The sequence below is a fragment of the Bacillus sp. LNXM12-1 genome, assembly GCF_003004375.1.
Classification (GTDB): Bacteria; Bacillota; Bacilli; order Bacillales; family Bacillaceae; genus Bacillus.
Genome location: NZ_PVWX01000005.1, coordinates 1 through 56,685, shown reverse-complemented (window position 1 = coordinate 56,685; position 56,685 = coordinate 1). Strand labels below are relative to the sequence as shown.

General features: G+C 41.3%; 60 protein-coding genes and 1 pseudogene (1 of these 61 only partly in view). 41 read left to right on the top strand and 20 right to left on the bottom strand.

All coding sequences use genetic code 11. From position 1 onward, the window contains the following. The 4 genes from thrS to C6Y07_RS16840 form a co-directional block, all read left to right on the top strand. Nucleotides 1–1,914, top strand: partial view of a threonine--tRNA ligase gene (thrS, locus tag C6Y07_RS16855; RefSeq protein ID WP_106157152.1) — the 3' portion only. The gene continues 9 nt to the left of window position 1, outside the view; only the last 1,914 of its 1,923 coding nucleotides appear in the window; the start codon falls outside the window, past its left edge; the stop codon is at nt 1,912–1,914. A gap of 173 nt (nt 1,915–2,087) precedes the next feature. Further along, complete coding sequence (locus tag C6Y07_RS16850) at nt 2,088–2,654, top strand: hypothetical protein (RefSeq protein ID WP_106031327.1); 567 nt, start codon at nt 2,088–2,090, stop codon at nt 2,652–2,654. 26 nt (nt 2,655–2,680) lie between these two features. Continuing rightward, nucleotides 2,681–3,964, top strand: coding sequence for a hypothetical protein (locus C6Y07_RS16845; RefSeq protein WP_106157078.1), 1,284 nt, complete (start codon nt 2,681–2,683; stop codon nt 3,962–3,964). Between the two features lie 331 nt (nt 3,965–4,295). Further along, entirely contained in the window at nt 4,296–4,577 is a 282-nt protein-coding gene (locus C6Y07_RS16840; RefSeq protein WP_003217864.1) for a hypothetical protein, read from the top strand. 54 nt (nt 4,578–4,631) lie between these two features. Here the strand turns inward: C6Y07_RS16840 and C6Y07_RS16835 are convergent, their stop codons facing one another. Beyond that, nucleotides 4,632–6,140, bottom strand: a complete 1,509-nt coding sequence (locus C6Y07_RS16835; RefSeq protein ID WP_060595796.1) for an AcpB/EbpR/MafR family transcriptional regulator — start codon at nt 6,138–6,140, stop codon at nt 4,632–4,634. Nucleotides 6,141–6,856: 716 nt separating this feature from the next. Here C6Y07_RS16835 and C6Y07_RS16830 point away from each other — a divergent pair. The 3 genes from C6Y07_RS16830 to C6Y07_RS16820 are packed head-to-tail and all read left to right on the top strand — an operon-like array spanning nt 6,857 to nt 13,943. After that, a complete protein-coding gene (locus C6Y07_RS16830) occupies nt 6,857–13,000 on the top strand; it encodes a SpaA isopeptide-forming pilin-related protein (RefSeq protein WP_106157077.1) in 6,144 nt (2,047 codons plus the stop codon). 21 nt (nt 13,001–13,021) lie between these two features. Further along, nucleotides 13,022–13,624 carry a class D sortase gene (locus C6Y07_RS16825; RefSeq protein WP_106157151.1) on the top strand — a complete coding sequence of 201 codons (603 nt, stop codon included), beginning with the start codon at nt 13,022–13,024 and terminating at the stop codon, nt 13,622–13,624. Beyond that, nucleotides 13,617–13,943: a hypothetical protein gene (locus C6Y07_RS16820; protein ID WP_106157075.1), complete on the top strand. Its 327-nt coding sequence runs from the start codon at nt 13,617–13,619 to the stop codon at nt 13,941–13,943. The genes C6Y07_RS16825 and C6Y07_RS16820 overlap by 8 nt, the downstream gene beginning before the upstream one ends. A gap of 53 nt (nt 13,944–13,996) precedes the next feature. On the opposite strand, the gene C6Y07_RS16815 is transcribed toward C6Y07_RS16820, so the two are convergent. From C6Y07_RS16815 to C6Y07_RS16805, 3 genes are all read right to left on the bottom strand, one after another. Continuing rightward, nucleotides 13,997–14,311: a DMT family transporter gene (locus tag C6Y07_RS16815; RefSeq protein WP_003217878.1), complete on the bottom strand. Its 315-nt coding sequence runs from the start codon at nt 14,309–14,311 to the stop codon at nt 13,997–13,999. Beyond that, nucleotides 14,312–14,656: a DMT family transporter gene (locus C6Y07_RS16810; protein WP_017358819.1), complete on the bottom strand. Its 345-nt coding sequence runs from the start codon at nt 14,654–14,656 to the stop codon at nt 14,312–14,314. 73 nt (nt 14,657–14,729) lie between these two features. Next, entirely contained in the window at nt 14,730–15,308 is a 579-nt protein-coding gene (locus C6Y07_RS16805; RefSeq protein ID WP_060595824.1) for a TetR/AcrR family transcriptional regulator, read from the bottom strand. A gap of 173 nt (nt 15,309–15,481) precedes the next feature. Between C6Y07_RS16805 and C6Y07_RS16800 the strand changes: the two genes are divergently transcribed. From C6Y07_RS16800 to C6Y07_RS16785, 4 genes are all read left to right on the top strand, one after another. After that, nucleotides 15,482–16,030: a VanZ family protein gene (locus tag C6Y07_RS16800; RefSeq protein WP_034665053.1), complete on the top strand. Its 549-nt coding sequence runs from the start codon at nt 15,482–15,484 to the stop codon at nt 16,028–16,030. After that, nucleotides 16,027–16,491 carry a DUF6884 domain-containing protein gene (locus tag C6Y07_RS16795; RefSeq protein WP_060595799.1) on the top strand — a complete coding sequence of 155 codons (465 nt, stop codon included), beginning with the start codon at nt 16,027–16,029 and terminating at the stop codon, nt 16,489–16,491. Before C6Y07_RS16800 ends, C6Y07_RS16795 begins: the two co-directional genes overlap by 4 nt. A 151-nt stretch (nt 16,492–16,642) precedes the next feature. After that, the gene (locus C6Y07_RS16790; protein ID WP_034665049.1) at nt 16,643–17,272 is read left to right on the top strand and encodes a rhamnogalacturonan acetylesterase; all 630 of its coding nucleotides are present in this window, start codon (nt 16,643–16,645) and stop codon (nt 17,270–17,272) included. A gap of 152 nt (nt 17,273–17,424) precedes the next feature. Beyond that, nucleotides 17,425–18,465, top strand: a complete 1,041-nt coding sequence (locus tag C6Y07_RS16785; protein ID WP_060595800.1) for an NAD(P)/FAD-dependent oxidoreductase — start codon at nt 17,425–17,427, stop codon at nt 18,463–18,465. Between the two features lie 59 nt (nt 18,466–18,524). Here C6Y07_RS16785 and C6Y07_RS16780 read toward each other — a convergent pair whose 3' ends face one another. Then, on the bottom strand, nt 18,525–18,635 hold the full coding sequence (locus C6Y07_RS16780; RefSeq protein ID WP_106037171.1) for a YnfA family protein: 111 nt from the start codon (nt 18,633–18,635) through the stop codon (nt 18,525–18,527). A 15-nt stretch (nt 18,636–18,650) separates the two neighbouring features. Between C6Y07_RS16780 and C6Y07_RS16775 the strand changes: the two genes are divergently transcribed. The 4 genes from C6Y07_RS16775 to C6Y07_RS16760 all read left to right on the top strand — a co-directional run bounded on the left by C6Y07_RS16775 (nt 18,651) and on the right by C6Y07_RS16760 (nt 21,086). Next, on the top strand, nt 18,651–19,154 hold the full coding sequence (locus C6Y07_RS16775; protein WP_106037170.1) for a hypothetical protein: 504 nt from the start codon (nt 18,651–18,653) through the stop codon (nt 19,152–19,154). 78 nt (nt 19,155–19,232) lie between these two features. Next, nucleotides 19,233–20,240 (top strand): zinc-binding alcohol dehydrogenase family protein, encoded by a 1,008-nt coding sequence (locus C6Y07_RS16770; RefSeq protein WP_106157073.1) that lies wholly within the window; start codon nt 19,233–19,235, stop codon nt 20,238–20,240. 15 nt (nt 20,241–20,255) lie between these two features. After that, nucleotides 20,256–20,783 carry a YfiT family bacillithiol transferase gene (locus tag C6Y07_RS16765; RefSeq protein WP_066031148.1) on the top strand — a complete coding sequence of 176 codons (528 nt, stop codon included), beginning with the start codon at nt 20,256–20,258 and terminating at the stop codon, nt 20,781–20,783. Nucleotides 20,784–20,795: 12 nt separating this feature from the next. After that, nucleotides 20,796–21,086, top strand: a complete 291-nt coding sequence (locus C6Y07_RS16760) for a hypothetical protein (protein ID WP_060595804.1) — start codon at nt 20,796–20,798, stop codon at nt 21,084–21,086. Between the two features lie 22 nt (nt 21,087–21,108). Here the strand turns inward: C6Y07_RS16760 and C6Y07_RS16755 are convergent, their stop codons facing one another. After that, the gene (locus C6Y07_RS16755) at nt 21,109–21,588 is read right to left on the bottom strand and encodes a MarR family transcriptional regulator (RefSeq protein ID WP_003217817.1); all 480 of its coding nucleotides are present in this window, start codon (nt 21,586–21,588) and stop codon (nt 21,109–21,111) included. Nucleotides 21,589–21,756: 168 nt separating this feature from the next. Between C6Y07_RS16755 and mprF the strand changes: the two genes are divergently transcribed. The 3 genes from mprF (at nt 21,757) to C6Y07_RS16740 (ending at nt 25,771) form a co-directional block, all read left to right on the top strand. Further along, a complete protein-coding gene (gene mprF / locus C6Y07_RS16750; RefSeq protein WP_034665032.1) occupies nt 21,757–24,327 on the top strand; it encodes a bifunctional lysylphosphatidylglycerol flippase/synthetase MprF in 2,571 nt (856 codons plus the stop codon). Nucleotides 24,328–24,418: 91 nt separating this feature from the next. Next, nucleotides 24,419–24,967: a thioredoxin family protein gene (locus C6Y07_RS16745; RefSeq protein WP_034665029.1), complete on the top strand. Its 549-nt coding sequence runs from the start codon at nt 24,419–24,421 to the stop codon at nt 24,965–24,967. Between the two features lie 336 nt (nt 24,968–25,303). Beyond that, nucleotides 25,304–25,771: a thiol-disulfide oxidoreductase DCC family protein gene (locus C6Y07_RS16740; RefSeq protein WP_066031146.1), complete on the top strand. Its 468-nt coding sequence runs from the start codon at nt 25,304–25,306 to the stop codon at nt 25,769–25,771. Nucleotides 25,772–25,807: 36 nt separating this feature from the next. On the opposite strand, the gene C6Y07_RS16735 is transcribed toward C6Y07_RS16740, so the two are convergent. Then, the gene (locus tag C6Y07_RS16735) at nt 25,808–27,064 is read right to left on the bottom strand and encodes a transcriptional regulator (protein WP_106157071.1); all 1,257 of its coding nucleotides are present in this window, start codon (nt 27,062–27,064) and stop codon (nt 25,808–25,810) included. A gap of 273 nt (nt 27,065–27,337) precedes the next feature. Here C6Y07_RS16735 and C6Y07_RS16730 point away from each other — a divergent pair, with 273 nt between their 5' ends. Beyond that, nucleotides 27,338–27,925 carry a nitroreductase family protein gene (locus tag C6Y07_RS16730; protein ID WP_060595825.1) on the top strand — a complete coding sequence of 196 codons (588 nt, stop codon included), beginning with the start codon at nt 27,338–27,340 and terminating at the stop codon, nt 27,923–27,925. A gap of 39 nt (nt 27,926–27,964) precedes the next feature. Here C6Y07_RS16730 and C6Y07_RS16725 read toward each other — a convergent pair whose 3' ends face one another. The 3 genes from C6Y07_RS16725 to C6Y07_RS16715 all read right to left on the bottom strand — a co-directional run bounded on the left by C6Y07_RS16725 (nt 27,965) and on the right by C6Y07_RS16715 (nt 29,241). Beyond that, nucleotides 27,965–28,120 carry a YfhD family protein gene (locus tag C6Y07_RS16725; protein WP_034665021.1) on the bottom strand — a complete coding sequence of 52 codons (156 nt, stop codon included), beginning with the start codon at nt 28,118–28,120 and terminating at the stop codon, nt 27,965–27,967. Between the two features lie 61 nt (nt 28,121–28,181). Further along, complete coding sequence (locus C6Y07_RS16720) at nt 28,182–28,292, bottom strand: YfhE family protein (RefSeq protein WP_017358836.1); 111 nt, start codon at nt 28,290–28,292, stop codon at nt 28,182–28,184. Between the two features lie 52 nt (nt 28,293–28,344). Continuing rightward, nucleotides 28,345–29,241: a TIGR01777 family oxidoreductase gene (locus C6Y07_RS16715; RefSeq protein WP_060595805.1), complete on the bottom strand. Its 897-nt coding sequence runs from the start codon at nt 29,239–29,241 to the stop codon at nt 28,345–28,347. Between the two features lie 94 nt (nt 29,242–29,335). Here C6Y07_RS16715 and recX point away from each other — a divergent pair, with 94 nt between their 5' ends. Together recX and C6Y07_RS16705 are read left to right on the top strand one after the other, a co-directional pair. Next, nucleotides 29,336–30,127 carry a recombination regulator RecX gene (recX, locus tag C6Y07_RS16710; RefSeq protein ID WP_060595806.1) on the top strand — a complete coding sequence of 264 codons (792 nt, stop codon included), beginning with the start codon at nt 29,336–29,338 and terminating at the stop codon, nt 30,125–30,127. A 3-nt stretch (nt 30,128–30,130) separates the two neighbouring features. Continuing rightward, on the top strand, nt 30,131–30,445 hold the full coding sequence (locus C6Y07_RS16705; protein ID WP_034665012.1) for a YfhH family protein: 315 nt from the start codon (nt 30,131–30,133) through the stop codon (nt 30,443–30,445). 133 nt (nt 30,446–30,578) lie between these two features. Here C6Y07_RS16705 and C6Y07_RS16700 read toward each other — a convergent pair whose 3' ends face one another. Both C6Y07_RS16700 and C6Y07_RS16695 read right to left on the bottom strand, forming a co-directional pair. Further along, the gene (locus C6Y07_RS16700) at nt 30,579–30,752 is read right to left on the bottom strand and encodes a YpzG family protein (protein ID WP_003217811.1); all 174 of its coding nucleotides are present in this window, start codon (nt 30,750–30,752) and stop codon (nt 30,579–30,581) included. A gap of 25 nt (nt 30,753–30,777) precedes the next feature. Further along, nucleotides 30,778–30,927: a small, acid-soluble spore protein K gene (locus C6Y07_RS16695; RefSeq protein ID WP_003217849.1), complete on the bottom strand. Its 150-nt coding sequence runs from the start codon at nt 30,925–30,927 to the stop codon at nt 30,778–30,780. Between the two features lie 116 nt (nt 30,928–31,043). Here C6Y07_RS16695 and C6Y07_RS16690 point away from each other — a divergent pair, with 116 nt between their 5' ends. From C6Y07_RS16690 to C6Y07_RS16675, 4 genes are all read left to right on the top strand, one after another. Then, nucleotides 31,044–31,316: a YfhJ family protein gene (locus tag C6Y07_RS16690; RefSeq protein WP_034665009.1), complete on the top strand. Its 273-nt coding sequence runs from the start codon at nt 31,044–31,046 to the stop codon at nt 31,314–31,316. A gap of 290 nt (nt 31,317–31,606) precedes the next feature. Continuing rightward, on the top strand, nt 31,607–32,590 hold the full coding sequence (locus C6Y07_RS16685) for a glycosyltransferase family 2 protein (RefSeq protein WP_034665005.1): 984 nt from the start codon (nt 31,607–31,609) through the stop codon (nt 32,588–32,590). An 87-nt stretch (nt 32,591–32,677) separates the two neighbouring features. After that, nucleotides 32,678–35,269 (top strand): YfhO family protein, encoded by a 2,592-nt coding sequence (locus tag C6Y07_RS16680; RefSeq protein WP_106157070.1) that lies wholly within the window; start codon nt 32,678–32,680, stop codon nt 35,267–35,269. Nucleotides 35,270–35,317: 48 nt separating this feature from the next. Further along, nucleotides 35,318–35,812, top strand: coding sequence for a DinB family protein (locus C6Y07_RS16675; RefSeq protein WP_066031142.1), 495 nt, complete (start codon nt 35,318–35,320; stop codon nt 35,810–35,812). A gap of 4 nt (nt 35,813–35,816) precedes the next feature. On the opposite strand, the gene C6Y07_RS16670 is transcribed toward C6Y07_RS16675, so the two are convergent. The 3 genes from C6Y07_RS16670 to C6Y07_RS16660 form a co-directional block, all read right to left on the bottom strand. Further along, nucleotides 35,817–36,239 (bottom strand): regulatory YrvL family protein, encoded by a 423-nt coding sequence (locus C6Y07_RS16670; protein ID WP_060595810.1) that lies wholly within the window; start codon nt 36,237–36,239, stop codon nt 35,817–35,819. A 67-nt stretch (nt 36,240–36,306) separates the two neighbouring features. After that, nucleotides 36,307–37,470, bottom strand: a complete 1,164-nt coding sequence (locus tag C6Y07_RS16665) for an oxalate decarboxylase family bicupin (protein ID WP_106037160.1) — start codon at nt 37,468–37,470, stop codon at nt 36,307–36,309. Nucleotides 37,471–37,564: 94 nt separating this feature from the next. Continuing rightward, on the bottom strand, nt 37,565–37,729 hold the full coding sequence (locus C6Y07_RS16660; RefSeq protein ID WP_003217819.1) for a YvrJ family protein: 165 nt from the start codon (nt 37,727–37,729) through the stop codon (nt 37,565–37,567). 166 nt (nt 37,730–37,895) lie between these two features. On the opposite strand from C6Y07_RS16660, the gene C6Y07_RS16655 reads away from it, so the two are divergent. Beyond that, complete coding sequence (locus tag C6Y07_RS16655) at nt 37,896–38,498, top strand: sigma-70 family RNA polymerase sigma factor (protein ID WP_106073161.1); 603 nt, start codon at nt 37,896–37,898, stop codon at nt 38,496–38,498. Next, nucleotides 38,446–38,667 (top strand): sigma-O factor regulator RsoA, encoded by a 222-nt coding sequence (rsoA, locus tag C6Y07_RS16650; RefSeq protein ID WP_034620885.1) that lies wholly within the window; start codon nt 38,446–38,448, stop codon nt 38,665–38,667. The genes C6Y07_RS16655 and rsoA overlap by 53 nt, the downstream gene beginning before the upstream one ends. Nucleotides 38,668–38,694: 27 nt before the next feature. Here rsoA and C6Y07_RS16645 read toward each other — a convergent pair whose 3' ends face one another. Next, nucleotides 38,695–39,675, bottom strand: a complete 981-nt coding sequence (locus tag C6Y07_RS16645; RefSeq protein ID WP_060595813.1) for a metal-dependent hydrolase — start codon at nt 39,673–39,675, stop codon at nt 38,695–38,697. 191 nt (nt 39,676–39,866) lie between these two features. On the opposite strand from C6Y07_RS16645, the gene mutY reads away from it, so the two are divergent. Then, nucleotides 39,867–40,967, top strand: coding sequence for an A/G-specific adenine glycosylase (gene mutY / locus C6Y07_RS16640; protein WP_106031311.1), 1,101 nt, complete (start codon nt 39,867–39,869; stop codon nt 40,965–40,967). Here the strand turns inward: mutY and C6Y07_RS16635 are convergent. Beyond that, nucleotides 40,954–41,178 carry a hypothetical protein gene (locus C6Y07_RS16635; protein ID WP_060595815.1) on the bottom strand — a complete coding sequence of 75 codons (225 nt, stop codon included), beginning with the start codon at nt 41,176–41,178 and terminating at the stop codon, nt 40,954–40,956. The genes mutY and C6Y07_RS16635 overlap by 14 nt on opposite strands. Nucleotides 41,179–41,259: 81 nt before the next feature. Between C6Y07_RS16635 and fabL the strand changes: the two genes are divergently transcribed. The 10 genes and pseudogenes from fabL to C6Y07_RS16585 all read left to right on the top strand — a co-directional run bounded on the left by fabL (nt 41,260) and on the right by C6Y07_RS16585 (nt 50,929). Further along, nucleotides 41,260–42,012: an enoyl-[acyl-carrier-protein] reductase FabL gene (fabL, locus tag C6Y07_RS16630; RefSeq protein ID WP_024425211.1), complete on the top strand. Its 753-nt coding sequence runs from the start codon at nt 41,260–41,262 to the stop codon at nt 42,010–42,012. A gap of 75 nt (nt 42,013–42,087) precedes the next feature. Beyond that, a pseudogene (locus C6Y07_RS16625) lies at nt 42,088–42,237 on the top strand (gamma-type small acid-soluble spore protein); the annotation flags it as partial. A 174-nt stretch (nt 42,238–42,411) separates the two neighbouring features. Then, nucleotides 42,412–42,672 (top strand): YgaB family protein, encoded by a 261-nt coding sequence (locus tag C6Y07_RS16620; RefSeq protein WP_106072578.1) that lies wholly within the window; start codon nt 42,412–42,414, stop codon nt 42,670–42,672. Nucleotides 42,673–42,819: 147 nt separating this feature from the next. Beyond that, nucleotides 42,820–43,350 carry a nucleoside tri-diphosphate phosphatase gene (gene ntdP / locus C6Y07_RS16615; protein ID WP_012009337.1) on the top strand — a complete coding sequence of 177 codons (531 nt, stop codon included), beginning with the start codon at nt 42,820–42,822 and terminating at the stop codon, nt 43,348–43,350. 94 nt (nt 43,351–43,444) lie between these two features. Further along, nucleotides 43,445–45,187 (top strand): ABC transporter ATP-binding protein, encoded by a 1,743-nt coding sequence (locus tag C6Y07_RS16610; RefSeq protein WP_060595817.1) that lies wholly within the window; start codon nt 43,445–43,447, stop codon nt 45,185–45,187. A gap of 112 nt (nt 45,188–45,299) precedes the next feature. Further along, on the top strand, nt 45,300–46,322 hold the full coding sequence (locus C6Y07_RS16605) for an ABC transporter ATP-binding protein (RefSeq protein ID WP_106157068.1): 1,023 nt from the start codon (nt 45,300–45,302) through the stop codon (nt 46,320–46,322). Then, complete coding sequence (locus tag C6Y07_RS16600) at nt 46,291–47,268, top strand: ABC transporter ATP-binding protein (protein WP_106071858.1); 978 nt, start codon at nt 46,291–46,293, stop codon at nt 47,266–47,268. The genes C6Y07_RS16605 and C6Y07_RS16600 overlap by 32 nt, the downstream gene beginning before the upstream one ends. Then, the gene (locus C6Y07_RS16595; RefSeq protein ID WP_106031307.1) at nt 47,243–48,829 is read left to right on the top strand and encodes an ABC transporter substrate-binding protein; all 1,587 of its coding nucleotides are present in this window, start codon (nt 47,243–47,245) and stop codon (nt 48,827–48,829) included. The genes C6Y07_RS16600 and C6Y07_RS16595 overlap by 26 nt, the downstream gene beginning before the upstream one ends. A 184-nt stretch (nt 48,830–49,013) precedes the next feature. Further along, nucleotides 49,014–50,015, top strand: a complete 1,002-nt coding sequence (locus tag C6Y07_RS16590; protein ID WP_066031776.1) for an ABC transporter permease — start codon at nt 49,014–49,016, stop codon at nt 50,013–50,015. 17 nt (nt 50,016–50,032) lie between these two features. Further along, nucleotides 50,033–50,929: an ABC transporter permease gene (locus C6Y07_RS16585; RefSeq protein WP_106071857.1), complete on the top strand. Its 897-nt coding sequence runs from the start codon at nt 50,033–50,035 to the stop codon at nt 50,927–50,929. 229 nt (nt 50,930–51,158) lie between these two features. Here the strand turns inward: C6Y07_RS16585 and C6Y07_RS16580 are convergent, their stop codons facing one another. Both C6Y07_RS16580 and C6Y07_RS16575 read right to left on the bottom strand, forming a co-directional pair. After that, entirely contained in the window at nt 51,159–52,232 is a 1,074-nt protein-coding gene (locus C6Y07_RS16580) for an FUSC family protein (RefSeq protein WP_066031775.1), read from the bottom strand. 246 nt (nt 52,233–52,478) lie between these two features. Beyond that, on the bottom strand, nt 52,479–53,774 hold the full coding sequence (locus tag C6Y07_RS16575) for a glutamate-1-semialdehyde 2,1-aminomutase (RefSeq protein WP_034664957.1): 1,296 nt from the start codon (nt 53,772–53,774) through the stop codon (nt 52,479–52,481). A gap of 129 nt (nt 53,775–53,903) precedes the next feature. On the opposite strand from C6Y07_RS16575, the gene bcp reads away from it, so the two are divergent. Further along, nucleotides 53,904–54,371 carry a thioredoxin-dependent thiol peroxidase gene (gene bcp, locus C6Y07_RS16570; protein WP_066031126.1) on the top strand — a complete coding sequence of 156 codons (468 nt, stop codon included), beginning with the start codon at nt 53,904–53,906 and terminating at the stop codon, nt 54,369–54,371. 157 nt (nt 54,372–54,528) lie between these two features. Then, nucleotides 54,529–54,966 carry a peroxide-responsive transcriptional repressor PerR gene (gene perR, locus C6Y07_RS16565; RefSeq protein WP_012009347.1) on the top strand — a complete coding sequence of 146 codons (438 nt, stop codon included), beginning with the start codon at nt 54,529–54,531 and terminating at the stop codon, nt 54,964–54,966. A 34-nt stretch (nt 54,967–55,000) separates the two neighbouring features. On the opposite strand, the gene C6Y07_RS16560 is transcribed toward perR, so the two are convergent. Continuing rightward, nucleotides 55,001–55,348, bottom strand: a complete 348-nt coding sequence (locus C6Y07_RS16560; protein WP_003217804.1) for a YgzB family protein — start codon at nt 55,346–55,348, stop codon at nt 55,001–55,003. Nucleotides 55,349–55,537: 189 nt separating this feature from the next. Between C6Y07_RS16560 and C6Y07_RS16555 the strand changes: the two genes are divergently transcribed. After that, on the top strand, nt 55,538–56,416 hold the full coding sequence (locus C6Y07_RS16555) for a nucleotidyltransferase-like protein (RefSeq protein ID WP_034664951.1): 879 nt from the start codon (nt 55,538–55,540) through the stop codon (nt 56,414–56,416). Nucleotides 56,417–56,685 lie beyond the last annotated feature (269 nt).

Genomic DNA, 56,685 nt, shown 5'->3' with positions numbered 1-56,685 from the left:
AACATGGTGAAGATTCAATTTCCAGATGGAAAGATAAAGGAGTTTTCTGCAGGTACGACTGTCGCAGGTGTTGCCTCCCATATTAGCCCGAGTTTAAGGAAAAAAGCAGTGGCAGGAAAGATCAATGATCAATTGGTCGATTTAAGTCACCAGCTGGACAGCGATGCTGGGCTGTCTATTGTCACACTCGATTCAAAAGAAGGGCTTGAAGTGCTGCGCCATACATCTGCACACGTATTAGCCCAAGCGGTGAAAAGGTTATATGACAATGTCACACTTGGAATCGGACCTGTCATCGAAAATGGATTTTACTATGATATGAAGCTAAATCAAACATTAAGCGTAGAGGATTTGGCAGAGATTGAAAAAGAGATGGAAAAGATCATAAACGAGAATCATCTCATCCAAAGAAAGGAGGTCTCTTACAAAGAAGCTGAATCGTTGTTTGCACATGATCCATATAAGCTGGAGATTTTAAAACGACTCCCATCTGAAGAAGCCATCACAGTGTATCAGCAGGGTGAATTTATCGACTTATGCCGCGGGCCTCATTTACCTTCTACTGGGTTCGTAAAGTCATTTAAACTAACACGTGTTGCAGGTGCTTATTGGCGGGGTGACAGTCATCAAGATGTATTGCAGCGAGTGTATGGTGTAGCGTTTCAACTTCCAAAACATCTAGCTGAGTATCTTCATTTCATGGAAGAAGCAAACAAGCGTGATCACCGGAAATTAGGGAAACAATTATCTCTGTTCATGTTTTCGGAAGAAGCGCCAGGTATGCCGTTTTATTTACCAAAAGGTCAGCTTGTCAAAAATGAATTAATGGCTTTTTCTAGAGAAGTGCGAGGCAAAGCGCAATATGAAGAAGTGAGCACACCGTTTATGATGAACCAAGAGCTTTGGGAAAAGTCGGGACATTGGGATCATTATCATGAAAATATGTATTTCTCAGAAGTAGACCATACAAGCTTTGCTTTAAAGCCTATGAATTGTCCAGGACATATGCTCATGTTTAAAAACAGCTTATTTTCATACAGAGACCTTCCGATCAGGATGGCTGAGTTTGGTCAGGTGCATCGTCATGAATTTAGCGGAGCATTAAATGGATTGTTCAGGGTCAGAACATTTTGCCAAGATGATGCCCATATTTTTTTGAGAGAAGATCAAATTGAAGCTGAAATCAAACGGATTTTCCAATTAGTTGATCATGTGTATCGGACATTTGGGTTTGAGTACTCTGTGGAACTATCCACTCGTCCTGAAAAAGCGTTAGGCGATGATGCCATTTGGGATATCTCTGAATCAGCGCTAAAGAATGTGCTTGATCGGCTAAAAGTCGATTATCAGCTAAATGAAGGAGATGGGGCATTTTATGGCCCGAAAATCGATTTTCATATAAAAGATGCCTTGCAGCGGAGCCATCAGTGCGCCACAATTCAGTTAGATTTTCAAATGCCTGAGAAATTTGATTTAACATATATCAATGAAAAGAATGAAAAGGTACGGCCAGTTGTCATTCATAGTGCCATTTTCGGTTCTCTGGATCGTTTCCTTGGCATTCTCATCGAGCATTTTGCAGGCGCCTTCCCGTTATGGCTGGCACCAGTACAAGTACAAATCATCCCTGTCTCAACGGTTCACCTTGATCACTGCCTTGAGGTGCAGCAGCAATTAAGAAAGATCGGAATAAGAGTGACAATCGATGAACGGGATGAAAAACTCGGCTATAAAATGAGAGAAGCACAAATGCAAAAAATCCCTTATATCGCTGTCATTGGCGATACAGAAATGGAAGAAAAAACACTGAACATCAGACAGCATGGAGAAAAGACATCTAGACAGCTGTCTGTTGATGACTTTAAACACCTGGCAGCCCACCAAATAAAAGATAGAACAGCTGCTCAAATATGATGTGCTGATTTCATGAAGAAAGATAAGACGTTCATTGAATGATGGGCGTCTTTTCATTTGCGAAAAAAGCCGAATTGACAGTAGAAAGGGAAAATATTGAAACATTTTTTCGGTAAAATCGTAATAAAGATAGAGCGTTCAACAGAAACATTTAAAACGGAGAGGAGTATTACATGGAACAAGCTGCACTGAAAAAGATGAGGACAAAACAAATAGCTGTCTCTAATTTAATAGCCGTTATCATAATCGTCGCTTTTTTAATGTTGATTCAAATTGTTGAAATTCGATTTACACATTTCTTTCTTTGTTTAGGAATTTTAATGCTCCTTCAAAGCATTTATGGTTTTATTAAAAAAGGATCAACAAAGTCTTTCATTCCAATTTTCGAGCAGATAGCTATTTATGAAAAAGAAAAATTGGGGAAAGAGTGGGAGAAAGAACAGAAGATGGATAATGTTTGGAAACTGATATTGAGTGGGCTTATGTTCTTTCAGTCTTTTAGCTTCCAAGATGTATCGAACCCATTCTTTGATATCCAACCTTTATTTCTACTTTTCTTATTGATTATGGCTCTAGCTCTTATCAATATAAGCATGCTTTTTCGCTTTAGAAAAATCGACCGATCGACTGATGGAGAATTAACAGGCTATACAAAAGAGTCAAACATAATGGGAATTGCTTTAGGATTCTTGTCAGTAATCATCATCTTCATCTTTATCGTTATTTTTGTTCTTCCATAAAACTTAACCAATTTGAGGTGAAACCATTGAATGCAAACATACAACAACTGATTGATCAGACAAAGGCGAAATTTGGCTTAGATCTTTATCATCTAAAAAGACACAGCTTTCATCGTTACGTCAACATGTTTAATGAAACGATTTATACATTCAATATGGAATGGTTCCCCTCTCATGAAACGGAACCTGAGGACGACGATTTAAACCCAGACGGCACAGCCATTATTGAAGTGAATTTGAATACGGGACAGGTGGAAACAGTTATTTTTGTCATGGACAAAACCTATGCGCAGCATGGTGTCACATTTAAGAGACCATATCCAGCTCATGTCATTCAATGGATCGAACAAGAAACAGGGTTAATCTATGGTGAGCATTTTCACATGCATCAGAAGGAGAAAGGGGGACTTTTTTTCGAAGAAGCAATAGATGGTGTGAAAGTGACGCCTTCAGGCAGAATTGAGGTGAAATGGGATGAACATGGACAGCTCATGTACTTTACACACCACGGACCATTTTTAGCCAAAACATTACTGAGAGCTGAGGAATATGTGCTTTCTATTGATAAGCTGGAGAACTTAGCCGAGCAGCAAGTGCAGCAGTTTCAATGGCCTTCCTTCGAGCACAATCGAATTCGAACAATTTATGCATTAGAAGAAATCTATGTCAAGAACGATGGAACAGGAACTATACCGTTTGAAATTGGGCGTGAAGAAACACTTTGTATACACATGAATGAGATCATTGAATGGAATGAACCGTTAAACAAAGCCTTTGAAAAAAAGGAAATGAATATCCATGAGGACATTTCAGCTGAACAAGCTTTCTCATTGGAGCCTTCACCGGATACCATCCCGATATCAAAAGAAGAGCAAACTGAGTGTATAAAAGCAGTCCGAACCTTTTTGGCGCAAAAATATTCAAAGGATACAGGAAAGTGGGTTCTGAAAACACTCCATCGTGATCATGGATACATCCATGCGATATTAAAAACGAACGGGCAAGAAGGCAGTGGATTTATGGACAAGATCAAGGTCTTCATTGACGCCAGCTCGTTTGAAGCCGTTAATTACATAGATAAAAAAGAAATGTTTCAAGTGTGCGGGATACTGAGTCCCTCTCAATCGGCAAGTGAAATTACTGTATCTCAGAAAGAAGCCTTTGAAAAATTGAGAGAACGTCTTGAACTTACACCTATCTACGTCTATGACGAAGTGCAAAAACAATATGTTCTATGCGGAAAGCTCGATTGCCATGATGGTGTTGATGCAGAGAGCGGCGAAGTGTTTTCTTTGAAAGACCTCTCATAATGTCTGAAAGAACAGTGAGGAGCTGTTCTTTTTTGTCTCATTGCACCAATTTTTTGAAGAAATTTGGAATTTTGTAGCAGGAAGTTGTCGTTTCATCACGAAAGAAACAGATAAGAATATGATCATAGGTCCATCGGTTGGAATATAGTAGACGTCATACATAGTAAACACTCATGACAGTAAACATGATCTACAATGCTTTTTGAAGAAAAATGAAATCGTGTCTCTAGTAGTATACGACATTTGGTGGACTGACATCTTAGGATGACTTTGAATATGTTTGTTTTAGGTAAGCTTGAAGCCATGATAGAAGAAAGTGAGGATATCTACCTTGAGTACATTGGAAGTGTTTCGTCAGTTTTTGGTTGACCATTATCCTGCGTTACAAGATGAACTTTGGTTGAAAGATGTTGATACCCTTCGAATCTCTCCTATTCTTCATCCTTTTCTGAAAAGCAAGCTGCCAGAGGGGATCGAAAAATTCACTTGTGTACTATTCACGCAGCAGACAGATCAAACCGCTGCACCGCTCAAAGTATACCTTCTATTAGATGAATATGAGCAATCACTTTACGCCATTGATTTGATGAATGAACAAATCGTGCTTCATTAATACAGAAGCAAAAAGCTGCTTGAGAAGCTCTCAAGCAGCTTTTTTTGATGAACATTAGTCGATCATATCAACCAATCTTCGGTTCAAGTTGTCCAATTCTTTCTTTGTTGGAAAAGAGCTGATCAGCAGTGTATATCGTCCAAATTGAATAGGGAGCTCGGTATCGGTCACGATCATATCAATCCCAAGTTGATCCATCGTTACATCATTTAATGTATTTTCTGGACTTGTAAAAGTGTGAATGAGAGGAGGCACGCTTAATTTAATTAAATCTGCTATAAACAAACTATGATAATAGCCTAATGTTGAAATAACAAATATGTTCAACACGTTTCTTCGCTCCATTTCAAATTGAACAAGCCCTCTCCAGGTAGACGTAATGATACGGATCAATTCCCGTTCATTTTTCACAAAAGAAGCGAGTATATCGTCTGTTTTTAACTCTTGGATGATATGAGTAATCCTCGAATAGAAGTAAGGAAGCTGCTCTTTCACCTCTGATAAATAACTCGATTTCTTTTTGAAAAGGAATCCATCTCTCACGGTAATTTCCTTAGAATACACATAATATTGGAGAAGAATCAGTGTCATCACCTTGCGATTAGCCACCTCTTGATGATAAATCAACTCCAATTGATTGATAAATGAATGAATGGCTTCAAAGAGGTGTGGTGTATGCGATTGAAAGAACGTCAACTTTTCTTCGACAGATTCAATTGATTTAAAGTGGCCAATAGCTGGTTCGATCAATAGTAAAAAGACAAATTCGTGATGATCCAGTGTAATACCAAAAATGTCCTTTGTCATTTGGCAAATGTGCTCTTCCCAGTTTTTGATTTGATTATAGATACCTTTGGCTGTAGAGGTCTGTTTTTCTTCATTCATCGAGTACGTATAATTGCGTCGTATGGTAAAATTTTTCCTCACTCGGTGAATGGAAACACCGAGCCACAGGCAGTATTTATCTATAGCCACATCTGGTACATTGACTTCGAGCACCTGAAATAGCTCTTGTAATAAATCAACTGCGTCTTGCTTTTGAATATCATCGAATGGCCAAAGCCGGCTTCCATACACTTCAAACAAAAACTCAACAAAGAATTGACGAATCTCCTTCTCATTCCCATGGAACTGCATACTATCTGGGCGTAACTCGATGTCATAGGATGTAAGGATCGAATTGATTTTATGAATGGTGTTATACAATGTGGATCTACTAATATTAAGCGTGTCCATCCATTCATAGAAAGACCTGTTTTGTTCGAAAAAAATGCCGTCAATCAATCGAATTTCAATCGTATCTTTTAATATTTCCTTGATATAGTAGTCTACTCGTATCGTCTGTGTATAACAAATGGATATGCCTTGTCTTGGCTTTATGTGGATTAACGGCTCTCCATTCTCTGTTTTGAACGATTTCATTTGTTCTAAATCGCTTTGAATGGCACGAACCGAACCGATATGTTCATTCGATATTTCTTGAAGGCTCCACCACTTATTTTTGGATACAAGCAGTTTTAAAATTTTTATCCATCTCTTTGATTTATTATCAATGAGCTCCATCAAACAACTAACTCCTTCCCTTGGCTTGCCTCTATATTATGAAGTTCACTTAAAGAACATTTGATTCTCAAAATAGGCATGAAATGATTGTAATGTTTAGGCTAAATCGTTTTGTCTTCACTTTTGATGATAAAAGAGAAAAAAATTAGACGAAAACAAATGTTATTCGCTGATTCTCCATATTTTTCTTTTAAAAGGTGATAAGTAAGCCATGAATCCTATAAAAATGGATCATTTTAGATATTTTGTTTATTTTTTTGCTGTTGAAACGGTAAATGTAAGAATAAAACGGAGAAGCTTTTTGATTACCATATGAAAGGGAGTAGAAAGGAATGCGATCTATATGATGCTGAACTGACTCACCATACATACCATATGATACATGCTTGTTTCATATGAACGAACCATATGTGAATATATGATTATATAAGCATGTAAACATCATTTATTGTTCATTCCAGTATAAATAGAAAATTCACATTTATTTTTTCATGATCCCTCTCACTATTCCCCATTTCTATAGACCCCTATCCAGTTACTATATCCACTACTCATGATTACCTTTCAAGCTCATGATTGATCATCTCATTTTATTCATAGGGTCTTAAGGTGCAATTTTTAGAAAATATTTGATTAGAAACGGAGTGGTTTATCAGACAAGATACAAATGGTTTTTTATCGTTGTTGAAAATTAATTTTAGAAAAGGGTGGATGTATTGAAAAGAATATTGTCATTGGCTCTCATCGCGGTGTTAGTCATACAGTCTAGTATATTAGGAATCTTGCCTCTGGCAGGGGCACAAGCCAAAGAAAGCCAAGAAAACATTTATGGGGATATTGAGTTTGCTGATAGCGAAGGAAACAAGTTATCAAACATGGAAGATCAGCAAGTAAGAAAGGCCACTGTCCATTGGTCTATAAAAGGAATTGATCTAAAAAAGCAATATCCGTATGTTCTCTCTCTTCCTTCAGCCATTCAGGTAGAGAAGGAGCAGAATGAACCAATTATTGTCAATGAAGTATCTGTTGGAGAGTATACCGTTTCAAAACAAAATGAAGTGACGGTCATATTTAAAGAAGATGTTGAGCTTGATCCAAATTTAGAAGGAGCAATAGACATCGATGTCACTAGTATATCTGAGCAAAAAGAGAAAACAAAGCAAAACGAGCGTAAAGAAAGCCTTCCAAAAGATGACACAACCTCAACTGAGAAAGACAAAGCAGCTAAGAATCAAGAAGCCGCTCAAACGAAACAAAGCGATGAGGATGAATTACTAAAAAACAAAGTGAGCATATCTAAGCGTGTAGGGCTGCAAAGTGTTTCAAAACAAATGCTGATACAAGAAAATCTCCTCACTGATGCGAAATTGATATTTGAAGATCAGGAAGGAAATTCAGTTGATAGGCCTGATATCAACTCGCTGATTTCCATTAACTATAAGTGGGCCATCCCGAATGGGCATAGCTATAATGGCGGTGATGAATTCCATTTCAAGGTTCCAGAGGAATTAGTGATTTACGAAAAAATCGATCGTCTCGAGATGAAATTTAATCAAGCAACCATTGGTTATTTTTCTGTAGATGAAAGTGGAAATGCCTCCATCGAATTCACTGACTTTATCAAACAATATTCAAATATCCATGGAACACTTCAAGTGTGGACGCAATTAGATCAAAAAACTGTCATTACTGAAGAAAAAGAAGTGGTCATTACTCCAATTGAAGGCAAAGATACGATATCGATCCCGATTCAATACATTCCAAATGGCCCAAATGTCTCTAAAAAGGGAAAACCCAATCGATCTTACAATGCTGAAACCATTCAATGGACAGTCGATTTTAATATGGACTTAGACGATGTGAAACAAGCGAGACTGTTAGATCCGATTCAAGAAGGTCAAGCGTTAAAAAAAGATTCAATCAAGCTTTACCGTGTTGATACAAAGCTAAATGGTGAAACCTTGCTTGGTCAGCTGCTTGACGAAAACCACTACACAATCGGCCAAACAGCAGATGGTCAAGATTTCACGATTGAATTTAAAGATGACGTGCATCTAGCTTACCGTTTAATGTATGAAACGGACATGACGAATCAAGATCAGTCTGCGTTTCGTAATAAAGCGTCCCTTGTCTCTGCTGATAAAGTGATTAGTTCAGCAGAAGGAACAGTGAATGTGACAAGAGGCAGTCCTTTAAGTAAAAAAGCCGCCCACTACGACCCAGTCACACAAATAATTACGTGGGAAATTCGTTATAACTATAACGAAAAAAAGATTGCTGAAAAGGATGCTTTGTTAGAAGACTTCTTTAATGGCACACAGGCGCTGATTTCTGATTCATTTCAAGTCAAGGAAGTCACAATTGATCAGGATGGCAAAGAATCAGGAACAAAAGCGTTTGGAAATTATGTGGTTCAACCTCAAAAAAAGGATGAACAAAACGGGTTTACCTTGCAATTCAATCAAGATATTCAATCGGCTTATCTCATCACATATCAAACAAAAGCAACCGAGCGGATTTTTGAAGCTGAAGAGATTATCAATACTGTAACAGCTGGCAAAGAGAGCAAACAAGGGAAGCAAAGAATTGACCAACAAATCCTAACGAAAAATCATGGAACACCGAATTACAAAAACAAGACCATTCCATGGCGTATCATCTTCAACAAAGATCAACAAACCATGAACAACCTGATATTAAAAGATACGTTTACAAACGAAGGATTGACGCTGCAAAAAGATAGTTTAAAAGTGACGACAGGAAATACAGTGCTTGAAGAAGGCACAGATTATCAAATAGTTGAACATGCAAATGGATTTGATATTCAATTTACGAAAGAAATAAAGACAGAACATGTAGTCACATATACAACGTCTTTTGATTATGAAAAAAGAGCAGATAAAGATCAAAAGAACTTGCGTAATCATGTAAAGCTTGAATGGGTAAATGAAGATGGCAAGGAATTGACGAAGGAAAATCAGTCTGTCTTCACGCCTGACACATATACGCAGTCAAATGGGTTCAAGAACGGAACATATGATGCAAAGAAAAAAGAGATCACCTGGAATATCGGTGTGAACTATAACTTGAAACATTTAGAAGAGGCGAAAATCGAGGATTTCATTCAAGGAAATCAGCGTTTGCTTAAAGATTCAATCACCATCTACTCGCTTGATTTACAAGGTGGGGAAAATGGAGCGGAAGAAAAAGAGGTATTAGCGAAAGAACATTATGACATCAAATTCCTTGAAAATGAAAAAGGAGAATCAGGCTTCGAAGTCATTTTCAAAAAAGCCATTGATTCCCCATACAAAATCACGTATCAAACGAGTGTTGAAGGAATGGATTTAGTACAGAAAACCTACGAAAATAAAGCGGCCCTTTATGATGGAAAGACGAAAGAATCAGATGTGAACGCTGTAGTGTCCATTCCAAATGGAGGGAAATACACGAGCAAATCAGGAAATCAACAAGGGAAGGTCATTGATTGGAAACTGAATATCAATTTTGGTCAATCAACAGTCCAAGATGCGACGATTATAGACCATCCGAGCAGTAACCAAGCCATAATAGAAAACTCATTTCATCTCTATTCGACGACAATAGATGAAAAGGGGCAAGTGACCAAAAAGGAAGAGCTGGAAAAAGGGAAGGATTATGAGCTAGACCTTGAATTCGATCCAGACTCTTTTCAAATCAAATTTAAAGAAGACATCACCAGACCATATATTTTAGAATATCAATCTCTCATTTTAGATAAGGTGGGAAGTACACTTCAAAACGAAGTAACGTTTAGAGGTGAAAATGTAAAAGAAATAAAAAAGGAATCCGAAGCCTCAATTGTGGTAAAACGCACCGCTGGCATGGGAGATGGCACGGGAGCGATTGGCGCTTTAACCATTAAAAAGGTAGATGCGAGTAGTGGAAAAGTGCTAAAAGGAGCAAGCTTTTCTCTGACAGATGCTGCGAGCGGTATCGTCATTGGAACAAAGGCAACAGATGAAGAAGGAGCTCTTCGATTTGATCGTCTCTTGTATGGTGACTATATAGTGACAGAGGTGAAAGCACCTGATGGTTATATGAAGACCAAAGAACCGATCCATGTAACGATTGATCAGCCTTACGAATCAGGAGATCAAGCGAAAACAGGAAATAGCATGACGGTGCAGAACCAAGAAATCCGCCAGCATGTCAAGTTAACAAAAAAAGACAAAGAGACGGGTGCAGCATTAGAAAATGCAGAATTTGAACTAAGAAATGAATCTGGAGATACCGTCCAAACCCATTTGAAAACGGATGAAAAAGGAGAAATTCTTTTCAAACATCTTGAGCCAGGTTCCTATTATTTCGTTGAGACAAACGCGCCGAAAGGCTATCAATTAAATCAGCAAAAATGGCCGTTCACAATTAAAGAGAATCAAACAGAAACAACGACTGTAACCGCAGTAAATGACATGATAAAAGGCTCTGCAGAATTGAGCAAAATAGGCGAAGGCGGAGAGAGACTAGAAGGTGCACAATTCAAGCTCTTAGATCAAGATGGGCATGAGCTAAATGATTCGATTGTCACAGGAGAAAATGGCAAGATCACGATAAACGAACTAAGACCGGGTACGTATCAGCTCATTGAAACAAAAGCACCTGATGGTTATGTATTAGATGAAACGCCAATCAAATTTGAAGTACCACTCGATCCAAAGGAACCGGTCATCATTTCGAAAAAGAACCTCTATGAAACAAGTGCATTAGAAGTGATGAAAGAAGGAGAAGATGGCAAGAAGCTTCAAGGTGTTCGATTTGAAATCATGGATCAAAATGATGAAGTTGTGCGTAAAGATTTGACAACAGATGAAGATGGGAAGCTTTTGGTCGACAACCTCAAACCGGGCAAATATCAGCTCGTGGAGACAGAGAGTATTGATGGTTACCAAAAGAAAAATAAACCTTATCCTTTTACCATCGAAGTCGCACAAAAAACTCAGGCAGAGATCAAAGTAATCAATGATCTTAAAACTGGAGCTGTCCAGCTCACGAAGCTCGGTGAAAAGAATGATGTGCTTAAAGGAGCAGAATTCAAGCTTTTAGATGCAAATGGAAAAGAGATTGAAACGGGTCTCGTCTCAGATCAGAACGGGCAGATCACAATCAGCGATCTTAAACCTGGAACCTATCAGTTTGTTGAAACGAAGGCTCCATTCGGTCATGAGCTTGACGAAACACCTGTCACTTTTGCTATTCCATTTAACCCACAGAAGCTGGTCAGTGTCACAAAAGAAAATAGCCGCACAACAGGCGGAGTGCTGTTACACAAAAAAGGCGAAGATGGGAAATCATTAGAAGGGGTTGTCTTTGATCTATCTGATGCCAAAGGAAAGATAGTGGCAGGAGGAGAAGGGATTACAACCAATCAGGATGGAAAGATCACCTTCACAGGTCTAAAACCTGGAACCTATCAATTTGTTGAAAGAAAGAGTCTTGAAGGCTATGAATTGAGTGCGAAACCACTTGTCTTTCAAGTTGAATTAGGTCAAAAAGAGTTGATTCAAGTGGAGGCAATCAATCAGCTCAAGAAAGGTTCTGTAGAACTAACAAAAATAGGGGAAGAAAAAGAAAGATTGAAAGGCGCAGAATTTACCCTTTTCAATGACGATGGTAAAGAATTGATGTCAGGTTTAACAACCAACGAGAAAGGCATCATCACTGTAAACGATTTGAAACCAGGCGCTTACCAATTGGTTGAAACGAAGGCTCCTTTTGGACATAAACTAGATGCAGAACCAGTAGACTTTAAGATTGATTTCAACCCAAATCAACTGGTGAAAGTGACAAAAGAAAATATTCGGACGACAAGTGCTGTGAAGCTTCAGAAAAAAGGAGAAGATGGTCAGTTGCTCAATGGAGTGACCTTCGATCTGCTTGATGAGCACGATCAACGTATAAAGAAAGACTTAAAGACAGACAAAAACGGTCAACTGACAGTCGATCAACTGAAGCCAGGCACCTATCAATTTGTCGAAACAGCAAGCATTGCCGGCTATGAATTGGATCAGACACCTGTCTCATTTACGATTCGTTTAGGTCAAGACAAACCAGCAAAAGTAGAAATGATCAACAAACTGACGCCGGGAGCAGTGGAACTGACCAAAGTGGATGATGAGGGACATACGCTGGAAAATGCAGAGTTTGTTCTTCTAAGTAAAGAAGGGAAAACGTTGAAGAAATCACTTGTAACGGATCAAAAAGGAAAGCTCCACATCAACCATCTAAAACCGGGAGAATATCAATTCGTTGAAACGAAAGCACCTCACGGCTATCAATTGGATGATCAGCCGATCCTGTTTACAATTGAGAAAAATCAGCAGAAGCCACTTCAATTAACAGCGAAGAATCACTTGATGTTAGGAAGTCTGCGTATCATAAAAGTAGATCAGCAGACAGATAGAACCTTAAAAGGTGCAGCCTTTGACATTCGTACAAAAGCCGGGAAAACCATAAAATCTGTGACAACAGGAAAAGACGGAGAAGCCATTGTCAAAGGGCTTAAACCTGGTGAGTATATACTCACAGAGACGAGAGCTCCAAATGGTTATGTAGCTTTAAAGAAGCCGCTCATCTTTACAATTCAAATGGGCGAAGTGGAGATCAAGACAATGATTGTGAAAAATGCACCAGTGAAGAATGAAGAGGAACACACGAATCCTCCAGCCTCATCTAAATGGGATCAACATCCGCCTCATGACTCAAACGGTGAGCTGCCAAAGACTGGAGAAGAATGGCTGCGTTATTTGATGTATGCAGGGATTTTACTAGTAGCTTCTGGAACTGTTCTTCTTGTTGTCAGAAGAAGAACCATTCAGTAAAAGGAAGGAACGAGTTTATTGATGAAAAAAAGAACCTTATTAGGCAGCTTTTTGGTGTTCACAGGGCTGATGCTCATCTCCATTCCTTTTATATATGAGTGGCGAACTTCTCAAGAGACAGCGGCAATGGAACAGGCATTAAAGATGATTGAAAAAAATGACAGTGATGCCCTTTCTTCTATTCCACATTTAACTGTGTCAGAGGAAGACCTACGAGATGTGATGGAGCTAGAGATCCCGTCAATTGATTTAAACGAAAAAGTGCTTCCAGTTACATCAAAAGAAAATTTAGGTATTGCACTGACTCAAATCAAATCTCATCAAATGCCAGGTAAAGGGAATTTCACGATTGCAGGGCATAGAGGGTATAGAGGTGATCGTCTTTTCAGGCAGCTGCCAGAGGTGCCGAAAGGAGAAAAAGTCGTCTTACATCATCAAGCGGAAACATATGAATATAAAATTGTCAGCTCAGCTACGATTGAACCGACGGATGTTGATGTACTAAAGGATCGCGGGAAAAATGAACTGACATTGATCACTTGTACACTTGATGGTCAGAAACGCTTTGTCTTAAAAGGAATACGAATCAATGCTTCAAAGGGTGAGCAACCGTCGGATGTATAACACCAACATAATAGATGATGGGTACGATGGAAGAGCAGCGCTCACGACCGACATGTTACACCAATTATTATCAGAGCATTATCCAACATTAAAAAACGAACTTTGGGATGTTGATGTAGATACAATTCGGACTTCGCCTATTCTTCATCCTATATTAAAAAGAAAGCTTCCAATTGGTATCGAAAAATTCACCTGTGTTTTGTTCACGCAGCAAACAGCAGCTTTTGGAGAGCCTTTGATTGTGTACTTTTTATTAGATGAAAAAGGCGAATCGATTTACGCAATGGATCTCTTGCTCGAGCAGCATGATCCACATTAAACGAGAAATAAAAAAGGAAGGGGCTTTGACTCCCTTCCTTTTTTGTCATTCAATTATGCAAACAACTTCAGCCCGACCACACCAATCACGATCAGCAGCAAGCTGAGTATACGAATCATGTTTTTCGGCTCTTTAAATAGAATCATATTAAACAAGACAGAGCCCGCCGTTCCAAGTCCAATCCAGACCGTATAGGCAACGGATACTTGAACGGAAGAGAACGAGGCGTATAAAAACAAAAAGGATAAGGCAAATCCGCCAACAAATAAAATGCCTGTCGTGATTTGCTTCTTCTTACTAAACATATTGAGGCCAATGGTTCCGCCAATTTCACAGGCAGAGGCTAACAGTACAAAAAACCAGCCCATTTATACCGCTTCTCCTTTCTGCTCATGTGCATCCCCATCAGACACTTTCAGTCCAATAATTCCGAGAATTAAAATGCCCATAAATAAGAGCTTTTCTAATGAAAATGAACCGCCAAACAGCGCATAATCCATCAAAGACGTACCAATCGTTCCAACTCCGGCAAACACGGCGTACACGGTCCCTGTCGGCAGCTTCTCGCAGGCTTTCATTAAAAAGTAAAAATCAACTGGGATCAGGCATATAATGATCGCCCACTCCCACACAGCATCAGCTTTATTTAAACCAAACACCCAAAGTAATTCGAATAAACAAGTGAGTGCGACATACATCCAGCTTTTTTTCATCCTATTTCCTCCTAAAACTGACGATTCGTCATTTTGAAACCAAAAAAGAGCGTACAGCAAGTGCTGTACTAAGTTAAGGTGTCTCTATGCCAAGTGCGTAAAGAAGAAATTGCTTCACCTCTCGCTTTTGAATCAGAACCTCTTCTGTATCTGTTTCTGTAAATAAGTACATTTGCTCAGCAGACGATTCAAGTAAACCGATAATGAATTTGGCTGCATATTGACAGTTCAAATTCGCACGGACTCTTTTGTCCTGCTTTGCTTTTTCTAAAAAAGCAGCGACCCATTTGTAAATCGGCTCATAAATATCTTCCCATTCCTTTAAATGCTCCGTGGCAGCTAAACCTGAGTAGGTCAGAGCAAGGACATCACGGTATTGTCTTGTAAAAGAGAAGATGAATTCAACAAGCGCATCTGCTTGATCGAGGACATCCGCATGCTGAGTTAATTCCTTTTCAATAGCGGGGACCATCTGTGAGATCAGATATTCTGCGATAGCAGGCATGACAGACAGCTTTGAAGGAAAATATAAATAATACGTCCCTTGCGCCACTCCTGCTGCTTTCACAATATCCGATATGGTCGTCTTTTCAATTCCTTTTTCTTTAAACGCGTCAATGGCAGCAAGCATAATCTTTTCTCGTTTCGACACATCTTCACCGACCTTAAATGACTGAATGTCAGTCAGTTTAGCTGAAAAATGACGATTTGTCAATATGGTATTCTCGTCATTGAATATGAGAATAAGTGATGAATAGATGCGGGCAGGCCTGAATAAGCTGTAAATATGGTCAAGCATCATGTGAGAAAGGGGCAGCTCTCCGTATGACATCCAGTGCTATAGTTTCCATTGCTTATTTTCTCCTGCTCGTCCCGCTCTATCTACATATGAGATACAGACAGGCGAAAAAGCAAAAACGATTTATCTATTTACGTACAGAATTAGTTCTTGCCTGTCTATTTATTTATACGAATGTTTTATTATATTTGACGGTCTTTCCAAATCGTTTTTCCGCACCAAGGGATCAGGTGAGTGTCAACCTCATGCCTTTGCAGTCCATTTATCAAAATCTTCACGCCTACCATCACGGCTATCCCAATCTTGTTTTTTTAAATCTGGCAGGGAACATTTTGTTATTTGTGCCACTTGGTTTTTTTCTATATCAAGCATTTCGTACCATGCGCTGGCAAAAGGCGATTCTTGCTGGCTTTTTCTTGTCAACAATGATTGAAGTGCTTCAATGGATGTTCTCGCAATCTGGTATCATTACAAGAAGCAGCGATATTGATGATATCCTCTTAAATACACTTGGCACAGCGCTAGGTTGTATCTTGTATCGGATGTATCGACGAAGGAAGGAGAAAATCAAGTGAAGCGAGTTTGTATCATTCCATGTGGGGCTAAGAAAATTTGGGACGTCCATCCAGAGGCAGGGAGCCAGCCGGCGAATCTTGTTTATTTAAGTCCGCTGCATCAGTGCACGAAAAGCTATGCCCAAACGTTCTTTTCAGACTGGCTGATCTTATCAGCGAAGCATGGATTCTTAAAGGCAGATGAGATCATTCATGAAAATTATGATGTGGCTTTTGGTACACCGCATGCTGATCAAATGACACGAGAAGCACTAAGGCAACAATTTCATGAAAAACATCTCACTGCATATGATGAACTAGTGATTCTAGGTGGAAAGAAATATCGAAAGGTGATCGATCCTTTGTTACTTCCTCATCAAACAGCGATTTATCCGCTGGCTCCATATAAAGGAATTGGCTACATGCTTCAGGCGTTAAAGCAAGCCGTTGAGACAAAAGTAGAACTTCCGCCGCATATTTAAACCATTCACATCTACTGGTAGGCAGGGTTTTGATCATCAAAAAGAGAATGAATGAAGTAGCGATGCTGATTGTTTCATATCTTTTCAGCAGCCACTAGGATGTCCGCATCGCTTAGAAGAGGTGGCTATTTGAAAAAGGGGGCGTATGAACATGACAACCATCTATTTAGCTGGTGATTCAACCGTTTCATCTTACCCAGACCGTCCTGTTCAAGGAGGATGGGGAGAGTTTTTACATCGCTATACAGCGCAAGGCGTGAGCGTCGAAAACCGTGCAATCGGTGGAAGAAGCTCAAAAACATTCATTGAAGAAGGACGGCTTGATGACATATTGGCTGACATTCAGCCAGGGGATTGGCTGTTCACACAAATGGGGCACAATGATGCTTCAACGGAGAAGCCCGAGCGGCATACAGATCCTTTCACGACGTATAAAAGCTATTTGTCTCAATATATTCATGGAGCAAGAGCGAAAGGAGCAACACCGCTTTTATTAACGCCAGTCGGCCGCTTTCATGAAAAAGACGGTGAATATATCAATGATTTCCCTGATTACTGTGCCGCTATGAAAGAACTAGCCGATGAAGAAGAGGTCCTGCTCGTTGATTTGAATACGGCAAGCCTTCAGTTTTATCAAATTTCCGGCATAGAGAAAACGACCTCTTACTTTATGCTGTCAACAGGCATAGAGGATCGCACGCACTTTACAAAAGAAGGAGCAGATGCGATCGCACGACTTGTTTCGCTTGAATTAAAAGACCTTGGATTAACGATTGTGTGATGGATGACAGGACGAGTAAGCGCTCGTCCTGTTCTTTTTTGCAGAAAGCTATTGATTCCTTTCACCAGAGTAGACTACAATAGATACAAATGATAATGAGAATCAATATCACTGACAAATAGATCAATCGATGAAAAACTGGAGGGACTCAAATGACAGAGCAGCTTGAATTGTTTGACGTCACCATTATTGGCGGCGGTCCAGCAGGAATGTACACCGCCTTTTATAGTGGGATGCGAGACTTAAAGACCAAGGTACTTGAATACAACGAAAGCCTTGGTGGAAAAATCCTTCTGTATCCTGAAAAAGTCATTTGGGATGTAGGGGGTTTGCCGCCAACAAGAGGAGAACAGCTGATTCAGCAGCTGGAAACGCAGGCGAAAACATTTGAACCAGAGATTGCACTGAATCAGAAAATCACGTCTTTTGAACGAGATGAACATCATCACATCTTGCTGACGGCTGAAAATGGTGATCGCCATTTGACGAAGACCCTCATTTTAGCGATGGGCCACGGCATTCCTGTCCAGCGGAAACTTGAAATCGAGCATGCAGACCGCTATGAAGTGACAAACCTTTATTACACAGTGCAGGAGCTTAAGACATTTGCAGGAAAGCGGGTTGTTATCTCTGGAGGCGGCGACTCAGCGGTTGACTGGGCAAATGCGCTTGTTCCGATTGCTGAAAGTGTGACCGTCGTGCATCGCCGTGACATGTTTGGCGGACATGAGAAAAACGTCGCCAACATGAAGGCATCTTGCACACGAATTTTAACCCCGCATGAACTGACAGAACTTCATGGTCAAGGCGATAAAATTGATGCTGTCACCATCCAAAACATAGAGACAGGTGAAATCGAACGAATGGAAACAGACGCTGTCATCGTCAATCACGGCATGAAAGGTGATTTAAGTGTATTATCAGAATGGGGACTCAAGCAAGGTGAATGGGGACTGATCGAGGTCAATGAAAAAATGGAAACCAATTTACCGGGTGTCTATGCGGTAGGTGATTTATGTACACATAAAAGCAAGGTCCGCTTAATAGCTGGGACATTTGTTGACGGAGTCAATGCGCTCAATAGCGCAAAGCTTTATATCGAACCAGAAGCCGAAAAAGTGGCGTACGTGTCCTCACATAATGAACGCTTTAAAGAGAAAAACAAAGAATTGCAAACGGCTGGAGCTCGTTAAATCATTCAAATCACATCATAAAAGTGCTGCCCGCATGTGGCAGCACTTTTTATGTGGGACTATGAACTGCGGGGCGCAAATAACATCACACTGACCCCGGCTAAATAGATCAAAGCACCTATCCAGTCGTAAGAAAAAGGGAACTTTTTGGCAAATGAGACGTAGTACATATGGAGGTGAAACAGATGAAATCATACATAGAAAAAGAACTATTTCTCTTATCAGTCAGACACGCATGTATTGCATGTTATTTTTTAGTATTTCCGTTTGCTGCACAAGTCCTTTATACCCCATCACCTTTATTGATCGCCCTCATCGCTCTTTTTATGACTCATAACTTAGTAGAATGTATCATTTGGTTTTACAAATCGAGAAAGATCAGGAAGCACCAGTCTGGTGATCTATCGAAACGAGGACATGTCTTTACTCAGCTCATGCAGAGGCTGGAACAGCTGATCATGATCGGTTTTGTTGTTTTCTTTATCACTGAATGGATGCAGGGAGCGGCTGATCTCCAAACTCTTTCACTAGCTGTTTTTCTATTGATGATTTTTTTCCTACAGCACATTCAGTTTTATTACGTCCAGCTATTCTTTAAATCCAAAAGCTGGTTCTCCTATGTTCCTTCATTGCAAAAGGCACGTCCTTCTTATATAGCGAGGGAGCGAAAGGCTTTGAAGAGATCCTAAATGTGCAACCTATCCAAAAACATCAGAAAATTATGATAAAATGTGGAAAAGAAGCATGGAGAAAGGGAGTGCGAGCGAGTGAAAGCCGTTGGACTATTGGAGTACTTACCGATTGAGCATGAGCAAAGCCTGATGGATCAGGAAGTAGAAAAGCCTAAAGCAATGGGCAGGGATATACTGGTGAAGGTAGAGGCAGTCTCAGTGAATCCAGTTGATACAAAGGTGAGGTCACCGAAGGATCAGAAGGAAGAAAAACTGAAAATTCTTGGCTACGATGCAAGCGGCACGGTTGTTGAAGTCGGTGAAGCGTGTACATTATTTCAGCCTGGTGACCACGTGTACTATGCGGGAGATATCACGCGTCAAGGCTCAAATAGTGAGTATCAGCTTGTGGATGAACGGATTGTGGCGAAAAAGCCTGCCAATCTCTCCTTTGCAGAAGCAGCCGCGATGCCTCTTACGACGATTACGGCATATGAAGCGTTATTTGACCGGATGCATATGAAGCGAAATGCAGAAGGGGCAACACTGCTCATCATCGGTGGTGCAGGCGGGGTAGGTTCTATCGCCATTCAACTAGCCAAATTAGCGAATGCCACTGTGATCGCCACCGCATCAAGACCTGAAACAAAAGAGTGGTGTCTGTCATTAGGTGCCGATCATATCATTGATCATCATGAGCCGCTTCTCGCGCAGCTTCAGGAAAAAGGAATAGGCGAAGTGGATTTTATTTTATGCTTAAATGACACAGATGGACATTTCAAAGGCATGGCAGAAGCCATAAAACCCCAAGGCACGATCTGTACCATTGTCGAGAATCAACACAATCTAGACATTCAATTACTCAAAAATAAAAGTGCCGCATTTGTATGGGAGTTCATGTTCACACGCCCTATGTACAAAACAGCGGACATGATCAAACAGCATGAGCTTTTAACAGAGGTAGCTGAGTTATTTGAACAGGGAACATTAACGCATACCTTAACAAAGGTTCTCAGTCCGATCAATGCCGCTCATTTGAAGCAGGCGCATCAAACGCTTGAGCAAGGAAAAATGATTGGCAAATTTGTGCTAGAAGGATTTTAAGAGAGGGGAGAGCGTATGACGTCATTACAATATCCGATTGGCTTATATGAACCGGTTGAAGAAAAAACGAAAGAACAGCTTGAGGCATGGATTGATCAGTTGGCTGCGATTCCACAAGAGTATGAAGCGGTGACTTATCAGTTGACAGATGCTCAGCTAGATACACCCTATCGGCCTGGAGGATGGACCGTCCGTCAGCTCATTCATCACGTAGCAGACAGTCATCTGAATGCATACTTACGATTCAAGCTTGCACTCACAGAAGAAACACCGCACATACGTCCATATGATCAGACGGGATTCGCCGAGCTTCCAGACACCAAAGCGCCCATCAGCCTATCACTGCCCTTAATCAGCAGTCTGCATCGCAGGTGGGTTACATTACTTCGAGGGATGTCAGAGGAAGACTTCACTGCGTCCTATTATCACCCAGCCGATCAACAAACGGTGTCCTTATATGATGCAACAGGAATGTACGTCTGGCATTCAAAGCATCACCTTGCCCATATCACGGAATTAATGAAAAAAAATCACTGGAATTAAAGGAGTCATCACATGTCTGGTAGAAGAATTGTCGGCGCCATGTTTATTTGCATGGCGGCATTGTTTTATCTAGCGAAATACGTACTTTTCGAGATTCACTATTCTGGAACGAGTTTCGCTGAGGATGTAAATGAATTCCAACTTCTTGAAGAGGTGCTGCCTGGCGGTACGTGGATCAGCATCCTTTTTCTCATCATCGGTTTAGCCTATCTTTTATGGGATGACAGGGGAGTTATTCAAAAAACGTTTATCCTCTCAGATAAACAAGTAGAAGAAGAAATAAAAAAGACGGACCTCAAGTGACCGTCTTTTTTCCTTTTCATGTTTAGCCGCGTTCAGGACGCAGTGCTTTTTCTAAAATAGCTAGACCTTCGTTGACTTTTTCTTTTTCCTCGTCATTGAGCCGTTGCAGGGAATTTTTGATTTTTTCGTGTCCTTTTTGATAAATGCTTCTGAAAATATTTTTCGCTTCCTCCGTTAGTTCGACGACAATGATTCTCCGGTCACGCTCAGAGTGTTTTCGCTCGACAAAGTGAGACTGTTCTAACCGGTCAAGCAGACCTGTCATATTGGATAGAGAAGCGCCCATTTTTTCAGCGATTTCGGATACTTTGAGAGAGCCATGGTTATTGAGCAGCATGAGCACCTTCATTTGAGGCATACTCATATCGAGCTTCATCCATTCTGAAACATCTCCAAGACCTGCAGCTGTGAGTACTTTCATATAAAGCACCCATGTCTTTTTTTCCTCTGGAGATAGAATCTCTTCTTTTAATACAGTGGTGTCATGAATATTATATTCCACGCTTGTTCACTTCCTTTAAGCGGCTCTTTTCTCTATACTACTGATTTTTACTTCTAATTGAAAGGTTCGTCAAGCTTTTGAATGTTAAACTGCATGAATCAAGTGGTATTTGTTGTATAATAATGTTCAGTCTAAATAAATGAAGCAACCTAGAAAGTTGGGGAAAACATGTGGAACAAAAAAACGGGTATGACGATCTTAAAAATGCTTTTTCCGATCGTGATCATCCTTGTCTTAATTTTTGTCGCCAAGCAGGAGCTGAGCGGCCTTTCCATTAAAAAGACGTTTTATATTATTGACAGCTTGAATCGAATGGACTTGTTTATTCTTGTCTTTCTTGGACTTGTCGCAGTGTTATCGATGTCCTTATATGATTTTATTTTACGAAGAAGCCTTAATATGCCCATCAGCGGCTGGAAAACGATTCGCATTTCTTGGATTGCGAACTCCTTTAACAGTGTCCTTGGGTTCGGCGGTCTATCAGGAGCAGGGCTTAGAACGCTTCTATACAAGGAGTACATAACCGATACGAAAAAACTGCTGAAAGGCATTGCCCTTTTGACTTCCTCGGTCCTTTTGGGCTTATCTATTTTCAGTGATCTGATCTTGGTGAGGGTGCTTCCTGTTGAAAGTATTATCAGCCAAGAGCCGTGGCTATGGGCCTTTGTTATCATCTTTGCCTGTATTGTACCGATATATATCATCATGGCATCAATTCGAAAAAGCTCGATTGAGAGCGGTGAAAATGGACTGAAGCATCCAATTTACGCTTATATCGGTGCATCGTTTTTAGAATGGCTGGCAGCTGGTCTTGTCATGTACATGGCTGTCGTCTCTATGGGGATGAATGTCGATGTCCGGATTGTATTAGGCGTATTTGCGATTGCGTCAATCGGCGGTTTAATCAGTATGGTTCCGGGCGGATTTGGTTCGTTTGATCTCATCTTTTTACTCAGCATGCAGTACATTGGGTTTGATAAAGAGATGGTGCTGACGGCGCTCGTTTTGTACCGCTTCGTGTACTCGATTTTCCCGTTTATCCTTGGGCTTTGTCTAGCTGCTTACGATTTAACGGGAACGACGCTTAGACGTCTTGAAGGCAATCCGAGAATGGCACCTGCCATAGAAACAACGAACGTCTTAATTGTGTTGCACCGTGCTTTATTAATCCGTTTATTGTACGGATCATTATCAATTTTAACCTTCGGAAGCGGCTTGCTCATCATGGCGTCTGTTGTGCTTCCTGTCGATCGATTAGGCGTGATTACCAGCATTCCACGCTTTCTGTTATCAGGATTTAATGGTCTTTCTTTAATGTTCGGAATCATTCTGATGATATTGTCCATTGAAGTGTATAAACGAACAAAAAGATCGTACGTGCTGACGATGATCGCCCTAGCAGGCGGCTTTGTGTTTACTTTGTTAAAAGGATTTAACCTGAGTCTCATCTTTATTCTGCCAGTCATCATGGCTGTATTTTTCTCTCTTCGAAATCAATTTGTGAAGCAGCAGGCCCCTTATTCGTTGTATCAGTTTGTGGCGGCCGCCGCTGGATATTTACTCGTGCTGTTTAACTATAATGTCATCGGCAACTTTATTTGGACAAAAATTGGGCATTTCTTGAGTAAGGATTACCTGGTGCATAATGAACGGCATATCACGATGACGAGCATGATTGCTCTCATCGGTGTACCACTTTTCTTTTTCATTAGTAAATTGATTTTTAATAAAAAAGCATTTCCTATTGGAGAAATAGCAGATGAGGAAAAATTAAAAACGTTTTTAGAGGAAAAGGGCGGAAATGCCCTCAGTCATCTTGGCTTTTTAGGCGATAAAAAATTATTTTTCTCAAGTGATGGAGAGGCGATGCTTCAATTTGGACGAATTGGCCGCTGCGTCATTGTGCTCGGAGATCCCTCTGGACGTAAAGCGTCCTATCCACTTGTGCTTGAGGAGTTTTTACAGCAGACCGAAAAAGCAGGCTATCGTGTCGCTTTTTATCAAGTAGAACGGGAAGGGATGGCGCTTTATCATGACTTAGGCTTTCATTTCTTTAAGCTTGGAGAAGAAGCCATGGTCGATTTAGAAACGTTCTCTCTCTCCGGTAAGAAAAAATCAAATTTACGGGCTGTGGCCAATAAGTTTGAACGAGAAGGCTATACGTTTGAAATGCTGGAACCGCCTTTTTCAGATGAGTTCATTTCAACCTTAAAACAGATTTCTGACAGCTGGCTCGGAAAGAAAAAAGAAAAAGGATTTTCGCTCGGCTATTTTCAAGAAGATTATCTTCAAAAAGCACCGGTTGCGATTCTGAAGGATGAACAAGGGGAGATCATTTCTTTTGTGTCACTAATGCCGATGTATCAAGAAGGGGAGATTTCCATCGACTTAATGCGTCATATGCATGATGCACCGAACGGGATGATGGATGCGCTGTTTATCCACCTTTTTCAATGGGCGAAAGAAAAAGGCTACAAATCCTTTAACATGGGAATGGCGCCTTTATCAAATGTAGGGACGTTTCATCAGTCCTTCCTCACGGAGCGTTTGGCGAGTGTCATTTTCAACAACGTCAGATTTATGTACAGCTTCAGCGGATTAAGGTCGTTTAAACAGAAATATAAACCCGAGTGGCGCGGAAAATATTTAGCGTATAAAAAGAATACATCATTACCTGTCACAATGGTGCTTGTCACCAAGCTGATTGGGATGGACCCAAATCGCAACCGGCGTCCATAGATCCAAAACCTTTACCTTTCACTAGGTGAAGGTTTTTTTAGACAAAAGAATAGCAAAAGTGGTAAAGTTGAAGGGTAAGGGGGATGTAAATATGACATTAAATGAATGGTTTACAAAGGGATTAACTGAACGTACATATGTACACAACATGGAGAAAAACCGAGAAAATCTGCTCACGGTGTACAATCAGTACGCAATTCATCAAAAAGAAAAAGAGCTGCTTCAAAAGCTGCAAAAGAAAAAGCTCAGAGCGCTTGTCATCACAGCGGATTGGTGCGGGGATGCGATGGTCAATGTACCAATTTTCATGCGTATCGCGAGTGAAGCACTCATTGATGCGCGCTATTTCATTCGGGACGAGCATCTAGACCTGATGGATCAGTATTTAACGAACGGGACCGCAAGATCGATTCCGATTATCGTGATCATTGATCAGGACGGGAATGAAGTAGGAAAATGGGGGCCACGCTCAACAGAAGCACAGCGCTTTGTTGATGAGAAAAAACCAGACAAGGATGCACCTGATTTTGAAGAAGCTTTTCAAGTATTTGCGAAAGAAGCCGCACATCACTATACGACAGATCGTTACTTATGGAAAGATATTGAGAAAGAAATAGTAGAAGTTTTGGAAAAAATATAAACCAAAAGACTACTTCGCCGCAACGGGAAGTAGTCTTTTTTTATCTTGTTTTTGCGTCTCACCTACAAAACACCGCATAAAGATGTAGAAAAACCGCAGAATTCTACAAAAAACCGCAGAAAACCGCAAAGCATCACGATTTTCCCAACCATTTTTAGTTGAAAAACCTCATATGTGCCATGAAAACCTCAATTTTGCCCTTATCTAAAGGCTCATATAACGCACGTTGGTTTGCTTTTTCCCAATACAAGAGGCCCAGCAACTATAGTAATCTAGTTGTAATCTCCTTTGAACGAACTAAAAAACAAATGACGGAAAAGGGCTGGCGATCAATCTATGAAAAAAATCATTTATCTCGATCAAGAAAAAAAGAAGCTCGCTGAATCGAAAAAAAGAGAACAGCGTTCCATCAAATCACTTAGGCTGCTTGTGTTTTATGACGGGCAAAGTCCTTCATGTGCAAAAGCGATTGACTTGTTGAAAGCTCTCGATTGGAAGAACCGTATTCATTTTGAATCCTTTAGGCATTCGCAACTGCTCAAGCTGAACAAAATAAGTGAAGAGAAGGCAGAAAAACGAATCGTGTCTATTTCCTTAGCCAAAAACCAAAAAAATTCGGGGATCTATACGTGGCTGCGAATTGCCTGCAATATCCCTGCATTATGGGGAACGGTCCCATTCATCGTGCTCAGCATTTGGTTAGGCTTTGGACAGCATGCGTATGATTATTTTGCGAGAAAACGGTACATTCATTCTGTCAAACAAGTCACTCGTCCTGGTACAGATCAACAGAAGACCATTTAATGAATTGGAAAAGCATGACCTTCGATCGGCAGAAGGTCATGCTTTTTTGTAATAGGGAACATATGATGCTAAGTGATCAAGCAGCGTTCTCGTATAGGACATATATGCACGTTCGTCAAGCTCAGAAGCCGCATAGGAAAGCAAGGTTCTAAGAGCAAACAAGTACTCACTGTGCAGCTCATTTTGTTTAAAGTAAGGAAGGGCTGCTTCGATCAAATAGGTTTTCAAATCAAGAGGGTTTTCCTCAATCATCAATTTATAGATTTTGATCATATATAAACAATTTGGCTGAATACGAGGCTGTTTTAAGAGCTCGTGTATGTAGGGAAGTGCCTTTTTGCGGTCGTATTCAGCATATAATGTCGCAATTTCATACAATGTTTCACAGTAACGGTCTTCTATCTGTTCTTGATTAAAGTAATTGAGTGAATCTAGTAAATAAGGCACAGCTGAAGAGAAATCGCCTTTACGTTTTAAGAGCACCCCGTAATAAAAATAAGCCGTCATTTTAATATAGGCATCAGGATAAAGGGACGTGTGCATAATCACTTCTTTTAAATATTTCTTCGCCGTTTGAAAGGCTTTTAGTTCCAGTGAGATCACGCCATGAATGAGTGTACAGTGAATAATCCGCTTGAAATTGTTCTTTTGTCTATATAAATCCATCGCTTGATGTGTCGCTTCAAGCGCATCACCAAGATGTCCCATATTTCCGAGTGCTTTTGCATAGTGATAATATAGGTCACTTTGTTCAACAGACGCGTAAGAAAAGCAGCTCTCAAGTTTTTTTAAGCCTTCTTCAAGCTGACCATTTTTTATTAGATGAATGCCATCTAAATATTCGAAAATTTCTTTTTCTGTTTCAATAAAGGTTTTTTCAAACTTTTTAAGCACGCGGTGTGTTTTTAAGGCAAGCGGCTGTTTGTCCGTTAATAAATAAAATTGAAATAAGGACAGATGATACTGAATGCCTAAATCCAGCGAAAAGAACTGTTCCTCGTGCTGAATGATCATTTCTGCATTTTGTTCTGCCTGATCGAGTGCATAGAAATACATATTCATTTGAAACTCGTCCAAGAGTGACAGCAGGTGACGCGCCTTTTGTGACAGCGTTTCTTGACTGATGCCCAGCCGTTCAAGCAGTAAATTGATGGTATCTTGATTGGCCTCCTTTGAGCCATTTTCGATTTTACTTAAATGAGAGACAGAACAAATTCCTTCTGCCAATTCAGATTGGGTCATATTTTGTTTATAACGGTAGAGCTTGATGATTTGCCCGATATTGATTTTCATTCCATCCAGAAGCCTCCCTTCCAATCATGGGTTGAAAGCCTTTTGACAAAATAACCGAATCAGACAAAATGGGAATACCTGAAACCATTTCATCATCCTGGTTTTTTTATCAAAATTTGTTTAAAACGTAATATGATTGTAACATTACTTGAAAAAGTCAAACAACTTTTTAGCAGACAGGAAGGGAAACACCATTTGCAAATTACCCTAAATGATGTTTATAATGTGAATGAGAATCAATTTCAATTAAGATTGATTGAAAGGATGACAGATATGCCAGAAATCAAACAACAAACAGAAGCGTTAACGATTCGAGACGCTGTCAGATATAGACGATCCATTCGAAAATTCAAAGAGACGCCGGTGACCATTGAGCAGCTTCAGCCGTTATTAGAGGATGCAGTCTATGCACCGAACCATAAAATCACGGAGCCATGGCGCTTTCTATATGCGGTGACGGATGAGGCCAAAGCAACTTTTGTTGATCGCTTCATTGCGTTCTTTCAGCGCAACAACCCAGATGCAAAGGAAGAAAAGATCAATCAATATAGAGATTACTTTTCTAAGGTCCCAGCGCTTTTACTTGTCGTGCTAAAAGAAGACGAGAACCCTGTGGTGAGAAATGATGATTTTGCCGCCGTGAGTGCGCTTATTCAAAACTTCCAGCTGCTTGCGTGGGATCAAGGGATCGGTATGGTCTGGAAGAGCGGCCGCATTTTATATGACAAAGGCTTTCAACAAGACATGGGCTTAAAGGAAAACGAGCGTTTTGCTGCGATCCTTCACATTGGTTATCCAGAAGAGGTGCCTGAGGTAAAATCACGTCAGAAAGCATCAAGTCTTTTAACTGAAATTCAATAAAAGAAAAGCAGACCGCTACTAAAGGGTCTGCTTTTTTACTTATTGTTTTTTGGCGCGCTGGTCGGCTGCTTTCATACGTGCCATTGCTTTTACGTCATTCGGATCTGCAAGTTCTTTGGAAAATTCAACATATTCGCCATCCGTCTCTTGTGCTGCAAGCTCATGATTGGATTTTTGGTGTTGGTCTTTTTTCAAAGCCTTTCCCTCCTTTACAAGATCACTTTAGTTATGTGCTTGTTGGAGTGGAATATCCATCTTATTTGTTTCTTTTTTCTGCTGCTCTTTCCGCTTTTTTGAATTCCTGCTGATACAGGACTTCCTGGGTTTTCTTCAGCTTTGAAGTTGGCTGGTGTTCTTTTTTCTTCATCAAAATTGCCCCCTCATCTTATTTCTAATAGGATGGGTGTTTTTGACAAAATTTATTCCTCTGAATGCAAAATGGTTTCTTTTAATTCAGGATGCAAAAAGTCATAAGAAGAAAGCAATGCCTTTTTCGGCAGCGCACGCTGGCCTTCTAAAACAAGTAATGACATTTCGCCAAGTGCCGTTTGAATGACAAAGGATGGGACCTTCAGCCAGTGGGGGCGGTGAAGGGCAGACGCAATCGTTTGTCCGAGCTGCTTCATTTGCACAGGATTCGGTGATGTGACATTGAGTGGACCTGAGATGTCGTCATGGTGTATCGCATAAGCAATAAGGTGTGCCACATCTTCGACATGAACCCATGAAACCCATTGCGAACCAGAGCCGATCGTCCCGCCGGCAAACAGCTTATATGGCAGAGTCATCAGTGGCAGTGTACCATTTTCTCCTAACACGACACCAAAGCGTGTGTAGACGGTACGAATGCCAAGTGCTTCAATCTTTTGCCCCTCAGCTTCCCAACGCTTTGAGGTATGGCTTAAGAAATCAGTATCCGCAGGAGGTGATTCCTCCGTAAAATCTCCTGTTTGAGACGTGCCATAAATTCCGACAGCACTAGCTTGAATGAGCACAGATGGTTTCGATTCCTGCGCTTCTATAATGCGTCTCACTTCTTGTGTGGATTGAATACGGCTAGAGAGGATGCCTTCTTTTGCCTTGTCTGTCCAGCGGGTGAAAATGGATTTTCCAGCAAGGTTAATCCAGACATCAATGGCAGGCAGTTCATGCTCAGGCGCAGCACCTTCTGTCAGCCACTGCACATAGTGTAAATGATTTTGTTCGGATTCCTTTGGATTTCTTGTTAAAATATATAGATGATGTCCTTCAGCAGCGAGCACTTTTGTGACGTGCTGGCCGATAAAACCGGTTCCTCCGGTGATGGCGATATTCAATTGACATCTCTCCTCTCATATACATACCTATACCTTTCACGATTTTGAATCAGAAGAAACATCCTGACTGTATTAAAAAAGGAGTGATCACAGGATGCCCTATATTACAAAAATCTCCGCTCAGAAAAACAATACAGAGCGGGTGAACATCTTTCTTGATGAAAAGTACGCCTTTAGCGTTGATCTAGATGTGCTCGTCCAGCACGACTTAAAAAAAGGGAAAGAGCTGGACGAAGCAGATATCATTGAAATTCAATTCGGTGATGCTGTGAAAAAAGGATTTCAGCAGGCCGTCGATTATTTATCCTACCGAATGAGATCGGTGAAAGAAGTGACCGATTATTTGACGAAAAAAGAAATTCCAGCGCCTGCTATTAGTGAAATTATACACAAATTAAAGCATTACAAGTATGTAAATGATCTTGAATTTGCGGAAGCCTATGTAAGCACCCACCGTAAAACGAACAGCAAAGGGCCGTCCGTCCTGAAAAAAGAGTTAAAGCTTAAAGGGATAGACGATGACACCATTGAACAAGCGCTATCGCAATATCCTGATGACTTACAGCTGGAGGAAGCCGTCAATCAGGTTCTCAAGCTTGTGAGAAAAGAAAAGAATCGTTCTGCAAAAGAGATCGAGCAGCGCATCAAGCTTCAGCTTCAGCGAAAGGGATTTTCGTTTGCGATTATTGATAAAGCCCTTCAAGAAGCCTATGATGGACAAGAAGAGGAAAAGGAAGAAGAAGCCCTCCTCTATATGCTGGAGAAGGCAAAACGCAAGGTAGGATATGACGGATCATTTGAAAAGAAGATGAAAGTGAAGCAGTTTTTATTCAGAAAAGGCTTTGATCTCGATACAATTGATCACGTTTTAGACAAAGGGGAATGACAGATGGAAAAACGTTATAGTGAGATGACGGAATACGAATTGAAGCAGGAAATTGCCTCTCTTTCTGAAAAAGCACGAAAGGCTGAGCAGCTTGGCATTGTCAATGAATATGCCGTCTTAGAACGGAAAATCGATATGGCCAAAGCCTACTTATTAGATCCCGCCCTCATTCAAACCAAAACGACTTATCAAATCAAAGATACAGACGAGCAATTTTACGTGGAATATTTAAATGGCGTATTTGCGTGGGGATACAGAGTATCGGCTCCAAATAAGGAAGATGCCCTGCCGATTTCAATGCTTACGCAAAAGGACTGATCCGGCGTGTAGGCAAACCCTCGCATTCGGTGTCAGGTCTGCGCGCCGGTGCTCGTCCTTCCTAGGGCTGCAAAGGTTTTCTATCACGCTGAAAAGAAGACAAAGGACTGATCCTAGAGATCAGTCCTTTTCTTTACTTCGAACGCTGTTTACGGACGTTGTTCTGAAGTACGATGTCGTGCTGCGTTTGCTGCGTTTCTCCGTTGACCTGAGAGGCAGAATGCTTTGCATTCGCCCATGGTTGAGGGTAAGCGGTTGTCCTTAATTGAACAAAGTCTTCCATATACGATTTCCCATTTGAACTCATATCTCAAGCACTCCCTTTGGAAAAATTAGCGTTTCCCTGATGCCCTCATACGTTCCTGTGGACGTGTATTCGTCTCACCATTCGGCCTTTTAGACGCATAAGCATCTGTGGCGCCTGGTTCGCCTTCAAATTTGTGATTCACTTGATTTGGAAAGCCTTTTGCTTTATTACGCATATCGATTCCCTCCAAACAATACAAATCATTTGCGTCTTTTGAAGACGTAAGGGTAGTATATGAAAAAAGAGGTTTTTTTAAAAAGGCACTTTCTGCTAGATGAAGGAGGAACCGACATGGAACAATACTTTGAGCGACTAACAGAACAACTCATGGAAAAAAACAATATGCTGACATATGAAGAAGCACGTACATGGGTAGAGCTGCTTTGGAGTGATTTTGAAACGACCTATGCAAAGGCTGGCCGCAAGTATAAAGGACAGGAAACAACAGAACGGATTGTCCAAGAATGGATTGAGAGCTACGGTGCACAGCTGCATTTATTTCAAAATAAACAATCAAAGGCAAACGAGCATCTGCAAGGGCAGAACAAAGGGCTGCTTCATTAAAAGAAGTGCCCGCTCATCTTTTTCAATAAATAGGAAAATATATAAATAAGCAAACAATTTTATGATACAATACCCAGTCTGTGATCGAAATTACAGGCTTTTTACAATGGTTAAACTTAAAATTACATTAAATTCATCTTACTGAAAATCACTGGAAATAAAACTTTGATATAATGGAACGATTAAAGTGACATGTAATTTATGGATAATAAAAAAGGGTTTCGTTTTCTGACAAAAAAGGAATAATGAACATAACAGACTATGTGAAAAAAGTGAAGAGAAGGTGCGATATGGAACGAGAATTGCTCTCTGTTATAATTCCTTCTTACAATGAAGGTGAAAACATCAGACGAATCTTTGAGGCACTCGAGGAAGAGTTTCGCGATTTTCATTATAACTTTGAAATCATCTTTGTGAATGATGGAAGCAAGGACAACACACTTCAATACATGAGAGAGCTCTCTCGCAAAAGTGCAAAGGTCAAATACATTTCCTTCTCGCGTAACTTTGGGAAGGAAGCCGCTATTCTGGCAGGACTTGAATATGCGAAGGGAGTAGCTGCGATCATCATGGACGCCGACCTGCAGCACCCAACGTATTTGATTCAGGATTTTGTCAGAGGGTATGAAGAAGGCTATCATCAAGTCATTGCCAAACGGAACCGTAAAGGAGACAGCAAGCTTCGCTCTTACTTAGCATCCATGTACTATAAAGTGATGAACAAGGTAGTAGAAGTGGACTTGCGTGATGGCGTCGGGGATTTCCGTTTAATTTCACGCCAAGCAATCGATGCATTGCTTCAGCTGAAAGAGGGAAATCGTTTTTCAAAAGGGCTTTTTTGCTGGATTGGGTTTGAAGAAAAGGTCATCTATTATGAAAATGTAGAAAGACAGCATGGTGATACAAAATGGTCACTGAAGAAGTTATTTAACTATGGCATAGATGGCGTCATTTCTTTTAACAACCGCCCGCTGCGTATTTGTTTTTATACTGGCATACTGATCTTATTCCTCTCTTTGATTTACATCGTGGCCACCTTTATTCAAATTGTCAGAACGGGCGTGATGGTACCGGGTTATTTCACTTTAATATCGGCTGTGCTTTTCCTCGGAGGTGTCCAGCTTTTGAGTCTAGGTGTGATTGGAGAATATATTGGCCGTATTTATTATGAAACGAAAAAGAGGCCGCATTATTTGATCCAAGAATCAAATGTCATGCAGCAAGAGACAAGCTCAAAGGAACAAGACCGAGTGTTAACACAGTTATTTAAATAACGTGGAGTCAAATAACCGGCAAGCACGAATCGCTTGCTGGGTTGTTTTGTTTCAAAGAACAGTGGATCTTTTGTGGAAAGGATTTAGATGATGAAACGTAGATGGATAATCATTGGAATGTGCCTCATTCTTGCTTTATTAGGACACTCCTTTTTCTTATATGAATATACGCAAGGCCGGTACATGACAGGAGATGGGGACGGCATCTCGCAAATGCTCCCATTTAAAAAGCTGCTTTACGACGAATATGTCAAAGGGAATTTCTTTTATTCCTATCAATTCGGTCTAGGCGGCGGTACATACACGCAATTAGGGTATTATTTCACAACGTCGACGGTCTTTATGGTGACAGTCGCTGTCGTCTGGCTGATGAATACGCTTCATTTCATACAGTCAACGGACATTCATTTCTGGGCACATGCTGTGATTTGGCTGAGCGTGATCAAGCTGACGCTCATTCTAATCATCGCTTACCGTGCGCTTCTTTCAATGTTTCAAAATAGACTAAGTGCATTGACAGGTGCCGCAATTTACGGACTGTCTATTGTGTATTTTCGGCATCAAACATTTTGGGAGTTTTTTACCGACAGCATGATGTGGCTTCCGCTGCTTGTGCTTGGGGTTGAACGGATATTCAAAACGGGTAAGCCGGCTTGGTTTATTTTGGCGTGCAGCCTGATGCTCATCAACAACTTTTACTTTGCTTATATTCATTTTATCTTTTTAGCGATCTATCTTGTTTTCAGATATATGATCAAGCTGCGAAGTGAGGAGCGCGGGTGGAAGGTGTTCTGGACGCTTGCGATCTCTACGCTGTTATCCTTTGGGATCAGTGCCGCTTTTTTTATCCCGTCTGTTTATGGCTTTCTCAATAATGTAAGACCACCATATGATCAATCTATACCTTGGTTTGATCTGCATGATCATCTGCTGTTTATGAGCAGGGTATATTTATTACCCGTGATTTTTCTGATTTGTCTGTTCCTCGTTCCGCTTTACCGGAACAGATGGTTTTTCATGTTCACATCCATCAGTATCCTGCTCATTATTTTTCACTTTAGCCCAAAGATGGCGAGCGTGTTTAATGGTTTTTCGGCACCGCAGTACAGATTTGAATACATTCTTGCCTTTACAGTTGGAGCGGTTGTTGCCATCATGATCAAGCATTTCTCACAAATCGAGTGGAAGTGGAAAAAGCGTGCGGTCTTAGGCGCTTGGATCGTGTTCCTTCTCGCAGTCGCTCTTTCAGAACGAGCAAAGGGAAACATGGATGTCGTTGTGTTTACAGGCATAGGACTGCTTGTGATCAGCTTGTTCTTCCTATGGATGCATGCGGAAAAACGTCAGCACCTTCGTCTCTTTTCAGCTGTGCTTCTTGCCATTAGCCTACTGACAGCAGGCGTGTATCAGCAGGAATACTTATCTGAAAGAAGCAATATAAAGAGCGTATCAGATACGTATCTGAATAGTGAGGCATATGCTGGACATGAGCAAATGAAGCTCATTCAGCAGATTCAAAGCCGCTCAAAAGATCCGCTCGCCCGGATTGATTGGATGAATGGCGTGCGAAACAATACCCCATTATTTGAAGGCTTCCAAGGCATGAGCGTGTATTCAAGTATATTGAATCAGCATTTGCTCAATTTCTACTGGAATGACCTGCAAATCGATATGGGAAGGGAAAGTGTCAGCCGTTATGCAACAATGGGGGACAGGGCGAATTTATACAGCCTGACCTACGGAAAGTATTATATGAGAAACAACATGATGCCTTACTCACCGCCAGCTTATTTTAAGCCAATTTTGAAAAGTGAGCATTATGAGGTATATGAAAATACTCGGTCACTGCCATTTGCAAGAACAACAAGCACCATTTATTCAGAACAATCCTTAAAGGATGCCTCAGCACTTGATAAAGAACATGCGATGTTGCAAGGCGTCATTTTAGACAAAAAAGGAAACGCTGAAATCGAGCGTGCAGCAGATCGAGTCAAAGATACGAATATTCATACGGAACAAGCTGTATACGAACATGGCGTGCTTGATGTATACGGAGAAACAGGCGGTCTGAATATCACACTGCCAGATGACATCACTCGCGCTGGGGATGTGTATGTGAGCTTTTATGTGAAGCGGACCGACCGTAACGCAGGGTTTCAGTTATCCGTTGACGACTACGTCACCTCACGAAAAAGCAATACATCCATCTACAAAACAGGCGTAAATGAAGTGACGATTCGAGTCCCTGCGGAAAAGATCCTCTCCATTCGAGTACCAAAAGGGACATATGAGCTCAATCAAATGAAGCTGTATCAAGAACCTTACCGCGTCCTAGAAAAAGCATATGAAAAAGAAAAACAGGATGATGGCAGCCAAAAAGTAAAGCTTAAAAATAACCGCTTTACGATTTCATATGATAACAAGCGCGGCGATAATTATATGATTCTGCCTGTTCCATATGAAAAAGGCTGGGAGCTCACGGTGAACGGACACAAAACCGATATTGAAAAAGCCAACTACACTTTTATTGGTTTTCCAATAGAAAAAGGAAAAAACGAGATTGTGCTAACCTACTATCCGCCTTATATCAGAATTCTCGCATTGATTTCATTGATCAGTTTGATTGGTGCGATCCTCTATGCACGGAGAAAACACAAGAAACACCACTTTTCATCATAAGTGGTGTTTTTTTATCTTTCTCAAAATTGATACAATCAACATAAAAGCATGAGAATGGGGGAAAACGATTTGACGTTAAACAAAGAATCCATTACTGATCATTATGAACACACCCTTGAATGGGTACAGTCACTAGCGGAAATAACAGACGAAGAATGGCGCAGAGCCATTGCTGATGGAAAGTGGAGCATTGCTGAGATCATCGCACATTTCGTTCCATGGGATGAATTTATTTTACACGATCGTCTAAAGGAATTTTGGAACAATCAAGCGTTACCGCAGGCACCTGATGTGCATGAAATGAATCGACAGTCAGCCGAAAGGGCGAGACACGAAGAGAGAAGCGAGACGATTGGGCGATTTATTGCTGTCAGAACAGAATTGCTTCAAGAAATGAAGAAAATCGAAGCATCTCGTTGGAATACATCCTTTTTGATCGGTCAATCCGAGCTGACGTTATCAAGTTATTTTCAAGGACTGATTGATCACGACATCCATCATATGAAGCAGATCAAAGAAGCGCTCTCTCCAGAAAGACGATAGAGAGTCATGAAGCTTCTTTCTCAAACGGAAACGTCGCATAATCAAACAAAAAATGAAACAACCAAAGACTAAGGGCAAAAAGAATTTCCTCAGAAGTAGACAGCCAAATGCCGTCAACCAATTCGTCTGATAAATAAACAGCACCCCAAATAAACAAAAGGTGAAATAAAATGGCATAGAAAACGATGGATCGTTTTTTAGACCGGCACTTTCGAACAAACTGCATGAGCACGTGCTCCAGATGTTCAAAAGAGATCCCGAGTACAACATAGATGCCCATAAACAGTAGTAGCGATAAAATTGATTGATAAAAAGCACCCGTCAAATGAAAGAACAGCACACAAAACAACAAAAATATGTAACAGACAACCGATATCGCCATCAGCCACTTCACCCCTTGCCATAAAGCGTGAACAGATTGCTGCATGGATAAACAACACTCCTTTACATGAAGATACCTGCAAAAAGGACAGCCTTTTTGCAGGAAGGTGGAATTAATCCTCTTTTTTAGGTGCAGCGATGACAGGGTGTTTTTCAGTATCAAGCAATTTCAAGAATTCTTCACCTTGATCTAAATGATCAAGAACAAGCTGTTTCGGTGTGACCGCAAGCCACTGATTGAGTGAAATGTCTGCATAATGGTCGCTCTTAAAGATTTCTAAGAAATAAAGCGGTTCGTCGCCTGTATTCTCTACATAATGCCCCATTGCAAATGGCACATATCCAACGTCTCCCGCCTGATAGTTGAAGGTTCTCGCATGTCCATCAGAAGCAAATACGGTCATTCGTGCCTTTCCAGAAATGAAATATTGCCATTCATCCGTATTTGGATGCCAGTGCAGCTCACGAATGGCGCCTGGATCGACTTTCACAAGAGCAGAGGCAATTGTTTTAGATGCTTTAAAATTGGTAGAATCCGCAATCCACACTTGTCCACCGCTTGACGTAATCGGCTCTTGTTTTAACAGCTCATATTTAAAGGAATTCGGGACCTCTCCTTGCTCTGTTTTCACCTTGTCACATTCAAGGGAACCAGGAATTCCTTTTTGGAAAATATACTTTTCTTTCTCTGGCAGCTTGTCAAACTGCTCCTTTGTCATACCGAAGTTCTTGAGCACGACTTCCTCTGGCGTATGGGCAAGCCAATCCGTTACTTGGAACGTACTATTTTCTGAGAATGACCCATCATCAAACACAAGCAAGAATTCAGCTCCCGGCTCAAGTGCTTGAATAGAGTGCGGCAAGCCAGAAGGGAAGTACCACAAATCACCCTCAGTCACATCCTCTGTAAAATTGCGCCCCTCTGCATCAACCGATGTAATCCGAGCTTCCCCATAAATCATGTACGCCCATTCCGCTTCCTTATGCCAGTGCAGTTCACGAATCGCACCAGGCTTTAGCCGCATATTAACAGAGGCAAGACTTTTAGAGATCGGCAGTTCACGTACCGTTACCTCGCGGGCGTAGCCGCCTTTTTCTAAACGATTGTGTGTATCAGAAAAAGAATATTTCATGTTGGAGACCGTTCCATGATCGGTTTCTGGCGGCGTGAGCATATCTGGATTTTGTCTGTCCCGCTCGAGATTACGTGGAATTTTGACCGTTGCTCCTTTTTCTCCTCGAATCGGCTGCGGTACACCATTTTGCTTTTCACTCATGATAAAATCCCCTTTCAACATCGTATTGTGTGAGGTGACAAAAGGCCTTTCATTTCGCCCTCGTTTTCATAAGGTGAAACGAATCAAGAAGATGTCAATCTGATTCATCATTTTTTTGAACAGCGACCAATCGTTGGATGAGCTTGCTTAATTCATCAAACTTTCGTTCAAAGCGTGTCAGCAAGTAAACCGTCAAAATGGCAGGGAAGCCAGCCTGACCGAGCTGCTTCAGCCATTCCTCTGAAAAAAAGGTCTCCATTTGTCTCACCTCCCAGCGGATGCTCGTCTTCTATATAAGTGGTATGAAAGAAAAAAAAGGAAAGCAGAGGGGGATAAAATGAACCATTAGACCCGTTTCACGAAGTTTACTTTTTTTAACTTTTGTCCACTTAATGCTAGTAGAGGGAACAAAGGGGAGGATGCACATGGATTATCGGCTGTTATTGAAAGCAAAATGGAAGGAAATCATTGATCACCCGCTCATTCAGCAGTTTTTAAGCAACCCGAAAAACGAGCAGCTGCTCAAACAAGTCATGGAAGAGCCAAACGAGGAAAATGCCAAAAAACTAGATTCCGAGTTCAAACAGTTCTATCAGAAAATCCGCATCATCAAGTATATCTCCACAATGATACGCATCTTTTCAGTCGACTTTGACAAACGAGTAAAAAAGAAGCAGCAGCGTTTTCCGCTCATACTCGATCATTCTGATACGCAAGAAGTGAAAGACCCTGTTCAAACAGATACGTATGAAGCCGTGCTCTTCAACCAGCAAGACCTAGGGGAGCATCTGCAAGATCAAACATTGTACAAGGCCTACCAGCAGCTGACAGACAAACAAAAAATGGTCTTAACCCAAATCTATGTCGAAGGCCAAACGATGAAGGAAATAGCCGACCGGCTAGGCGAAACGAGACAAAATATCTCAAACATACACAAAAAAGCGCTCAACAAACTAAAAGAAGAAACAGGGGGAGATGTCCGTGAACGAAGAAAAAATGACCAATGGGGAAATGGAAGAACTCATTGAAACCTTCACACCCATGATCAAAAAGAAACTACAAAACACGGCATATCAAGAAAGAGAAGACCTCGAACAAGAACTCTATATCAAACTCATCGAAAAAGTAGACTGGCTGATTTACCAAGAGGGACCTGGCTTTTGGGAGTTTATTGTGGAATATATGACGAAGTTGTAAGATAGTTAAACACAAAAAAAGACTCGCTCACACAGAGCCGAGTCTTAATTTTTTTTGCAGTTTTTCTTCACTGAAAATCCAGCCGGTATAGGAATTTTTGATTTGGTGGTCCATGTCGATATGGCAGATCGCGACAAAAGGGTAGTGACCTTTGCTGCGGTAGCGCAAATCAATGAACCGTACCTCGTAATGATCCTTGTATTTATCCACTTCCCACCGGTAGACAGGGGAGAAGGAGAGAAAGGCTGAGATGTTTTCGTCTTGTTTGGCAATTTTCATAATCTCTGTATCAGGGACCGGCACACGGTTAAAGGTGTCTAAAATGACGATTTCCCCATTCATGCTGCGCCCAACATGGAAAGAAGATTTACATTTCACGGCAATGCGCCATTGTCTGAACTTCATTGTAGGCGAAATAATAATCTCTTCAATTTCATCGAATTGTGCACGCAGCTGATGTTTAATCTGAAGCTGCATGATCACCCTGACGATATAGTAACAGAAAATCACGGCGTACAGCGTAATGAACGTATAGCCGGGATGTCCGCCAATGGCCCAAACGACAATGGCGACAAGGTGTGTAAAAAAGATGAAAGGATCAAACGTGTTAATGATCCCAAGCGCTACCCATTTCTTTGAAAATGGACGAATGGCCTGCGTGCCGTATGCATTGAATATATCCACAAACACATGGAGCACAACGGCTAATAGTGTCCATAACCAAAGGTGAAGTAAATCTGCCCCCGGCACAAATGGGAAAATCACAGCCGGAATCAGCAATGACCAAAACAGTACAGCAGGAATGGAATGTGTAAATCCTCGGTGATTTCTTATATAAACCGCATTATTTTTTAGTTTTAGCACAGTATCAATGTCTGGTGCTTGGGAGCCGGCGATGGTCGCGATCATCACGGCGTGTGCCATGTGTGGATCTGCGCTGACGGCTGGATCTAAAAGTGCAAGTCCCCCAAGAGAAATGCCCATTACTACATGAGTACCAGTATCCAATTGATTACCTCCTAGTTGTCATGCTTAGGAACAATCATACAAAGTATACGCCTTCTTTCAAGACTATGTGCAAAAGCACTTTTGCTTTGTCTTGATTTAATGTAACATGTTAACGTATCTACAAACAGTATACAACAAATAAGGTTCTTTTCAGAACGTTAGCCCTCGGTTCAATGAGAAGGAGTATAGATATGAAAGACATTCAAGAAAAGCTGGACCGCAAAGATATTGCGGGATTTCAGCATGATTTAATTGATTGGTATGAAAAAGAACAACGAACACTACCGTGGCGTGAAAATCAAGATCCATACCGCGTATGGGTATCAGAAGTAATGCTCCAGCAAACGAGGGTGGATACGGTCATTCCGTACTTCAACCGGTTTATGGAGCAATTCCCCACGGTGAAAGATCTTGCTTTAGCTGATGAAGAAAAGGTCATGAAAGCATGGGAAGGTCTTGGCTACTACTCAAGAGTGCGTAATTTACAGGCAGCTGTGAAAGAAGTATATGAATCCTACGGGGGCGTTGTCCCTGATTCGAAAGAGCAGTTTTCAAAGCTTAAAGGTGTAGGTCCGTATACGAGCGGTGCAGTGCTGAGTATCGCCTATAACAAGCCGTACCCTGCGGTAGACGGCAACGTCATGAGGGTCATTTCCCGTATTTTGTCTGTATGGGATGATATAGCAAAACCAAAAACGAGAAATATTTTCGAGTTTGCGGTCGATCAGCTCATTTCCCGGGAAAAGCCGTCAGAATTCAATCAAGGGCTGATGGAGCTAGGTGCGCTCATTTGCACCCCAACATCCCCTGCATGCCTCATTTGCCCTGTGAACATGCATTGCTCGGCACTCGAGGAGGGCGTTCAGCATGAGCTCCCAGTGAAAAGCAAAAAGAAAAAGCCGACTGCAAAATCAATGGCAGCAGCGGTGTTATTTGATGATGCAGGCAACCTATATATTCATAAGAGGCAAAGTACAGGTCTTCTTGCGAATTTATGGGAATTCCCTAACATGGAAACCATGAAGGGAAGAAAAACGGAAAAAGAGCAGCTGGTTGATTTCTTAAAAGAGGAGGCGGGTGTACAAGCGGAGCTTGGTGATTTAGAAGGCACCATTCAGCACGTATTTACCCACCTCATCTGGAATATTTCTGTTTTCTTTGGACGAGTTACCTCTGTATCTGATGACACGATGCTGAAAAAAGTCACAACAGAGGAATTTGAGGCATATGCTTTGCCAGTCTCACACCAAAAAATCTGGAAGATGGCACTTGAAGAGCCTAGTCGTATTTAACCGTTGTACCATGAGTATAATCGGCTTCATTTCTGTGCAGACCCCCGCGGTCTTCAATTTCAGAAATGATTTCTCGATACTTAGATTGCCCTTCTTCGTTCAAATAAGGTAAAATTTGTTGGAAAGCATGATGAAAGAAAGCAAGCTCAGTATCTTTCCATTGATCCTTGGACATCATGCCAAGCTGGCTTAAATCGCGTCCGACATACATGAATGTAACCTCCTAATAGGAATTTTCCTATTAGTGTGAAGCGAATGAACGAAAACTATTCAAATCAGGAGATGAACCATAATGAGTCAACGTAAATGTGCATTAATTACAGGCAGCAGTAGAGGAGTAGGGAAAGAAGTAGCCCTTCGCCTGGCTGAAAAAGGATATGACATTGTCATTAACTATGCGAGAAGCAAAAAAGCCGCACTAGAAACAGCGGAAGAAATTGAAGCGATGGGCGTGAAAACATTGGTTGTAAAAGCCAACGTAGGCCAGCCAGAAAAAATTAAAGATATGTTTCAGCAAATCGATGAAACCTTTGGCCGTTTAGATGTATTTGTGAACAATGCAGCATCAGGTGTTCAGCGTCCAATCATGGACCTTGAAGAAAATCATTGGGACTGGACGATGAATATCAATGCGAAGGCTTTGTTATTCTGCGGACAAGAAGCGGCGAAATTAATGGAGAAAAATGGCGGCGGACATATCGTCAGCATTAGCTCACTAGGCTCCATCCGCTACCTTGAAAATTACACAGTGGTCGGCGTATCAAAAGCGGCACTAGAAGCTTTAACGCGTTACCTATCCGTTGAGCTGTCACAAAAAAATATTGTCGTGAACGCAGTATCAGGCGGTGCGATCGATACAGATGCACTAAAACATTTCCCGAACCGGGAAGAACTTTTAGAAGATGCGAAGAAAAATACACCTGCTGGCCGAATGGTAGAAATTAAAGACATGGTTGACAGCGTGGAGTTCCTTGTATCAGGCAAGGCAGACATGATTAGAGGACAGACCATTATTGTGGATGGCGGACGTTCTTTGCTAGTTTAAAAAAATCATGAATAGGATGTACACCTTCTGCACAAATTAATGTGCGTGGAGGTGATAATGATGGATCAACAACAAAACAAAACAAACGCACAACAAGTGAAGAAACAAAACCAAGCTTCTGCACAAGGCGGTCAATTTGGTACTGAATTTGCTAGCGAGACTGACGTACAGCAAGTAAAAAAATACAACCAAAAAGCTGAGCAAAACAAACAACAAAACAGCTAATCACTGAAACAAAGGAAAGCACTTCATCTACGAATGAAGTGCTTTTCTTTTTGCCTCTCCCCACCATCCGACAAAACCTGTAAAACCTCTACATAAACAGTCAAAGGATTTCCTCCTTCTTTCAAGAAATGGTATACAGACAAAAAGTGGATTCGATGAAAAGGGAGGAGTTAGATGTCTGATTTCGATCAGCTTGTAAAAGAACAAATGCAGCTCATGGATCAACTGCTCAATGTACAGGGAGAACTCGATCTATGCTTAGAAACAGAAAAACAATTGCTGCAGGATGAAAAAAAAGAAGAGTGGCATAGGCTTTGTGATCAAATCAAACAGAAACGGGAGGAACTGCAAAAAGTCCAAACCTTATTTACAAAACAGACAGAAGAGGTCATCAATTCATACAAGCAGATGGAAAAGAGTTCAACCGTGATGTAAGACAGTGTGCCGTTCAATTGGGTTGAATGGCTTTTTCATTTCATTTTTTAATGATGTAACGGTATAATATAATAGAGACATGTTTAGTTGGGAAATTAGGTCTTTGGACTGTTAGGTTTGTTTGTTATAGAAAGTAGGGGAGAAAATATGGGCTATCCCAAGGAAGGAGAAACCATCCAAATTCAAAGCTATAAACATAATGGGTTGATCCACAGGATTTGGAATGAAACCACCATTCTGAAAGCAACGGAATTGTGTATCATTGGTGCAAACGACCGTACAATGGTGACTGAATCCGACGGCCGTACTTGGATGACGAGAGAACCGGCTATTTGCTATTTCCATGCAAAACAATGGTTTAATGTGATTGGGATGCTTAGAGATGATGGGGTATATTATTACTGCAACATCAGCTCTCCTTTTGCGACAGATGAAGAAGCAATTAAGTATATTGATTACGATTTAGATGTCAAAGTCTTTCCAGACATGACGTACAATATTTTGGATGAGGATGAATATGCAGATCATAAGAGGCAGATGAATTATCCAAAGGAAATCGATAGTATCTTAAGAGAGCATCTGAATACATTATTGCATTGGATTCACCAGCGGAAAGGTCCGTTTGCTCCTGAATTTGTGGATATGTGGTATGAACGTTTTTTACATTATACAAAATAAGCAAGAGTAGCAAAAACCTGTTTGGCTTTTTAGGCTAACAGGTTTTTGACTGCGTACGGATAAGAGGCACTGATAGATTGGGAAGGAGATTTACATGGGGGTCATTAAACGCTACATGGCTTTTGTTACACCGTATAAAAAACAGATTGCATTGACAATGGTCATCGGGATGATCAAGTTCTCGATTCCCTTAACATTGCCTCTGCTTTTAAAGTATGTCATTGATGATGTCATTCAAGGCTCGGGGTCGGCTGAAGAAAAGACATCATCTCTATTGATCATTATGGGAATCATGCTCGTCTTATTTTTAGTGATGAGGCCGCCTGTTGAATACTATAGACAATACTATGCGCAGTGGACAGGCAGTAAGGTATTATTTGATATTCGGGAAAAGCTGTTTTCGCATATTCAAAAGCTCAGTCTTCGTTATTATGCCAACACGAGAACTGGGGAAATTATTTCAAGGGTCATCAACGATGTGGAGCAGACAAAGGAGTTTGTCATCACAGGTCTTATGAACATTTGGCTTGATTTGATGACCGTGCTGATCGTGATCGCCATTATGTGTACACTGGACATCAAGCTCACCATCGTGTCTGTCATTATTTTTCCGCTATATGCGTTTGCAGTGAAGTATTTTTACGGCAGGCTTCGCAAGCTGACAAAAGAGCGGTCGCAGGCGCTGGCTGAAGTGCAAGGGCATCTGCATGAGCGGGTACAAGGAATGCCAGTCATTCGGAGCTTTGCCATTGAAGAATATGAACAAGAACATTTTCATGATGAAAACAAAAATTTTTTAAACAAAGCGATCAACCATACGAATTGGAACGCCAAAACATTTGCCGTCGTCAATACCATCACTGACATTGCACCGCTATTAATCATTGCATTTGCTGGCTACACCGTAATTAATGGATCACTTTCGATCGGGACCATGATTGCCTTTGTCGGCTATATTGACCGGATGTACAACCCGATTCGCCGTCTCATTAACTCATCCACGACTTTAACCCAGTCAGTGGCGTCAATGGATCGTATTTTTGAATTTATTGATGAGCCATATGAGGTAACAGATCGGCCGAATGCAAAAGAAGCTGATCATTTAAAAGGTGAGGTCGAATTTAAAAATGTGTCGTTTCGTTATGAACACACACAGGAAGAGATTCTGCACAATATCTCCTTGAAAGTAGAAAAAGGACAAACGGTTGCGCTTGTAGGAATGAGCGGTGGAGGGAAGTCGACACTCGTCAGCTTAATTCCAAGGTTTTATGATGTCACAAACGGGTCACTTGAAATTGACGGCATCGATATCAAAGAGTACAAAGCAAGAAGCCTTCGAAATCAAGTCGGAATGGTGCTGCAGGATACATTCTTATTCAGTGACACGATTAAAGAAAATATTGCGGTGGGAGACCCAGAAGCATCTTTTGAAAAAATCGTTTCGGCTGCAAAAGCGGCAAATGCCCATGATTTTATTATGTCTCTTCCTGAAGGATATGACACGAAGGTAGGAGAACGGGGCGTGAAGCTGTCAGGCGGTCAAAAACAGCGTATTTCAATTGCAAGGGTCTTTCTTAAAAATCCACCGCTTTTGATTTTAGATGAAGCGACGTCTGCACTTGATTTAGAAAGTGAACATTACATTCAAGAAGCGATGCAAAAGCTAGCGAAGGACCGTACAACCTTTATTGTCGCGCACCGCTTATCGACGATTACTCATGCTGACCTCATTGTCGTCATGGAACAAGGCGAGATTGTGGAAAAAGGAACACACGAAGAATTAATGAACAGAGACAGCCACTATCGCCATCTATTTACCATTCAAACATTAAATTAGTAGAAGCCTATCCGATTCTAGCGGATAGGCTTTTTTATGCTTGTCAAAAACATGACATATTTCCCAGCTTGTCTCAATACAATTTTAAAAAGTATGACGGGGTGGTGAATATGTGAAAGAACAAGACGTGCTGCTAGATGTCAAACAGCTGTCCATTGCGTTTCAGCAAAAAAAGCAAAAAGTACCCATCGTCCATCACTTATCGTTCTCGATTCAAAAAGGGGAAACCTTAGGGATTGTTGGCGAATCTGGCTGCGGGAAAAGTATCACATCTATGTCATTAATGGGCCTGAACCAGCAAACAGACACAACGGGTGAGGTTCAATTCGAAGGGCAAAACCTGCTGTCGCTTTCAGAAAAACAGTGGCGAGAGATAAGAGGGAATGACATTTCGATGATTTTTCAAGAGCCAATGACCTCTCTGAACCCATTAATGACCATCGGCAAACAAATGACGGAAGCCCTTTTCACACATCAAGCAATCGGTCAAAAAGAAGCAAAAGCAAAGGCGGTTGATCTGCTTCAGACAGTTGGATTGAAGCAAGCCGAATCGTTGCTTAAAAAATACCCGCATGAATTATCAGGCGGCATGCGCCAGCGTGTCATGATTGCGATGGCGATGCTTTGTCACCCAAAGCTCATGATCGCAGATGAACCGACAACTGCACTTGATGTGACCATCCAAGCGCAAATCCTTCGCCTGCTCAAAAAGCTAAACGAAGAGATGGACACCGCTATTTTATTTATAACCCATGATCTAGGCGTCGTGCGGCAAATATGCCAGCGAGTCATGATTATGTATGCCGGTCGAATTGTAGAAGAAGGAACCGTTGACCGTATTTTTCAAAAACCTCTGCATCCCTACACAAAAGGTCTTTTCGCCTCAGTTCCATCGTTTAAAGAGAAAAAAGAAAAGCTCATCTCTATTACAGGTCATGTACCTAAGCCGGGAACCATTCGATCCGGCTGTCAATTTGCCGCGCGCTGTCCTTATCAAATGGCGCAATGTCTTGAAGAAGATCCAGTTTTACAATCCATTGAACAGGACCACCGCGTGGCATGCTTTCTAATGGAAGGAGGAGAAGACACTGAGTCGCCCACTCTTGCAAGTGAATCAGCTGACAAAACGGTATGACACAGCCGCTTTTTTTTCTAAACACAAACATTCGACTCTGGCTTTAAATCAAGTGTCCTTTCACGTGAAGGAGGGGGAAACGCTTGGCATTGTCGGTGAATCAGGCTGCGGGAAATCAACACTTGGCAAAAGCTTAATGAGATTGACTGAACCGACGTCAGGCTCTATTCAACTGAAAGGGCAAGATGTCACTCTTTTGAAAGAAAGAGAGATGCGTTCTTTAAGAAAAGACATTCAAATGATTTTCCAAGATCCATACGCTTCATTAAATCCACGAATGAAAATCAAAGATATTTTAGAGGAACCGCTGATTGTTCACTGGCATGGGACGAAAGCAGATAGACGAAAGCGGGTAAAAGAGATGCTGCATATTGTCGGATTTGATCCTTCCTACGGGGAACGTTATGCGCACCAATTCAGCGGCGGACAAAGGCAGCGTATTGGTATCGCTAGAGCACTCATTACCCATCCAAGTCTTGTCATTGCGGATGAACCCGTTTCGGCTTTAGATGTATCCGTTCAAGCCCAAATTTTGAATTTGATGCTTGAATTGCAAAAGACACTTTCTCTGACGTATCTATTTATTTCTCACGATCTTGGTGTTGTCAGGTATATGAGCGACCGAATCGCCGTCATGTATGCTGGCCGCATTGTCGAGATGGGGCCTGCCGAAGACGTGTTTCACAGCCCGCTTCATCCTTATACGTCGCTGCTTCTGAAATCCATTCCACATATGGATCACGTGCTAGAGACGCAAGATGTGTCAGCAGAAGAGTCTGCCATGACGCCAAGCGGCGGATGTCCTTTCTTCAAAAGGTGTCCAAAAAGGTGGGAGAAATGCCTAAAAGCAGTCCCTGCTTTGTATGAGGAGGAACCGGGGCACGCAGCGGCGTGTTACTTATATCAAAAGGAGGAACACAATGAAGAAGACATGGTTGTTCAGTAGTTTCATTTTTGTGCTGGCACTTGCACTGTTTTTGGGGGGATGCTCGTCCGCACCGTCATCAGAAGAAAAAGCAACAAAAGACACCCTCGTATTTGGCAGAGGAGGAGACTCCACTTCACTAGATCCGATCACAACGACAGAAGGCGAAACCTTCAAGGTCACAGAGAATATGTTTGAAAAGCTACTGAATTATGGTGAGAAAGACACGACCATCCATCCTGGTCTCGCAACAGACTGGGATGTTGCAAAGGACGGTAAATCGTACACGTTCTACTTGAGAGAAGGTGTGAAATTTCACGATGGCACAGACTTTAACGCAGAAGCAGTGAAATTCAACTTTGACCGCTGGATGAATGGTGATGCAGAAAAATTTCCTTACTATGGCATGTTTGGCGGCTATAAAAAAGATAAAGGACATGTGATTAAAGACATCATCGTCAAAGGAGAGCATGAAGTTGAATTTCAGCTAAAGCGCCCGCAGGCGACATTCCTTAAAAACATTGCTATGTCACCGTTTGGCATCGCAAGTCCTGCGGCTGTTGAAAAAAGCGGTGATTCTTTTCGTGAGAATCCAGTGGGAACAGGACCATTCAAGTTTAAAGAGTGGAAGCAAAACGACCGTATCGTGTTAGAAAAGAACGAAGATTACTGGCAGAAGGATAAACCAAAACTGAATCAAATCATCTTCCGCTCTATTCCAGAAAACTCGGCTCGTTTAAATGCCCTGAAAACAGGTGAGATCGATTTGATGGATGGCGTGAATCCGTCAGATTTAGATGGCATTAAAACTGATAAAGCACTCCAGCTTATTGAAAGACCATCAATGAACGTAGGCTATATCGGACTGACCGTCACAAGAAAGCCGCTTGATAACAAGCTCGTTCGTCAGGCACTCAATTACGCGGTCGATAAAGAATCCATCATTGAGTCATTTTATGGCGGACTTGCCGAGCCAGCAAAAAATCCTCTTCCCCCAGCTTTAGAAGGCTACAATGACGACATTGATCCATATCCGTATGATCCAGAAAAAGCGAAGGAACTTTTGAAAGAAGCGGGTTTTCCTGACGGCTTTCGCATCAAGCTTTGGGCGATGCCTGTACCGCGTCCATATATGCCAGATGGGATGAAGGTAGCAGAAGTCATTCAATCAAACTTTGAAAAGGTCGGCGTCAAAGCAGAAATTGTGACATATGACTGGGCGACCTATTTAGATAAGGCAAGTAAAGGGGAAGCAGATGTGTTCTTATTAGGCTGGACAGGGGACAATGGTGATCCTGATAATTTCATCTACACACTGCTGGACAAAGACAGCATTGGCGGCAACAACTATACATTCTTCGAAAACGATAAAATGCACGACATCCTCATTGAAGCGCAAACAAATACAGATCAAAAGAAACGAAATGACCTGTATAAAAAAGCGCAAGAAATCATTCATGATGAAGCACCTTGGATTCCATTGGTGCATTCGATCCCAATGCTTGCAGCATCTAGTGATTTAAAAAGCTATCAACCGCATCCAACTGGTTCAGAAGCTTTAACTGACGTGTATTTCGAATAAGCAAATAAGGGAGATCTTGTCTCTCCCTTACAGCGTGTAGACAAACCCTCGCATTCGGTGTCAGTCCTGCGTTCCGGTGCTCACGAATGTCAAATTCGCTTCGCGCCAGTACTCGTCCTTCCTAGACTGCAAAGGTTTTCTATCACGCTGAAAAGAAGACAAAGAAAAAGGCGGTGAAAGCTGTTTGTTTGCTTATTGTATGAAGCGGGCAGGAATGCTCATCCCAGTATTGATTGGAATGACATTGGTCGTGTTTTCAATTATTCGGTTTATTCCAGGGAACCCAGCACAGGTCATCTTAGGACAGCGGGCAACGAAAGAGGCAGTAGAACAATTAACCATCCAGCTCGGTTTAAACCAGCCTTGGTATGTTCAATACGGACATTACATGCTGGGGCTTTTAAAAGGGGACTTAGGGACTTCGATACGAACAGGAGCGGCTATTGCCCAGGAAATGAAGCCTTACTTATTTGCAACGTTAGAATTGACCTTTTTTGCCATGGTGCTGGCGATTGTTGTGGGAGTGAATGCCGGAATCATTAGTGCTTGGTTTAAGCATTCCATCTTTGATTATGTCGCAATGTTTATTGCACTCATTGGAGTGTCTATGCCGATTTTCTGGTTAGGCTTAATGGGGCAGTGGCTGTTCTCGATCGAATTAGGTATTTTGCCGACGACGGGCCGAGAAAACGTAAGGAATCCAGTGGAGTCGATCACGTATATTCATACGCTGGACACGCTTTTGCAAGGCCGGTTTGATCAATTCACTGACAGCATCAAGCATTTGGTATTACCAAGTACAGCACTTGCGACAATTCCTGCTGCGATTATTGCAAGGATTACAAGGGCAAGTATGCTGGAAGTGCTTCATTCAGATTTTATTCGAACAGCAAAAGCAAAAGGGGTACGTTCATTTTTCATCATTTATCAGCATGGGCTGAAAAATGCGCTTATTCCGATCTTAACGATTATTGGTCTTCAGACAGGCCTCTTGCTAGGCGGAGCCATTTTAACAGAGACCATTTTTGCATGGCCGGGCATTGGGCGATATATATATGATGCCATCAGCTATCGGGATTACCCAGTCATTCAAACTGGCATTCTCATCGTTGCGCTCATATTTGTCCTGATCAATTTCATTGTGGACATCTTGTATGCGGTCATTGATCCAAGGATTAAATATTAGGGAGGGAGAGTGATAACATGGAAGCGCAAAAAGAGCTTGAACCACCTCAACCAAAAGAAGAACGCTCTCAATCATTGATTCTTGAATCGATGAAACTGTTCTTTCAGCACAAGCTGGCGGTCATTGGCAGTGTGATTGTCTTTTTATTTCTTATCTTAGCAATATTCGCACCGCTCATTGCTCCTTTTGGAATCAATGAACAATCTCTCGGTGAGCGATTTAGTGCGCCATCAGCTGCGCACTGGTTTGGTACAGATGATTTCGGCAGAGATATATTTTCAAGAGTTGTGCATGGCGCGCGGATTTCCTTATGGGTTGGTTTCTTCTCGGTTCTCGGGTCTGTCATTTTAGGCACACTGCTTGGATTGATAGCAGGCTATGGCGGAAGAGTGCTAGATGCTGTGATCTCGAGATTGTTTGATATTTTACTCGCTTTTCCTAGTATTCTACTAGCGATTGCGATCGTCTCCATTTTAGGCCCCTCCTTACAAAATGCCCTTATTGCCATTGCGATCATTAATGTCCCAACCTTTGGACGGCTCGTTCGTTCAAAAGTGCTGAGTATTAAACAAGAAGAATACGTGCTGGCAGCAAAGGCGGTTGGGATGTCACACCGCCGCATCGTGCTGCGTCACATACTGCCAAATAGTATGGTGCCGGTCATCGTACAGGCGACGCTTGCGATCGGAACGGCGATTATCGAGGCAGCCGCTTTAGGCTTCTTAGGATTGGGTGCACAGGCACCAAGCCCAGAGTGGGGGAAAATGCTCGCCGATGCGAGACCTTATCTCGTGCAAGCCCCCTGGACATTAATTTTCCCAGGTGTAGCGATTATGCTGACAGTTTTGGGCTTTAACTTGATGGGAGATGGATTAAGAGACACACTGGATCCTAAAATGAAGAAAATAAAATAAGACCGATTCTAGGAATCGGTCTCAGCGCGCAGACAAACCCTCGCATTCGGTGTCAGTCCTGCGTGCCGGTGCTCACGAATGTTCAATTCGCTCCACTCCGGTACTCGTCCTTCCTAGACTGCAAAGGTTTTCTATCACGCTGAAAAGAAGACAAAAGGCTAAAATGAAGATCATTTTAGCACTTTGTCAACAATCTAAGACCGATTCTAGGAATCGGTCTTTTCTCATTTTATGCTTCTTTTTCATCTGTCTCAATTTCACTGTCTTTTGGGTGATACGTCTGGAAGCTTGTAATCAATGTATCTAAATGCTCTAGTTCATCACGGTATTCGATGATGCTGGACATGACATTCAGCATATTGTAATCGAGCAAGTCGTTTTCTTGGTTTTGCTGATGCTGGATAAATGATTTCGTTAACGTTTCAAGACGAAGAGAGCATTCATTTTGAAATTCATCGTCCTGCGGTTTCATTTTACCGACGAATTTCATCAAGGTACGCTCATGCCAATACAGTAAGTAATCAATTTCATCTGTTAAGCTTTCCCTGAAATGCTCTGGCATCAAATGAATTTCATTTTCTAATTTATGAAGCTTTTTCAGCAAGTAAAGAGCGCGATTCGATGCCATAATGGCCTGTCTAAACAAAACGAGCTTTCTTGATTTTACATAGGTTGTTTTCTTTAAATAGCTTCGTTCCTCTTTGTATAACAAGTAAATGTGATCTAATTTGATCATGCGTTCTTTTATTTGATCGATGTCATCCTTTAAAGTGGAATGATCAGTAGACTGTCTGGAGCTCAGACGGATCCATTTTAAAATCTCCTCCGTATTTTCCATAATGTGATGAACAAGCTTTGTTTCATACTTTGGCGGCAGGAAGATTAAATTCACTAAAAATGAAGAAAGAACTCCTAACACCACAGTAGCTGTTCGAATTAAGGCAAAGGAAAGGAAATGATCCCCAGCACTTTCTAAAATCGCAATGACGGTTACAAGTGCAATTGGAATCGTGTGTTCAATCTTCAGCTTTAAATTAATGGCGATGACCATGACGGCGGTTAAACCGATAATGACTGGCCCAGTGCCAAAAAGCAGACCGAACGTAATGGCAAGTGCTGCTCCAATAATATTGGCTTGCACTTGATCAACAATCGTTAAAAAAGATCGATAAATAGATGGCTGGATAGCAAATACAGCTGCAATTCCCGCGAAGACGGGCGTTGGCAACCCAAGCCATGTTGCCAGGTAAAGCGCGAGTACAATGGCAATACCAGTTTTTAAAATACGGGCTCCAAGTTTCATTGGTTTTGTCCCTGCATTCCTTTCTTTTTGATAATAGATGATCACTCGTCATTTATCATCAATATTTTGATGAACAACTAAGTAATATACAGCGGTCTTCCGAAATATTCAAGTGATTTTTGAAAGTTCATGAAAACATCAAAAGAAGGTATTGAGAAGAAATGTAACAGATTCGCACGCTTTTGACAAACAAGAGCTGATAAATAAAAAAACAGGCGCATTTTTTTTCGCCTGTTTTTGACCCTATTATGATTGTTTTAACTGTTCAAACGCATGATCTACTGCTTGCAGCGTCTCAGAAATATCTTTTTCAGTATGTGCGATCGTTAAGAACCAAGCTTCATATTTAGAAGGAGCGAGGTTAATCCCTTGAGAAAGCATTAATTTGAAGAAGCGGGCGAACATTTCGCCATCCGTATTTTCCGCCTGTTCATAGTTTACAATGGTTTCTTTTGTGAAATAAATCGTGAGAGCCCCTTTTAAGCGGTTCACCGTAATATCTACTTGATGTTTTTTTGCATGGGCTAAAATGCCTTCTTCTAGCATAGCGCCAAGCTGATCAAGGCGCTCGTAAACACCATCTTGTTTTAACACTTCCAAGCATGCAATACCAGAAAGAATGGATGCAGGATTTCCTGCCATCGTGCCAGCTTGATAGGCTGGTCCAAGAGGAGCGACTTGCTCCATAATTTCTTTTTTACCGCCGTAAGCACCGATCGGAAGTCCGCCGCCAATGATTTTTCCTAATGCAGTGAGGTCAGGTTTTACTTGAAGCAAGTCCTGTGCTCCTCCGTACATAAAGCGGAAAGCTGTAATCACTTCATCATAGATCACAAGTGCGCCCTTTTCATGAGTGAGGTCATTGACCTGCTGCAAGAAGCCGTCCTTAGGCTCCACGATGCCGAAGTTCCCGACAATTGGCTCGACAAGGACAGCTGCGACTTCATCGCCCCATCGATCCAATGCTTCTTTGTAGCTGTCAATATCATTAAATGGAACGGTAATGACTTCATTGGCGATGCTCTTTGGTACGCCTGCTGAATCAGGGGTTCCTAAAGTGGAAGGACCAGAGCCAGCTGCCACAAGCACAAGATCAGAGTGGCCGTGATAGCATCCGGCAAACTTAATGATCTTTGTTCTGCCTGTATATGCGCGCGCGACACGAATCGTTGTCATCACCGCTTCTGTTCCTGAATTGACAAAACGAACTTTGTCCAAAGCAGGCATGGCTTCCTTCAGCATTTTAGCAAAAGTGACTTCATGCTTCGTTGGCGTTCCGTAAAGGACACCTGTTTCAGCCGCTTTTGTAATAGCTTTTGTAATATGCGGGTGAGCATGTCCTGTAATAATTGGACCGTATGCTGCTAGATAATCGATATAGCGGTTTCCATCAACATCCCAAAAATAAGCGCCTTCTCCTCTTTCCATAGCCACGGGTGAACCGCCGCCTACTGCCTTATATGAACGAGACGGACTGTTGACACCTCCAACGATATGCTCCAGCGCCTCTTGATGTAATTTTTCTGATTCTGTGAATTTCATAAATAGCCTCCTATCTCAACGTATCACGTCGTCTATCATTATTTTAACATGCCGATGCAAGCGTCCTTAGTTGAATATCCTCTCAAAATTGGATAGGCTAATTAAAAAATAGGTTGGAGGGATTGTGTCATGACAATCGAAATAGGCCAGCAAGTACCTGAAATCGAATTAACCGGTGACAATGGGGAGAAAGTAAAGCTTTCTGGCTTTAAAGGAAAACATATTGTCCTTTATTTCTATCCAAAAGATATGACACCAGGCTGTACAACAGAAGCATGTGATTTCCGCGACCGCCATCAAAGCTTTGCAGAATTAGATGCTGTCATTATCGGCGTAAGCCCAGACAGTCAGGACAAGCACCAAAAGTTTAAAGAAAAACATGATTTACCGTTCCTGCTTCTTGTAGACGATGAACAGAAATTGTCTGAAGCCTTTGGGGTATGGAAGCTGAAAAAGAACTTTGGCAAAGAATACATGGGCATTGAACGTTCAACGTTTCTTATTAATAAAGAAGGAACGCTTGTGAAAGAATGGCGAAAAGTCAAGGTGAAAGACCACGTAGAAGAAGCGCTTGAGGAACTGAAAGCTCACGCTTAATATCATCACAGGATGAGATCGGCAGACATGCCGGTCTTTTTTGTGAAGAAGAATAGGTAAAAAAGAGGATTGTAATTGACAAAGATTCGGCTCTGGGGGTACACTATTTATAAAGATTATAATATAAGAATATTTTTGAAGAGAGGTGCATGATGAAATGGCTGCTCACGAACTAAAAGACGCTTTAGATGCTTTAAAAGAAACCGGTGTTCGAATTACTCCGCAGCGCCATGCCATCTTGGAGTTTCTCGTAAATTCTATGACTCACCCAACCGCGGACGATATATATAAAGCACTTGAAGGAAAATTTCCAAACATGAGTGTCGCAACGGTTTACAACAATTTACGAGTCTTCCGGGAATCTGGATTAGTAAAGGAATTAACGTACGGTGATTCCTCAAGCCGATTTGATTTTGCGACATCTGACCATTACCATGCGATTTGTGAAAACTGCGGAAAAATAGTGGACTTTCATTATCCTGGCCTTGATGAAGTTGAACAGCTTGCATCCCATGTGACGGGCTTTAAGGTCAGTCATCATCGCTTGGAGATCTATGGAACTTGTCAAGAATGTGCGAAAAAAGAAAATCATTAATGAAAAAGCTGACCGGTTAAATGGTCAGCTTTTTTTATGACTTTTTTCGATTGTAGGATTCATCAAACTCTTTGCCTTCTAATGCTGGATCGAGTGTAAGCGGTTCCCTGCAATGCATGCACATGTCCACACGCCCAAGCACTTTTGTTTCTTTCTCACAGCCTGGACAAACGACACGTACTGCCTTCGTAGAAAGCATACCGATCCAAAAGTAAACTACTGTACTCAATCCGATCGATAAGACGCCGAGCAGCATAAAGAAAGTCGACAGCCAAATCGATTCCTTGAAGAACACACCGATATACATGATCAGAAAGCCAACAAAAACCAAACTAAGTGCAAATGTTCTGATTTTATTAATTTTACTGGAGTATTTCGCCATCCCTAGTCCCCCTTGTCTCCAATATAGCACATTTTACCTTTCCGTTTGAATTAGTTATAGAGTTTTGTGAATAAATTGCTTATAATGATTCAATGATCTTTTTTCTTGTATTGAAGGAATTTTGATTCTATGAGGAGAAATACATAGCATTAGAGAAGAACTTTACACCCGAGTATTGGAGGAATCACTATGGAAAATCTTCTCCGTCCTATTTATCAAGAGAGAGCAAGCCATCCAGACACATTAGCTGTGATTATAGTAGAAAGAAGACACAAAGTATCTTCTGAGACGGATAACTTTGATGCAGCACTTCTAGTCATTGTAAAAGAAGCGGAAGAGCCGTTATTTATCAAGCACTATGAATCCGATCACCAAACAGCTTCTTTAAATGTTGTCACAGATGATCAGCTGAAGGAATGGATTACCCTCGGCACTAACCGCCGAATCATTGATTGGATTTTGAATGGGAAAGTCCTATTTGATCGAAATGAATATATTTTCAACTTGATTGATGAACTGAGTACATTCCCGTTTTCAAACCGCAAACTTAAAATCGGTTTAGAATACGGCAAGCTCATTCGCAGATATATAGAAGGAAAAGCATTTTTTGAGTCAAATCAATTCCTTGATGCATATAATTCAATTGTGCATGCTCTGCATCATTTGGCACGTATTGAAGTGATCGATAAAGGCTTCCACCCAGAAGTGACGGTTTGGAATCAGGTGCGTCATATGGAACCGGAAGTATATAAACTTTATTCAGAACTCATTGAAAGCCACGAAAGTCTGCATAAGCGTTTGGAACTTTTATTTTTAGCAAATGATTTTTTGATCCATTCAAAAGCAGAAATTGGTGCCGCTCATTTGCGTCATGTCATGGAACAGCAAGATATATGGCTTTTTGGCGAGCTTCTCGCGCATCCTGATCTCAAGTATTTCACGCCTGACCTTAGCGTCATGATTGATTTCTTTGTGGAAAAAGGAATTGTTCAAGTGGAGCCGATTGAGACAAAGGGACAAAAAATCTATCATCGAGGATATTTTGTGAAAAAAGATATTGACGCATGAATATTATGATGGTATATTATTATACGTCGCTAACGAGCAACCAAGTTGCTTTGAAAGAAAAGCTGACAAAAAGAAATTATAAAAAACACTTGACGCACACAGCGCCGAAATGTTATATTGAGAAAGTCGCCTCTGAGCGACAATGAAGATGATCTTTGAAAACTAAACAAGACAAAACGTACCTGTTAATTCGAGTTTTTATAAAAAAATCCTATGAAACATCATAGGTAGTCAGTCAAACTGGCGAGGCAGGAAATGATCACATGCTA

Excerpts from the sequence above, each read along its gene's own strand:
- C6Y07_RS16685 (WP_034665005.1), top strand. The coding sequence starts at position 31,607 with ATGGAACGAGAATTGCTCTCTGTTATAATTCCTTCTTACAATGAAGGT.
- C6Y07_RS16620 (WP_106072578.1), top strand. The coding sequence starts at position 42,412 with ATGTCTGATTTCGATCAGCTTGTAAAAGAACAAATGCAGCTCATGGAT.
- C6Y07_RS16595 (WP_106031307.1), top strand. The coding sequence starts at position 47,243 with ATGAAGAAGACATGGTTGTTCAGTAGTTTCATTTTTGTGCTGGCACTT.
- C6Y07_RS16675 (WP_066031142.1), top strand. The coding sequence starts at position 35,318 with ATGAGAATGGGGGAAAACGATTTGACGTTAAACAAAGAATCCATTACT.
- C6Y07_RS16700 (WP_003217811.1), bottom strand. The coding sequence starts at position 30,752 with ATGAGTTCAAATGGGAAATCGTATATGGAAGACTTTGTTCAATTAAGG.
- C6Y07_RS16705 (WP_034665012.1), top strand. The coding sequence starts at position 30,131 with ATGGAAAAACGTTATAGTGAGATGACGGAATACGAATTGAAGCAGGAA.
- C6Y07_RS16765 (WP_066031148.1), top strand. The coding sequence starts at position 20,256 with ATGACGTCATTACAATATCCGATTGGCTTATATGAACCGGTTGAAGAA.
- bcp (WP_066031126.1), top strand. The coding sequence starts at position 53,904 with ATGACAATCGAAATAGGCCAGCAAGTACCTGAAATCGAATTAACCGGT.
- C6Y07_RS16820 (WP_106157075.1), top strand. The coding sequence starts at position 13,617 with ATGTATAACACCAACATAATAGATGATGGGTACGATGGAAGAGCAGCG.
- C6Y07_RS16585 (WP_106071857.1), top strand. The coding sequence starts at position 50,033 with ATGGAAGCGCAAAAAGAGCTTGAACCACCTCAACCAAAAGAAGAACGC.
- C6Y07_RS16575 (WP_034664957.1), bottom strand. The coding sequence starts at position 53,774 with ATGAAATTCACAGAATCAGAAAAATTACATCAAGAGGCGCTGGAGCAT.
- C6Y07_RS16835 (WP_060595796.1), bottom strand. The coding sequence starts at position 6,140 with ATGGAGCTCATTGATAATAAATCAAAGAGATGGATAAAAATTTTAAAA.
- C6Y07_RS16560 (WP_003217804.1), bottom strand. The coding sequence starts at position 55,348 with ATGGCGAAATACTCCAGTAAAATTAATAAAATCAGAACATTTGCACTT.
- C6Y07_RS16745 (WP_034665029.1), top strand. The coding sequence starts at position 24,419 with ATGACATTAAATGAATGGTTTACAAAGGGATTAACTGAACGTACATAT.
- C6Y07_RS16680 (WP_106157070.1), top strand. The coding sequence starts at position 32,678 with ATGATGAAACGTAGATGGATAATCATTGGAATGTGCCTCATTCTTGCT.
- C6Y07_RS16660 (WP_003217819.1), bottom strand. The coding sequence starts at position 37,729 with ATGGAGACCTTTTTTTCAGAGGAATGGCTGAAGCAGCTCGGTCAGGCT.
- C6Y07_RS16850 (WP_106031327.1), top strand. The coding sequence starts at position 2,088 with ATGGAACAAGCTGCACTGAAAAAGATGAGGACAAAACAAATAGCTGTC.
- C6Y07_RS16780 (WP_106037171.1), bottom strand. The coding sequence starts at position 18,635 with ATGTACTACGTCTCATTTGCCAAAAAGTTCCCTTTTTCTTACGACTGG.
- C6Y07_RS16695 (WP_003217849.1), bottom strand. The coding sequence starts at position 30,927 with ATGCGTAATAAAGCAAAAGGCTTTCCAAATCAAGTGAATCACAAATTT.
- C6Y07_RS16800 (WP_034665053.1), top strand. The coding sequence starts at position 15,482 with ATGACATCCAGTGCTATAGTTTCCATTGCTTATTTTCTCCTGCTCGTC.
- fabL (WP_024425211.1), top strand. The coding sequence starts at position 41,260 with ATGAGTCAACGTAAATGTGCATTAATTACAGGCAGCAGTAGAGGAGTA.
- C6Y07_RS16690 (WP_034665009.1), top strand. The coding sequence starts at position 31,044 with ATGGAACAATACTTTGAGCGACTAACAGAACAACTCATGGAAAAAAAC.
- C6Y07_RS16790 (WP_034665049.1), top strand. The coding sequence starts at position 16,643 with ATGACAACCATCTATTTAGCTGGTGATTCAACCGTTTCATCTTACCCA.
- perR (WP_012009347.1), top strand. The coding sequence starts at position 54,529 with ATGGCTGCTCACGAACTAAAAGACGCTTTAGATGCTTTAAAAGAAACC.
- C6Y07_RS16825 (WP_106157151.1), top strand. The coding sequence starts at position 13,022 with ATGAAAAAAAGAACCTTATTAGGCAGCTTTTTGGTGTTCACAGGGCTG.
- C6Y07_RS16760 (WP_060595804.1), top strand. The coding sequence starts at position 20,796 with ATGTCTGGTAGAAGAATTGTCGGCGCCATGTTTATTTGCATGGCGGCA.
- C6Y07_RS16670 (WP_060595810.1), bottom strand. The coding sequence starts at position 36,239 with ATGCAGCAATCTGTTCACGCTTTATGGCAAGGGGTGAAGTGGCTGATG.
- C6Y07_RS16810 (WP_017358819.1), bottom strand. The coding sequence starts at position 14,656 with ATGAAAAAAAGCTGGATGTATGTCGCACTCACTTGTTTATTCGAATTA.
- C6Y07_RS16580 (WP_066031775.1), bottom strand. The coding sequence starts at position 52,232 with ATGAAACTTGGAGCCCGTATTTTAAAAACTGGTATTGCCATTGTACTC.
- C6Y07_RS16555 (WP_034664951.1), top strand. The coding sequence starts at position 55,538 with ATGGAAAATCTTCTCCGTCCTATTTATCAAGAGAGAGCAAGCCATCCA.
- C6Y07_RS16720 (WP_017358836.1), bottom strand. The coding sequence starts at position 28,292 with ATGAAGAAAAAAGAACACCAGCCAACTTCAAAGCTGAAGAAAACCCAG.
- C6Y07_RS16655 (WP_106073161.1), top strand. The coding sequence starts at position 37,896 with ATGGATTATCGGCTGTTATTGAAAGCAAAATGGAAGGAAATCATTGAT.
- C6Y07_RS16635 (WP_060595815.1), bottom strand. The coding sequence starts at position 41,178 with ATGTATGTCGGACGCGATTTAAGCCAGCTTGGCATGATGTCCAAGGAT.
- C6Y07_RS16735 (WP_106157071.1), bottom strand. The coding sequence starts at position 27,064 with ATGAAAATCAATATCGGGCAAATCATCAAGCTCTACCGTTATAAACAA.
- C6Y07_RS16730 (WP_060595825.1), top strand. The coding sequence starts at position 27,338 with ATGCCAGAAATCAAACAACAAACAGAAGCGTTAACGATTCGAGACGCT.
- C6Y07_RS16785 (WP_060595800.1), top strand. The coding sequence starts at position 17,425 with ATGACAGAGCAGCTTGAATTGTTTGACGTCACCATTATTGGCGGCGGT.
- C6Y07_RS16815 (WP_003217878.1), bottom strand. The coding sequence starts at position 14,311 with ATGGGCTGGTTTTTTGTACTGTTAGCCTCTGCCTGTGAAATTGGCGGA.
- C6Y07_RS16610 (WP_060595817.1), top strand. The coding sequence starts at position 43,445 with ATGGGGGTCATTAAACGCTACATGGCTTTTGTTACACCGTATAAAAAA.
- ntdP (WP_012009337.1), top strand. The coding sequence starts at position 42,820 with ATGGGCTATCCCAAGGAAGGAGAAACCATCCAAATTCAAAGCTATAAA.
- mprF (WP_034665032.1), top strand. The coding sequence starts at position 21,757 with ATGTGGAACAAAAAAACGGGTATGACGATCTTAAAAATGCTTTTTCCG.
- mutY (WP_106031311.1), top strand. The coding sequence starts at position 39,867 with ATGAAAGACATTCAAGAAAAGCTGGACCGCAAAGATATTGCGGGATTT.
- C6Y07_RS16665 (WP_106037160.1), bottom strand. The coding sequence starts at position 37,470 with ATGAGTGAAAAGCAAAATGGTGTACCGCAGCCGATTCGAGGAGAAAAA.
- recX (WP_060595806.1), top strand. The coding sequence starts at position 29,336 with ATGCCCTATATTACAAAAATCTCCGCTCAGAAAAACAATACAGAGCGG.
- C6Y07_RS16740 (WP_066031146.1), top strand. The coding sequence starts at position 25,304 with ATGAAAAAAATCATTTATCTCGATCAAGAAAAAAAGAAGCTCGCTGAA.
- rsoA (WP_034620885.1), top strand. The coding sequence starts at position 38,446 with ATGTCCGTGAACGAAGAAAAAATGACCAATGGGGAAATGGAAGAACTC.
- C6Y07_RS16775 (WP_106037170.1), top strand. The coding sequence starts at position 18,651 with ATGAAATCATACATAGAAAAAGAACTATTTCTCTTATCAGTCAGACAC.